The sequence below is a fragment of the Siphonobacter sp. BAB-5385 genome, from assembly GCF_002261125.1.
GTDB lineage: Bacteria > Bacteroidota > Bacteroidia > Cytophagales > Spirosomataceae > Siphonobacter.
In genome coordinates this window covers 1-57,671 of sequence record NZ_NMPS01000076.1, presented here as the reverse complement: position 1 = coordinate 57,671, position 57,671 = coordinate 1, and the positions used below count along the sequence as shown (strand labels likewise).

The following is a 57,671-nucleotide window of genomic DNA, read 5'->3' as shown; positions in this document are numbered from 1 at the left end:
GCGGTGGGCTTCCCGAATAAAAAAGTCATCGTTTTCAATGTGCTCAATAACCTGAAACGTGACGATGAAGTCAAAATGATTGTCAGGCAGGTCTTTGAGTGGCGGCAGAAACATGTCAATGAACTTGAAATCAGGGTATTCCTGACTCAGTTTAGTCATTAATGGTTCGTTTTTGTCAACGCCCGTATAGTGTGTGACTGAAGGAGCCAGTACGCCCACGCCCCGTCCGGTACCGCAACCAATTTCCAGTACATTCCCGTGCACGATTCGGGCTGCTTCCATGTAAGGAAACAACAAACGTTGGTGAACCGGGTTATCAGAAACCAGTTCGGAAGAGGCTATTTCGGTGGTTTTGTACATGATCGTATGAAGAACGGGGTGGAGGAATGCGGACCAAGCCACGGCTCCTGTTTCGATGGTAACGAGCATCGAAGGAGCAAAAATACCACCTTCCCGGCAAAACCAGAAAATTTATGGATGTACACAGGTGAGAATCGCTATCTTTTTCGTTATTCGTAACCGACGCACTTGGCGTTTTGCCGGTTGTTCCGAAGAAAAAAACGCATCTTTGTATCATTCGTCCATGAATCCATGAAATACCTGATTTATTTAGGAGTTTCCCTAGGTCTGTTGGCTGGTTGTACCTCGTCTAAAGTCAATACAGCCAAACGTACAGCCACTCCTGCTGCAAGCCCTACTAATCGTTCGACCGATGCATTCTTGTTTTCGGTACGAAGCCGTTTTCTGGATAATGGTTCGCAAATCCGGACCTATGTTCGGGTACAGCCCGATCGAAACCTGTCCTCGGCTGATTTCGCTCAGGAGTTTCGCATCCGGTACTGGATGTTGCCGGATTACGGCAGTCGTCAGCAATTGGTATCTACCCAACTGTTAAAACTCAGCGAAGGCGAAAACTTCATTCGTAAGACAACGTCCGGCGGTCCGGTCTTTACGGTTTGGTTCGACGTACCCAAGCCCGACAGACAAATTTATACGGGGGTGGTCATGTCAGAAATTACCGATGCTAAAGGTGGTATGACGACTCACGATACGTTCGTTCGTTTTCAATCCGGAAAAGTAGGCGACTACTATGCCATTTTGATGGGGCGGGAAAAGTTCCGTTGTTTGAAAACTTTGCTCGTCAGGGCGATACGGTTCAACTGATGGCTTTGCAACGGCCCGATACTACGTTCCGCTTTTTCCACTACGGTTTTGAATTCGATGCGGCATTACCGCCGATGGCGACGTTACGGCCTCAACCCAAACAACTGTACGTAGATTCGTCAGCTCAAGTGACCACACGCCGACCCTTTACGATTCAGCACGAAGGACTGCACTATTTTGTTCGCGATACGACGGAATCTTTTGGCATTGGCCTGATGGGCGTCCCAGACCGTTTTCCCCGCTATACGTATCCTCAGCAACTGGCCCGGCCGCTGGTGTATATGAGTACGAATCAGGAAATCAATGATTTACGCAATGGCGGCGAAGCTAAACGGTCCCTGGATCGCTACTGGTTGTCGATGTCCAACGGAAATCAGCAAACGGCGAAGCGGACCATTTCTTCGTTCTACCGACGTGTCGAGCGGGCGAATGATCTCTTTACCAGTTACAAGGAAGGCTGGAAAACCGACCGGGGCATGGTATACATTATCATGGGGCCGCCCACCCGCGTCAATCGCAGTAAAGACCGCGAAGTATGGGTCTATACCAAACGCAATTCACAATTTTCAGAAATAAATTTTACGTTCAATAAACGGAATAACCAGTTTGTGGAAGATCACTACGAATTATCACGATTCGTAGAATTTCAACCCATCTGGTATCCCGCTGTCGAAGCATGGAGAAACGGGGAAATCGAGTAGAGGGCAGTGAGCCCGGCGAAAAAAGCCATTTTATAGCAGACCCAGGCAGCCACGCCCGGAGTCGAAATCGGAGTTTGTCTTTGGTATTCAACCCGTACTGGAAGCCATACGGGCCGGAAAAGAAATTGATAAATTACTGATTCAGCGGGAGCTGGGGAATATTGAGGTACTCGAATTTGCCCGGTTGCGTAATATACCCACGCAGAAAGTTCCTAAACAAAAGCTGGATCAAATTACGCGGAAAAATCACCAGGGCGTGATTGCTTTCGTTTCGGCCATTAACTACGCCAAACTGGAGAACGTCGTAGCGAACGTATTCGAACAAGGCCAGACGCCTTTGATTCTAATTTTGGACCGGGTAACCGACGTTCGAAATTTCGGGGCAATTGCCCGAACCGCTGAGTGTGCTGGTGTACAGGCCATTGTCATTCCCGCCAAAGGAGGTGCCCAGATCAATTCAGACGCCATGAAGACCTCATCGGGTGCTCTGAACTTTTTGCCCGTATGTCGGGAAAATGATCTGTTAGAGACGGTCCGTTTTTTGCAGAATTCCGGTATACAGGTGGTAGCCTGTACGGAGAAAGTTTCGAAAACGCTGTATGAAGTCGATCTGACGGTCCCGACGGCTGTCATTATGGGGTCTGAAGAAGATGGTATTTCCGAGAACTTATTACGCACGGCCGACGAGCTGGTGAGCATTCCCATGAGTGGCCGGGTTGCTTCATTAAACGTCTCCGTAGCGAACGGAATTTTGCTATACGAAGCTATTCGGCAACGCCTGGGATAGGGCAAATAATATTTTTTTTATTGGGGCTATTCCTTCGGGAATGGCCTTTTTTTGTGGTTGTTCTGAAGAGAACTGCGAAGAAATTGACAAAAAATTAAGAAAACCTGATGAAAAATCTCAAAAAATTCATAGTTTATAATATTCTGATTATCAATGTATTATAAAAGACACAAATTTTTTTTTGAAAGATGAGGTTACATTTCGGCCTTTCGATTGATATATGCAAAATTTCAAGGTATTGATAGGAACTCAGAGCCAGGAAAAGTTGATTGCTCGGCTCCGTTCGAAAGATCGTCGCGAATTGAATGAAGCTATTCGGGACGTATATGATCATCACATTAGTCCGGTTCGCTACTTCGTTTTGCAGAATGGGGGAGACGCCCACGACGCCGACGATTTGGTTCAGACTACCGTTCTCAACTTTGTTCAAGCTGTGCGTAATGGCAGCTTTCAGTTGCAGGAGGGAACAACGATCGAGGCGTTTTTATTCGTACTGGCCAAAAACCGGTGGCGAAACACGCTCAAGCAGCGAGGATTCATGCGTGATTACGTCCAAGAGATGGAAGCTACGGGAGGAGGTTACGATTCCTGGGAAGCTTCTGCTCAACGAATCATGGAAGAACGGGAAGAACAGGAACGCTACATACAGTTATTCAATCTGCTTGGTGAAAGGTGTCAGACTATCCTGACGGCCTATCGCCGGGACGGGCTTTCTATGAGAGAAATTGCTCAGAAGATGGGATTTGATAACGAGCGAGTCGCTATTAATGAAAAGTACAAGTGTTTACAAAAACTCAAAGCCCTCTTTCGCTATGAGACCTAAATCAGGCCAGGAGCAAATGGAATGGATCGATGCATATCTCCATGATGCTCTATCTTCGACCGAACGAGCAGCGTTCGAAAAGGAGATGATTAGTAATCCTGAATTTGCCCGCGAAGTTGAATTTATGCAACAGGCCGATTCAGTTATCGATGATTTTCTGCTGGCCGAGATGGTCGGAGAAATTCATGCGGAAAAAGTACAAGAGTGGAAGGATGCAGAAGCAGAGCCCGCCAAGGAGACGCCTGTTATTCCCTTACACCGTGAGCCTCAGCAGGTTCCCTGGTGGAAGTGGTCGGCAGGAACCGCGGCTGCGGTGACGATTGCGTTCACTTCGTACATCACGTTGAGTCCCATTCAAGTACAGGATACGCTTAGCCAGACCTTACGGGGTGGTGACGCGAGCATCTCGGAACAGCCCAGCCGGATTTGTTTTGAGAATTTCTATGCAGGGCGTTCGTTTGTCATGACGCAACAGCCCTCACAAGCCATTCCAAGGCTGCAGCAAGTAATTGACTGTGAGGTCCGTCCGTATTTCAAAGATGCCTCTAAGTGGTATCTGACGGTGGCGTACCTGCAGGCGAATCAACCTAAAGAAGCTGAAACCATTTATCAGGAAATTACGGAAAATCCGGATTTTAGCTACGACATCACCTGGCTCGATAAACAGAAAATCAGCTGGCAGATTCGTATCGCCAAGTGGTTCGGCAAAGACGAAGCGTAGTCTTAACCGTAAAAGTCAGCCATACGATTTCTAGCATTTAAAGTACTCTACATCCAACCCAGAGAGCCCTTCCCCTGTCCCGAGGAAGGGCTTTTATTTGTGTAGTATATACAGGAGGGTGAGTTAACGGTGCCGTTGCCAGTAACGGGCTAGGAAAAGTCCCAGAAAAATACTGCTGAGTAAGAAAAAGCCCGCTGAAATACGATTGATCGTCGCCCATTTGGACTCGTAAAGTACCGAGGCATCGCCGATCAGGACCAGGTTTGCCCAGTAGTACGGGTGATCGTAAAGAGCGGCCATATCCGAAGAAAAAAAATCCAGTTTGGCCAATTGTAATGCCTGATCGATGGGTACACCTTTTCGTAAATGGAAATACATGCGTTCGGAAAGGTAAGCCGCCGTCTGATCATGAGCATTCCAAAGCGTAGTCACAACGCTCGGACAACCCCCATACAGAAAGCCACGGGCCAGACTCATTAGTCCTTCGCCTCGGTGCAAACGGCCTCGACCCGTCTCGCAGGCACTTAATACAACCATTTGCGTATGATTGAAGGAAAGATTGTAAAGCTCGTCCGTGTACAATTTGTAATCCGCTGAATCCGGATAAAAGGCGATGAATGAACGCTCGGCCTCTCTGTCATCCGTTCGGGCGTGGGTGGCCAGGTGAATGATTTGTGAAGAAGCGTAATGATCCAGAAATTCCTGTTTAGTAGCCTGGCGATTGGCGTATTGTAAGCCTCCTACCGATCGTATCTCTTCGCGAGAAGCAGGTAGGGGCAATAGGGAAGTATCCCGAAAGGAATTTTTCTGCGACGAAGTTTCTGAAAATGGAGCCATGGCGAGTATGCCATTAGGACCACCCGTCCAGGGAGTTGAAGCGTGTACCTGAGTCAGTGAAGCTCCATAGGCATAGCGAATCGAATACGAACGCAAAAGAAAATCCCGACCTGAAGCGGTCGTTTCCAGAGTTTCGAAAGGCAGGTAATTCAGTTCTTTATCCCGAATGATAATCAGCCGTTTAATATCCTGAAGGTACGGTTTCAAGGGTAGAAATAGCTGCCGGTACCCCGCCTGGGCTGCGGAGTGGCCTTTGTACGGCGAAAGTCCTGGGTTATCGTAAAGCGACTGCTGTAACGCTGCCAGTGTGGCTTTCTGCGACTTACCGAAAGGCATACGGATCCATTTGACGCGGAACTGGGTGATAACGAAAACAAACAAATCCTGTTCTGTTAAAACGTACGAAAGCAGGGCCGTATGATTATCCAGTAATTTTTCACGAACGGTATCCACCGACATACTTTCTACCGACTGGCGATGACGCGAAGGAATACGCTGCAACAGTTGTTGTCGGAATTTATCCAACGCTAGTTCCTGCTCTACCAGAATCAGCTTAAGGCTATCATGTTGTTTACGCGAACGGGGTTGCTGCAGGTGTAACTTGGTACTGGTTAGTTCTTTTTTGAGTCCATCCTCCTTCGTTAATAATTCCTGAGGTACCCAGGCTTTCTTCAGCGTTTGTTCCCGGCGGGCATCCGAAAGGGTGGAAGCCCGCGTACTTTCGGTAAGTGTAAATGCCGTTTTCAGGTAGTGGTACTGTTGTGTTTTTTGGTAGAGTGCATAGGCAATGCGAAGAGCCTGCTCATTAACTACGGAAATTTGCTGTCCGAACAGTAGCTTCGCATCCGATACATCGTAATTAAGACGAATCCGCTCGGCCAGGTGCAACGCTAATTTGTAGGTTTCGAAAGCAGGTTGCAGAAAGGAATCGCGATTCGAGAATTTTCCCATCACAGAGGCCTGGCCTAGCAAGGCATACATCAGCTCGCGTTCGGATAAAACGCCTTCCTGAATCGCAGGTAAATCATGTAATTCCGTTACGGGAGAACCTAAAGACACAGCATTAATGGCGTGGCGATAGTTGGCCAGAGCCCCATTCAGATCGCCCTGGTTTTCCAGCAATTGAGCCTTGTCACGATAGGCTATGGAAAGCGAAGGATGTTTATCGCCCCAGTGAGCATGAGCCAGCATGATCGCCTTGTCATACGACTGAACGGCCCTGGTCACCTGCTGAGTAGCCGCGTAGTATGACCCCCAGTTTTGATATAGCGTAATTTTTGATTCCTTAAAATAATCCGGATTTTCCCGTCCATAAGTATCATCAATTTGCTGGGCCTGCGTCAGGTATTGAAAAGCTTCCTTAGGCTTGTTAAGGCTAAGATAATAGCGACCTAAATTGAGCGTGTAAACGATTTGTTGGTAAGGCGTTCGTTCGAACGACAGAGCCTGCTTAACCAGCGTAATGGCCTTATGCGTGTTCCCCAAGTTTTCGTATTGCGTACTTAAATTATTGGTAACCGCAGAAAGGTGGCCTGATAAATGATATTCTTTAGCTACGGCAAGGGCTTTTTCGAGGTTGGTTGTAGCCTGAACAAAGTCGCCGGTGTCATTGTAATATACGCCTTTTTGATTGTAATAAGCAGCTACATATCCAGGGGTCAGAGTAGTCAGGCGAGGATTGTCTTCAAGCATTTGCTCCGCCCTTTCCAGATACTGTTGCATCTGTTCCATTTGAAACACCTGACTATGGTAAAAACTTAAGTTAGAATAGGCCTTGAAGCGAATGGAGTCGACGGGAGCTTTTTTCAGAATCTGAAGGGCTTTTTCACACTGTCGGATCGCTTGTGGTAAATTTCCCTGACCGTAAGGAATCGTGCTGGATTCAATCAAAAGGTCAGCGTAACGGGGAAGATTATTATAGCGGAGACAAAGGGTAATGGCTTTCTTAAAATACAACATGGCCTGAGCATGTTTGCCGCTCTGATAAGCCACTTCTCCTTGGGTTTGTAAGTCTCGAATGGCGGGTTCAGCAGAGACAGACTTATGTTGAGCCGAAATATCCAGGGATGCGAATATCAGCAGCCAAACTCCTATCCAACTAACTATTTTGCCTTTGCAAAAACAAAACATAAGACAACCCGCGTGTTACACTAACAAAGTAACAATAAAGCCCTAAAAATGCCAAAACCTTCGGAAGCCTGGCGGTGCGTTCCGAAGGTAGTTATCTTTGGCTAATGCAGTACTGCTAGAGCGGATATTTGGATACTTATGCAGTACTATGTCTTAAGGGTTAGGTGAGACCCATATATGTTCAATGATAGAATTTCCTATCAATTAGCGGCGAATCAATGGCAGAGGAGGAATGCTTGAATCTCTCTCTGATTCTTGCACGACTTTCGTTTGCTGAGGTTTAATTTCGTCTTCTTTGTTGCAAGAAGTTAAAGAAAAGATGCTAGCTGAGAACAGTAAAGCGTAAGCTGAAAGGCGTGCGAAATTTTTCATTTTTTTTATATTTATGTCCCGAATTCACACCTATATCAATCGGGAAGGCAAAATGTAACCTCCTCCAACGAAAAAAATTTTTATTTGTCTTAAATAAAAAATGTAAAACACTGACTATTAGTAGTTTATGGTAGTAAATTTTTTTTGATTTTTTTTGAATAATTTTTCTTCTACTTTTTCTGAAGCTGCCGGTTTCATAACTTCAAAATTGCACTTTTTCAAGAAAAGGCCCCGCACGGTTTACTGATTCTTAGCATTAATTTTGGATATGCTTTCTAAAGTTAATTACCCTGACAAAGCTTTGGGTTGAAGGTTTGACAAACCAGGATACGTGGCGTTCTTTCGAACTGCTTGCTTAATAATCTTCGATTCGAAACAAATGCATGGGTAGAATGCCGGGGTCAAGTTCTACGTAATTCCATTCCCCCTGCCATTGCCAGCGATTATCAGTTAGCAGATCATGGACAATGAAGGGCTGGTGATCCTGTTTTCCAAGAAGGTGTGGGGCAATCTGAATACCCGAACTCTGCCGTTGATGTGGATCAAGATTTACAATGCATAAAATTCGATTCCCGTTAGTGTGCGTTTTCAGATACCCGAGCAGGGCCTCGTTCGGCAGGTGAACAAACGTTAGGTTGTTGGTGCGTTGTAATGCTGAGTTTTCCCGGCGGATGCGATTGAGCATCCGTATGAAAAGGGTCAGTTTATTCTCACGCGACCAGTCCCAGTGCTTAATTTCATATTTTTCAGAATTAAGGTACTCCTCTCTGCCCGGATACGCTTCGTGGTTCATATACTCAAAACTGGGGCCAAAAAGTCCATAATTTGATGACAGCGTAGCCGCCAGGAAATACCGTGTCAGGTACAATGGCTCCAGACCCGTTTGCAGGATGAACGGATTCACATCATGCGTATTGGGCCAGAAATTGGGCCGCAGATAGTATTGCTGATCACTTTGCGTGAGCTCGTGCAGGTAATCCGTCAGTTCAGCCTTGCTATTTCGCCAGATGAAGTACGTGTAGCTCTGACTAAAGCCCAATTGAGAAAGGTACTGAAGCGGTTTAGGAGCAGTAAAGGCCTCAGCCAGAAAAAGTAAATCCGGGTAGAGCTGCTTGGTTTCCCGTATGAGCCACTGCCAGAAGGCAAAGGGCTTTCCGTGGGGCTGATCCACGCGTATGATCCGAATACCCCATTCAGCCCAGGTACAGACGATCGTCCGGAATGCTTCCCAAAGGGCAGGCCAGTCGTCGGTTTCAAAATTCAGGGCATAGCTATCCTGGTACTTATGCGGAGGATTTTCGGCGTATTGAAAACGCCCATCGGGAAGCTGGACAAACCATTGGGGATGCTCCTGTACCCAGGGATGATCGGGCGAACACTGTACTACTAAGTCCATCGCCACTTCCAGACCCAGTCGCTGAGCTTCCGCAATCAATGCTTTAAAGTCCTGTAGATTACCTAGTTCCGGAGCCACGCTCAGGTGACCGCCTGAGTCGTTTCCAATGGCGTATGGAACGCCGGGATCGCTGGACTGTGCTACGGGTGCGTTGTTCTTGCCCTTGCGATGGTGATGTCCGATGGGATGCACGGGTGGGAGATGCAGGACGTCGAACCCTAAATCAGCCAGTCGAGGCAAGCGATCCATCGTAGTACGAAAGGTGCCCGCCTTTTGCGGATCCGTGGACGTCGAACGCGGAAACAAAGAATACCAGGCCGAAAAAGCCGCTTTCTCTCGATCTACGTACAAAGGCAGTTCCTTTTCGTAACGACTGATATTTTTTCGTAGGGGATATTGGTGAATCCAGCCGATCATTTGTTCACTTAAAGCGAACGTAATGGCTTCGTGATAGGCTTCGGGTTGCTGGAGCCAGTGAGCCGTTTGTTCAAGCGATGCTCGTTCGGCTTCCGGAGCGGTAGCAGCCATGGCCTGCAAATACCCGGCACCCACCTGCAAGTCTGTAGCGACGGGCTGAAAATCGCGGGCTTTTTGCGTGATTGTTCGTTGCCAGGTTAGCGGATGGTTTACCCAGGCTTCGAAAGTATAGGTATAGGCACCTTGCTTAAATGCCAATAATTCGGCTCCGTACCGGTCATTTCCCAACGAAGAAAGAGGGACGCGGGTCCAGTCCGCTTCACTTTCGTGGCGATACAGTAATTCACCCGTTGGGAGATCAAAGCCGTCAACCAGTAAGTCTACCTCTACCCACAGCGTATCCCCTGCGATGGATTTGACGGCATAACGACCTCCATCTAATTCCGGAGTAACGTGTAAAAAATGAACGCGTTGCTGACCGATTCCTTTTTCAATCATGGCTGTACTGCTTTTAAAATGGCATGAAAAAAGCCACAGATCTGCTTTTCTGGCGAATCTGTGGCACAAAAGAAAAAGGATTGCTGCTAAAAATACGCTGGCAAAAGAACCTTCCCTAAATTTTTAATCCTATGCTAAGCTGCCAGCTCCGGCCATCTGACGGCCAGACGCCAGGACCTGGATACATGGTTGGACGTTTGGTAAAATAGCTACGATTGGTAAGGTTGCTGACGCCCCCACGCAGGGTAAAGCCGCGACCGAGGCGATAGCTGGCGTGCCAGTCCCATAATCCATACGCTGGCACTACACCCCGGGCTCCGTTGGCCGTTGGGGTAACGGTGTTGAGCGGATCGGAAAAGCTTTTATCTACGTAGCTGAATTGCAGGGTCGTTGAGAGTCCATAGTAACTGGCCTGTAGCCCATTCCGACTGATCCATTTAGGGACGGATTCAATCGCATTACCCTGAATGGAGCGATTGATACCATCAGAAACCTGTCCTGCGATGTACTGACCATCCATGTACGAAGTTGATGTAAAGACGGAAACGCGACTGCGGGCACGTTCTACGAAGGCGAATTCGGCGTAAGCTTCCACGCCCCGCGTACGGCTGTCACCAATGTTGGTCTTGTAAACAAAACTCTGTGAACCTTCGGTAATGACCTGACTACCGAGGCGGTTGCGGTACATTAACTGAAACAGCGTAACGTCAAAGGTCAGTCGACCCCGGAGCCGGGTACCCCGAATGCCGAGTTCGGAATTGAAGCCATGGGCGTCTTTGGTATTGGGATTGGCTCGTTCCAGAATTGAATTCGGAATAATGTCCTTAAAAATAGCCGGACGATACGCCTGTGACCAGCCCGCATATACATCCAGATCTTTACCCAGATTATACTGTCCATTTAGACTAAACAGCGGGAAACGGTGATCGAGGCGGGGAGGTAAAGCCGAAGCTTCAGCATAGGCCAGTCGGCCCGACAGTCGCGTTTCTCCCAATTCTACACGTACACCCGGCGTAAGGCTCAACCGGGGCGTCAACTGAAAGAGATTTTCGGCAAAGAAGGCTACGTTTTTAGTTTTGTAATGAATATCCCGGCCATAATCGCCCACCAGCGTAAGGTCGTAGTCCGTACCCGTGGTTCCCTTCCCTAGTTGTCGGCGGTGCAAATCATTGTTAATGAGCTGAATTCCTCCGGTAAGTACAGAACCGACGGATCCGATCTGGTACCGATGCAAGAGGCGGGCTTCCAGCGTGTAGCTCTTAAATTTATCTCGATCTACCTGCCGGTTTTTGTACTGGCCGGTAGCTCGGTTGATGGTATCGAGCTGGTTGGCGAAGCCTTCGAACGTGACACTATTTCGCCAGCCTAATACGGCAGAAGCTGTGGCCTGGAAGGTGGTACGCGGCGAAATCTGCCAGTCGAATCGCAGAGAGGGCAGGTAAATATCTGGACTAAAATAATTCCGTGAACGCGTAGACTGCCGCGGGTCCTGAGCAAATTGGGCATCCGTTAGCGGACCGGGAATCTGGTAGCGGTAGTACGAACGACCCAACTCCGCCTTCAGGGTTACATTCGGGCGAAAAGCGTACCCCAGACTGACAAATTCGCCTTCTGCTACCGAGCGGCCATTTTTACGATAGCCATCGGAGGTACGGCGGTGAAAATACGCATTGTAAGTGAATTTACCCAGTTTCCCACTCACGCGGTGAAAGGTACTTTGCAGGCCGAAAGCTCCCGCCGTATTAATGGTTTCGTAACTGAATCCGCGACTGGAATCCGGTCCTTTCAGTACGTAATTAAGCATACCGCCAAACTGGGCCCCGTATTGTAGGGAAGCATTGCCGCGTACGAGTTCAATGCGTTCGACGGCCTCCATCGGTACAGAAAAATGGCTTGCCGGGTAGCCGTACAGATCCGAATTGGTAAGGACGCCGTTGGTGCGGATGTTGTACTCCCAGCCCCGGTGTGGATCAAGCCCTCGGGTGGCTACGTTGACCTGATTCCCGCTACCATCCATGTCATAGGCAAAAGCTCCGGGGATTTTGGCAAAAATCTGACGAACCGTTTTTTCCGCTACGTTGCCATCCATCTGATTCATCTGAATCGTTTCGGATTTTCGTCCGGAAAGCAGATACGTGCCCTGAACGCTGGGCAGTGGTTTGAGCGAGCGGTCGGCTCCTTCACGAATGGAAATTTCATCCAGGTTTTCAACCGATTCCGCCAAGGTAAATACCAGTGTTTGCGAATTAACCCTCTGAATTACAACCGCTTGTTGCAGGGGCTGAAAACCTACGTGAGAAAGTCGAAAGGTATAACGACCCGCTTCCAGTGTCAATTGAAACTGTCCCTGGAGATCACTTTGCAGGGTTTTGCCCGTTACGCGAAGGGTTGCACCGGTCAGAGGCTGACCATTTGATTGCAGCACAGTACCCCGAATCAGCGTTTGGGCATGCACACGAAGCCCTAGTCCAATCAACAGGGCAGCGAAGATATATCTAGTAGTCAAGAATGATCGTATGTTTAAGCGTAAGCGAACAATCGTCTAATACCGTTCCGTTTTGGGATGGAACGTGGACCAGCTATGCCAGAATTCCTGGGAGGCATTGAGGGGTCGTAGCCGCCCATCCGAAGAGCGGCCCGCCAGGTCGTACTTATGGCCTACGGTAATCAGGGAATCATTTTGTAAGGCATAAATCGTAGAAACATCGGGTCGCTGGTAGGCAAAGAAACTGGCATTGTCTTTCGCCAGTACCACCAGGACGGGTATGTCGCCAACGACGTCATTAATGATGCGTTGCTGTTTCAGGCGGTTCCAGTCATAGGCTTTGGAACTTCGGCCCGCATCAATGCCCACAATCCACGATTTATCGTGCCAGGAATGCTTGTCGGTACCCGTCAGTTCGCTTTCCAGCGTACCGTTTTCATAAGCCATATCTTTGCTGTACTCGTCGGCAAATGCCGGATCACCCTGAAATATCAGGCTGTTAGGATACAGTTTCAACCATTCTTCGAGCGTCGTTTGACGGCTGGGAACATCGGGTAAATACGAACCTTTCAGGGAACCAACCACGGCTTCCCCGTTAACCTGCCGCCACCAGCTATGCGTACGCGAATCTTCAAACAGGGCATTAAAATGATCCATACCGACCAGACGGAACGTTTCGGGTTCTCCATCGACGAGTGATCCGTACACGCGGCCCGTGCGGCAAACCGAACAATACGTAACCAGAATGGGTGTACCCGCTACGGTATCGCGTACCTGATGGTGATAGGTTAAAAACTGAATGGGGTAGGCCCGGGCTTCTTTGCCCATGACAACACCCACGACGAGACGTTTGGGATTTACTTTATTTTGGGAGCCCGGGGCCAACTGCACCTGTTGCGGTTCCTTAAAAAGTGCTTGAGCATTCATCTTAAAGTGAATCCAGGTAACCAAGGCAATCGTTACCAGGGAGGCCAGAATGGGTACCCACTTTTTTCCGTATTCTGAAAAAGCAGGAATGATTCCCAAGGCAATCAGTAATCCACAGCCTACCCAAAAAGAAACCCGCCAGCGATGAATAAAATAGGCGGCTTCCAGGCTTTGAATCCGCTGACTGCCCGGCAGAGGCATGATGAAGTAAATACTGGCTAACTCGAAGATAATCAGACTAATTAGTCCGGCATAAAAGAAGATTTTCATGGAAAGATGAGAGTAAAAACGCTGACTTAGGGGAAGTCAGGCGTTGGGTATCATTTAACGACCAGCTCCATCGAGTTGTGCTCGTTTGACGGCGTATTCGCCTACTGATTTACCGTGAACCAGCCCTACATCCGAATCAGAACGGTAATGAATGCAACCGTAAATGCGGGATACCGAAGCTTCAGCAGCCAGGGCTTGCATGGCGTCGGCGTCGTTAGGAAACAAATACGCCAGTACCGTTGCCGCTGCCCCGGAGAACGTCGAATGTCCGGACGTGAAACTGGGGAAGTTGGGCGTTCCAATAGTCGAGCGTACCGCGTGATCCACCTGGAACGGCCGGGGCGTGTAATAGAAAAATTTAGTATCCCAGCAGGCAATTCCGGCGTCCATCAGCGAAGTACCTACCAGAGCCATGGTCCGGGCGGCCCGGAGTTCATTCTCCTTGTACTTGCGGGTCAGGTTAGCCGCTTCCCGATTCCAGTGTCCGGGCGGCGTGTAACTGCCTACACCATCCGACCAGTAGGAAGCAATGCGGTGCTGATCGCGGGTGAGCTTCTTGCCCATATCGCGTAGTTCCTGCAGATCTTTCTCAAAACCAGCCGAACCCAATGCTGGAGGTGGGCTCGGACGCATAGTCACCTTTTGAGCATCTGTAAAATTCCAGGTTTTTACGTTGCCGAAGGTCGGTAACATCGGCGGACGAGCGGGGGCATCCAGGCTGGTCCATTCCTTCCGTAAACCCCGGGCTTTGGCGTCGGCAATCATGGCGGCTACGGCAGCTTGGTTATTAGCCGCTCCCATGCCATCGGCTTTGGCCCGGGCAATGACTTTTGCCGCTACGGCTTTGCCCAGTGCTTCCCCTGCTTCGAGGTCACTGCGTACGTTAGCCTTCGCCCAGATCCGACTGTTGCGGTGGGCTTCGTAAGTCGCCGTCAGTTTGGCCACTTCGCCGGGGAACATCACTTTCAAAACTTCAAACGAAGCCGCGGCTACCACGGCATCTTCTGAGGGGTACGAAGGCAGGTCGGTTACGGGTAATGTAGAAGTAATACCCGCATCTACCTTCGCCGGAGCCAGTCGATTGTACTGATATTTGTATTTCCAGGCAGCCACCAGAGCATCATACTGAGCAACACCGAGATAGGCAAACATCCGGGAGGCATAGGGGGGATTACAGAAGGGAAACTTTGGTTCAGCCGTGGGATTGGCCGCATCGGGTACGGGATACTTCTTTTGGATCTCGTCGTAAACCGGAGGTAGATTGTAATTGGCCGCCAGGGTACGGGCCAGTTCATTCCAGCGGTAAACGCCACCTGCTGACCAGTAATCGATTGTTTTTTGTTGTTCAGCCGTAACACTGAGGCTTTTCAATTCCTGTAATTCAGCTTTGTAGGTACTGGATTCCGTCGTGAGCGGAGCCGGAACGCTAACTTCATCGGTTGAAGTTAATACAAAAGGTTTCCATTGACCGCCCTGGGCATCCAGCCCAGCTGGTTCGTATACCGTAAGTGACGGCTGATCAATACTCTTATCACAGCTGTTGAGTAAGACGATCAGCGATAATAAGCTTAATCGACGAAGCGTATTCATACGTGTTTGGGGATTAGGGGAGATCAGACGAACGTCCGGTAACGTTGAAAGTATGCTGGATGCCTACCGTATACATGCGGGCCTGACCTACATTGCGGCCGGCGGTTACCTGACTGTACTGTCCAACCAGGGTAAAGAAACTGCCATTTTTCAGATACATGTGCACTTTAGCCATGCCTCCCAACTGAGTCTGATCCATTTTATTGGTGGGGAACGGCATGTCCTGACGGCGGATATCGTCGCCGCTTTGGCTGGTCATGTTGTCAATGAAGCCTTCCACCTGTACGTATTTATTGATGTACCCCAGGCGAGCCGAAGCATCGACTACGTCAGGAACCATCACTTCATGGGTGTCGTACATCACGCCGTCGTACTGATACGAATCCCGGTCGATATGAATGTTACTACGACGAATGTAGCCCGCATGACCGGTCAGGTAAAAGCCTTTGATTTTGTAATGAACGATGCCCTTGATCGAGGCCGTTTTTGAGCGAAGACCAATCGAGTACGGTAACATATCCGGAATGTACTGGTTTGCTGGAGCCGAAATACCTCCCGTTGCAAACAGGGCGAAGGTCCCCAGGGAAGTTTCCGCCCGGAATGCCCGGTATTTCAGCCACACGGAAAGGTCCTGAATTCCTTCCTGACGGGAAAAGTGCCCACCATTTGAACGATTCCAGATGTAGGGCAGACCTGCAATAACGTTCAGATTTTTGGTGAGACCGTAGGCACTCATCAGCATCACATTCTGACTGGTAAAGGTACCTACGTTAGCATTGCTGCGTTTAAGTGTTCCTTCCCAGTACTGACTCCACTGGCTGTTGGAATAGCTGGCCACGTTGCAAATCAGGTGTTTACCCATCATGATGCCGTCCGTAGGGGTTTGAGCCATGCTACGGAAGGCCAGTAAAAAGATACACACAAACGCAAGTCGAGACGACCGTCGCAAAGTAAAAAGACTCATACGTATTAAGTTTGGGGGAATGCAGATACGCTTTTAGATTAGAGTAACTGTAAGATTCTGCTAATATACGGAATCGGTAAATTCCTGAAAATAAAATTCTTGCGGGATCTATATTGTTAAACGCTACCACCTTTTTCAATGGAAAGAAGTAGTAGCGTTTGACAGTACAGATGTTTAGAGGTATGACGTTCTTCTGTACAAAGTTATATTTTTTGCTTTTATAATTAAAAAATGATCTCAAATTTTTTAATTATCTGTACCTGCGTTTTAATAGGCAAGGGCGGGTTTTTTAAGAGCTACCAAACCAGCATACGTAAGAAAACCGTTCAGCAACAGTTTTTCGAAGCCAAAGGTATAACTGAACCATTCCTGCGAATGACTAACCAGTACGTAGGTTAATGCCGGAGAAATGATACAAACCACGGGTACAAAGCGGTCTTTTACTGACCATTTCGTATAGAGTCCAAACGTATAGAGTCCCAGCAAAGGTCCGTAGGTATAACCGGCCAGATCGAATATGGTACGGATCATCGACTGGTTATTCAATTGCTTGAAGAGAATAATCACCACCAGAAACAAGGCCGAGAACATCAGGTGTACCCAGGTTTTGATGCGTTGACGTTCTTTTTCGGGGTATTTTTCAATGTTCAGAAAGTCAATACAGAACGAAGTCGTCAGGGCGGTGAGGGCCGAATCAGAACTGGCGTACGTCGCCGCCGTAATGCCCAACAGGAAGGTGATGGCGGCAATTAAGCCAAAGTGATTCCCTAAAGCCAGCATCGGGTACAAATCGTCGGACTTGGCAGGAATCGTGATGCCCATCTGTTCTGAATAAATCAGCAGCAAAGCTCCCAGGTTGAGGAAGGCAAAGTTGACGATCACCAGTACGACGCAGAACCAGAGCATGTTTTTCTGGGCTTCGCCGATGTTCTTGCACGTCAGGTTTTTCTGCATTAAATCCTGATCCAGTCCCGTCATCACAATGGCAATGAAGGCACCGGAAATGAAATCCTTAAAGAAGTTGTTTTTGGGAGCCCAGTCCCAGACAAAAATCTTTGAATAGGGTGTAGACTGTACAGTATTCCAGAGCTGACCAAAATCCAGGTTAAGCTGCCGGGCAATCAGAAATACGGTTAGAAATACCGCCGTTACCAGAAAAAAGGTCTGAAGCGTATCGGTAATGATAATCGTTTTAACGCCGCCCTTGAAAGTATAAACCCAGATGAGTACAATCGCAAAAAGGACCGTCGCCTCAAAAGGAATGCCGAAACGATCAAAAATTGCCAGTTGCAACACCTGTACGGCGATGAACATCCGGCCCGCGGATCCTACGGTTCGCGAAAGCAGGAAAAAGCCCGCCCCGGTTTTATACGACCAGAAACCAAAACGTTTATCCAGATACGAATAGATCGAAATCAGATTCAGCCGGTAGTACAGCGGCATGAGTACCGTGGCAATCACAAAATAGCCGACCAGATAACCCAGGATAACCTGAAAATAGGTAAACTGAGAGGTACTGACATTTCCCGGAACAGAGATGAAGGTTACTCCCGAAAGCGAAGTCCCGATCATGCCAAAGGCCACCAGATACCAGGGAGACTGCTTATTTGCGGTAAAAAAAGCGTTGGTGTCTGCTCCACGGGAGGTGTAAAACGAAACGGCCACAAGCATCAGAAAGTAGCCAAGCAGGATGAAAAGAGCCAGGTAAGCGTTCATGAATAAAACAAGGGTGCTAATGAGAGAGAGCGGAGCTTTCAATGGGTCGTAAAGCCATCCGGCCAAACATTCTGCAAACCTACAATGGGATGAACAAAATACTGTTTTTTATTCATGGAAGAATATAAACTTCCTTGAACCTTCGGTTGGCTATGCGGGTTATAAAGGGTACATTTGTTTTTGAATAAACCACTGATTTACTGGATATAACCATGTTAATGAACACCTTACCGAAACCCTGGGAAGAAGAAGACGTAGATGTTCTGGAAGCAACTGAGGAACAGGAAGAACATGACCTGGTCGTTTTTAATGATGATGTTAATACATTCGATTGGGTAATCGATACACTCATGGAAGTGTGCGGTCATACGCCTGAACAAGCGGAACAGTGTACCATTCTGATTCATTACAAAGGGAAATGTGCCGTGAAAAAAGGAGCGTTTGAAGAATTGGCTCCCATGCGAAATGCCATTTGTGAACGGGGCATTAGTGCTGAAGTACTTTAGAATCGTTTTTTGTTCTTGGCCTTGTCAATGATCGGAACGAAACAGTCCGGTATCGGCAGGCCGCCAGCCATACCACTCGCTTGAATTATCCTTCGAAACTCATAGAAGACGCTGTTGAAGAGATTAGTAAACTTCCTGGAATTGGGAAAAAACGGCTCTTCGACTTGCTCTGCATTTGCTCAAACGCGAAGAACAGCAGACCTCCCAGTTGGCTGAGGCTCTGGTGAATCTGCGTACCCAAACCCGCTATTGCCGGCAATGCCATACCATTGCCGACGAGGATCTGTGCCAGATTTGTGCCAATCCCCGCCGCGATAGTCAGTTGATTTGCGTGGTCGAAGATACCCGCGATGTGCTCGCTGTTGAAAATACGGCTCAGTTTCGCGGGGTATACCACGTACTGGGTGGATTGATCAACCCACTGGAGGGCGTAGGCCCAGCTGACTTACAGGTCGAATCGCTGATTGACCGGGTGGCCGATCCGAAAAACGAAATTCGGGAGGTGATTCTGGCTCTAAGTCCCACCATGCAGGGCGATACTACCTCGTTTTATCTGACGAAACGACTCCGGCAGTATCCCATCAAGATTACCACGATTGCCCGGGGTATACCCATTGGGGGCGATCTGGAGTACGCCGATGAAATCACCCTCGGCCGCAGTATCATCGGTCGCGTGACCTACGAATAAAACTACTTGTCGTATGTAAAGAAGAGCGGCTTGTTCATGACAGGTCGCTCTTCTTTTCACAGGGCAGGAAACTTGAATTGCCGAAAACGTTTGGTTGAAAGCCCCAGCTTTTCCAGCCCCATCCAGAGCGAAAGTTCATAAGCTCCGCCCGTGTATCCTCGAAACGTAGACAGCGGAAAATCATAGCTAAGTTCGACCTGAAACGGAAAATCGGTAGGTTGGATACCGACTAAAAACACCAGAGCATTTTGCTGGAAGTTTTTACTGGCTTTGTTCAGAGGAATTCCCCGAACCCACGCCCCTAGCATGAGGGGACTGTACCGCCAGTTGTACCCGAAATCCAGTTGAGCCAGCCCCGCCTGTTGTCGAACATTAGCCGCTAGCGTATGGGTTCGTACGCGGTAGGGGCTAGGGGTATGTCCCCGTTCCAGGCTAAGGATCCGGGCAAACGGAATGGTGAGGCCCGCCTGTAGACTTACTCGCTGGCTGACGGGTAACCAGGGATCATTTTGTAGGGACTTGTTCAGGTGATGGATGGCTCCGCCGACCCAATACATCGTTTCGGTGCGATCGTAAAGAGCCATGTTTTCCTGCGGATCTACTTCGAAAAGTAATCCGGCATTGACGTCAAAGAAATTTCGACTGATACCATTAGCCAGAGCAACCGGATCCATGGAGGTCGGCGAAACGCCCGATCCCGAAAACTGGTCGGCGAATAAAAGACTCTGTCCTCGAATAAGCGACTCACCCCGCCTACCTGCATACCACTCCAAAATTTATACTTACCATCCCTCCCAAAACGAGCCAGCCGTTTCGACGCCGATATATAGCCGCTGGTTGTATAGAGCCCTTCGGCACTGCCCATGAAAGTACCCGCCCCCTGTTTATCCCGCATGAGTTGCAACCCCAATCCTAACGAAGGCTGACCCGTACGCGAGTCCGTGTTTTCCAGATAGGTATCGTAAGAGGCGGCCATGGTTTCAAAATCACGGTTAAGGCCATACGCCTGCTTCCGATAATTGACAATGACGCGACCCATGCGGGCATTACCCGTAAAAGCAGGATTTTGAGCTAATGGATTGGCATAAAATTGGGAAAATTGCGGATCTTGACCGTATACTTCTGCCAGAAAGGCAAAGAGTATAATCCAAAAAGTAAAGTAAAAACGGGGCATAGGAGAAGGTGCGTTGGATAAAAGGTTCGGAAAGATAAAAAAGAGTATTTATTATTGAGTATAAATAAATAGATGATAAGCAATGAATAGCTATTTTTACACGATCCGAACTATGCCCACTATTCATGAAATTAGGTTGTCTTTCGTTTTTGTGCCTAGTATTTACTTGCACCGCATGGGCACAAAAAGCCACGATTCGTACCTGTGACCAACCTTTAATTTGCGTTACGGAGAAAGATTCGGTGTATTCGTTATGCGTAAAAGTGATTATTCCGGCGGGGCATTGTCCCATTACAAATTATACGATCAGCTGGGGGGATGGGAGAAAAGATGAGTTTACGCAAACGCTCGATTATTCAAAGGATAATGAAATCACCCGCACCCATACGTATAGCCTGGGGGAATTTACCCGAAGCTGTGGTACCGGTGTTGATTACAACCTGGAGTTGCGGACCGACAATGCCTGTCAGCCTCCGGTAGATACGGATATCTTTCCCATCACATTCAAAAGCAGTCCACGAGCACAATTCAGTGTGCCGGATATTTGCCAGGAAAATGCCGTACGCATCGGTAATACATCCTGCCCATCTCGGAATGAAATGACTTATAAGTGGGATTTTGGGGATGGAGGCACTTCCACGGATATTTACCCAACCCATATTTTCTCCAGCTCGCAGGATGCGTATAAAGTTACGCTAAGTGCCACTAACAGTTGCGGTACTACGACCACTACTCACACCATATCCACCCGAAAAACCCCACTCGCCCAAATTCGACCGAACGGTGTAAAAATCATGGATGGGGATACGCTGGTATGTTTGGAAAATGGAGGCATACTGACACTGGATGGTACGGTCTCGCTGGGGAGTTCACGCTATCAATGGCAAATTAGTGGAGGGGCCTATACGCTCGTTCAGAATACATCGCTTACCTCGTCGGTGTTACGGGTACAGTTAAAAGAGCTAACGTCGTATCAATTCACGCTTGTTGCCCTGAATGACTGTGCAACGTCCAGCCCACGAACCATTCGTGTGCGTACGGTAGCCAAGCCCGAACTCACCATTCAGCACCAGCCCAGCGTATGTACGCCCATTCGGTACCGGATTCCGAACCCTAATCCAAATGCCCGGTACTTTGTGAACGGACAGCCTTTATCCGCTGGACAGGAGCGGGAATTGGGATTTTCCCCGCAGCCTTACATTATAACCGCTGAATTACCTTACGCCTGTGGTACGTACGCACCAAAACCCGACACGTTTTACGTACGGGAAGTGCGGTCGTTAAAAATTCTGTCTCCTTCGCGTGATACGAGTCTTTGCCTCGGGACCAAGCTATTACCCCTAACGACGAGTGAAACCTGGGGAAACTGGCAGGGAGAAGCGAGTCTACTGTCGCAGCAATCGGGGAAAACCTATTTTAATCCAAAAACAGCCGGAACCTATCCGTATCGTTACGTTTTGGGCGAAGGCGAATGCCGAACGGAAGTTTCGGTAACTCTTACCGTCCTTACAGCTCCTGAATCGGCAACGTTTACGCCCAGCGTTCGGGAGGGATGTACGCCCCTGAATGTGACGTTTCAGCCTCAGGCTACTCAACGGCCGGGTTTTACTTCCGAGTGGTCGTTTGGCAGCGTGAGTACTAGTAATGAACACGCCCCTTCGACCAGGCTGGAAAATACAACGACTGACCGGCGAAGGTTTCTAATTACTCACACCCTGAAAAACACCTGTGGCACCAAGCGGGATACGCTCACAATTGTCGTGAAACCACTGCCAAAGGCGGGCATTGGGGTGGATTCTACCAGTATTCGCTGTGCTCCGGCTCGGTTTCTGTTTTCTAATCTTTCCGTTGGAAAAGCCGGGGCATCTGTCTGGAAGTTTGGAGACGGTACGCCCGAGGTTCATTCGAGCGACGATACGGTAGCTCACGTGTATGCTTCCCGTGATCAGCTGCAGACCTATACGATTACGCTGACGGCTAAAAACGAATGCGGAGCAAATGAGGCTACGGCTCAGGTAAAAGTATCACCCAGTACGGCTAAACCGCTATTTTCCATGAGTGAATCAGTGGTTTGCCCGGGAGCACCCGTACAGTTTACGGATGCTACAGTGCCCGTCGCTACCCGCTGGCTCTGGCGGTTTGGCAATGAAGGCACTTCTACGGAACAGAATCCTACGTTTGCGTTTCAGAAACCAGCAACTGCTTATATCATTACATTGGTGGCCGTTACCCCTTGCGGAACGGATTCAACACAGAAGCGTATCCAAACTTCCATTCGGCCACAGGCGAGTTTTAGCGTTGATTCACTGGCTTGCATCGGGCAACCTGTACGGCTAGTAAATACAAGCGATCTGACGCAAACCCAACTCACGGGGTTTCTCTGGGATTTGGGGAATGGTACGCTCGATTCAGCCCAGGTTTCTCCGCAGCTTAGCTACGCGAGTGGCGGTACCAAAACCGTTAAGCTTACGGTGTTTGGGACGCCCCGGAGTTGTGCTTCACTGACCCTGCAGCGAACGATTCAGGTACGCGAGGCTCCCAAAGCCGCTTTTAGTGTGGGGGAAACATTCTGTTCGTCCATGCCCGTGAAGCTGACTAATGCATCGGTGGGAGCCACCGATTATCAGTGGTATCTGGATGGAGCCCTGGTTTCAACGGGCGAACATCCAGAAGTGGCTATTCCTTCGGGCGTTCATCAGTTGTCTTTAAAAGCAGCCTACCTCAGTGTTTGTTCGGATTCAACTACCGAGGCTACCGCCGTACAGATGGATTCGTGCTGGGTAGGGGTACCCGAAGCGTTTACGCCCGATGGCGTCGGTCCGAGTACGGGTGAACGGATGACCGTATTTGGGAATAAGCTAGAAAAGGTAAAGCTGTTCCGTGTACTGAATCGCTGGGGAAATACGGTTTTCGAAAATAAAGATTTTACGCCCAACGATCGAGAGCTGGGCTGGAACGGAAAAGATTCGCAGGGCAACGCTATGCCTGCTGACCTCTATCTGTACGAATTAATCTATACGTACGGTAATCGGGAAAACGAACCGAACCGTAAGGCAGGTACGTTTTATCTGTTGCGAAACAAGTAAGGCCTACACAGGGAAGTAATAAATAGCTCGCCCCGATTCATAACCGTCATGGAATGATCGGGGCGTTACTAGTGGTGCATGTGTAACGCAGGCCTTACAAATCTGCCCGCACAATCAGGGCTACGGCGTGAGCCGCAATCCCTTCTTTTTTTCCAACAAAGCCTAAATGTTCGGAGGTAGTAGCTTTGATAGAAAGATCCTCTTCATCGATCTGCATTACCCCGGCCAGTACGGCCTTCATCACCGGAATGTGCGGATTGAGCTTAGGTTCCTGTAAAACTACGGTTACATCTACATTTCCTACTTCATACCCTTTTTCCCGAATCATTTCCAGAACGCGAACCAGTAGAAGCTTGGAGTCAATGCCTTTCCATTGCGGATCTTTATCCGAGAAATGGTAGCCAATGTTTCGCAGATTGGCTGCACCCAGCAGAGCATCACAAATGACGTGGCAAATAATGTCCGCGTCAGAGTGGCCTTTGGCCCCGTGTGAATGCGGAATCTGAATGCCGCCGAGCCAGAAAGGGCGGTTTTCTTCTAATTGGTGAACGTCGTAGCCATGTCCGACGCGAAAAGGAATCTTCATGCAGTAGATGAGCTTTAGCCGGACAAAACTATGGATTTTTACGGAATCAGACGGATTTACGGCGTCAGACGGTACTTGAGCGAAAACAATAAGTATGGCAGAAAGCTGTAATTCCGCATGTTATGTTCAATCTGAGGAATCTGGTCGGGCAATGTAGTGGCGTCGAGCAGGCCTGTTGTACTAAAATCAATTTTAGGGCTTCCCAAGTAGTAACAACCTAGTTCGAAACCAACGCCGATCCGATTTTTGGGAACGGCTCTGCCCACCCCTAGTCCCAGGTGCGGAGTTACCTGCCACCAGCGAAGTTGGAGCTCTACATTCCCAAAATCTTCCGGTTTAATTTCAATGTCATCAAGAATCAGGCCCGTATCGGAGGTGCCCAAAACCGCATAGTTTGGGTTAACCTGATAACCCAGGCCGCCCGTCAGGTGGAAAGAACTTCTCGAAAACGGAAACCAGTCGGCGTGCACTTGCAGGAGATTCATGCGAACGAGTGGCGACAGGTGCAGTTTAGAGTCATCGTTCACATCCACATCGAAGGGCTTTTTGTAGCCTACGTGCGTAAATCCCAGCCGGAACTGCCAGTTCGATCGTTCGCGGGGACTGTAACCCACCTCCGCTCCATAACCGAGCGTACCGCCCAGTAAACCCAGGGAAAATTTTCGGGAAGGCGGATCAATAGTGGGTGTGGCAAAAGCTGACATACCAACGGTACACAGCAGGAGTACTAACAAACGGGTGCTCATAAACGTGGCGGCGTTTAAGGGTTCAACGAGTCTACGAAAGTAATAACGTTGGTCAATACTAGCCGAAAGAGTTACGGCCAATACTGATTTTAACCCTACAAAAACACGTTCCAGCGTTTAGATGATGCGTTTTAGTACCAGACTGGTCACCATTAGTTGTCCGTTTCGGCGAATAGCCATGAGCAGTTCCTTGCCTTCGCCGCGTTGCATAATTTTGTATAAATCAGACATGGAAAGATCGCGGCAAATTTCTCCGTTCACGCTGATCAGCTGATCGCCTTCTTCGAGTCCAGCCAGTTCAGCGGGCGAATTCCGCTCGATACGTTCAATGATATATTCGTCGTAGTCAACGCCCTTGGCCACAATGTCCATGCCACTCATGTTGTGTTCAAATGCTTCCCGCAGGCGGCGGCGGATGGGCTTCAGTACCACATATCGCTGCTGGTAATTGAACGTTACCCGGAATCGCCGCAACAGTTCGCAACCAATGTTTCCCTGGCGTTCGAGATGTCGGCCCAGTTTCATGCCATAGGCCAGACTATCGGGAAAGGAAGCAATCAAATTGGTGAGTTCCAGTTTATTACCAATCCGGATTTTTTCCACGCGGCCCAGGCTACCATTGATTACCCCGCTTAATCCACGGCCAAGCTGGGTACGGATGACCTTATTGGGCAGGGGAATTTGGTTACGGGAATTGACATCAAGCGAAAGAGCGTGCCCCGCCCCGGTATCAATCACCACTTTGAGAGGCACTGTGCGAGCTTTATCAACCAGAGCTACCGCGTTCAGGTAAGGTTTGGCATCCTCAATGGTGATCGGAAACTGATCGCCTTTCCGACTTTTATAGCGGTAGTGACTCGGCTCTTCCAGGAGGAGTTCCTTGCGGGCAAAATCAATAGTCACCACAAAATGACTGAACAGTTCGTAGCCAAAAATCCCATGAATGGGCATTCCCACGTACTCCGAAATTTGCAGAATATCCTGATCAAGGACCACAATATTCTGATTGCCACCCCGCACATGCCCCATCTGAATGGAGTTGCCAACCATAACCGTTGCCGATAGGTGCCCGCCTTCGCCCGCTCCGGCAATCTGTACTTTCCGAACCGGCTTCATGCGTTGAACAATGGGAACTTTAGGATCGGTAATTAGTATGGTGGATACCCCCGAATCGAGAATAAAACGAAGCGTATCCGAACCATTTACCTTAACGGGTACGATGATCAGATTCGATTGTAATTCGAACGGAATGCGGGTGGTTTTATGACGAGCTTTCAGATACAGGCCAAAACGTTCCTGAGCCAGCGTAGCGGGAGTCAGGCCTAAAACCAGCCCGAACAGGAGTACGAGTGGTAAAGCGTGTTTCATGACTGTCGTGTTTTGGAAAAACTGACTTTAATGTACACGCTTTATCGCTCATAATCAATAGGCTACGCGATGATTATTAGCTTCACTTCGGCACTTTCGGGGATTTTCGCTACTTTCGTCGCCGGAATGAAAAACTAAAATGCCGCTTCTTACGCAGGAAAGGCATTATTTTTTTAATTAAAAGTAATCTTCTGATTTTTATATTTTTTTCGCACATGAGAAAAAAAATTGTTGCAGGTAACTGGAAAATGAATAAAACCGCCGAAGAAGCAGTAGCGTTGACTTCGGAAATCGTACACATGATTGCTGACGAAGTAACCAGCGACGTAGAAGTTGTCCTCTGCGTTCCTTCGCTGTATCTGTCTACACTGCAGCAGTACGCAACCGGCCGGGTTTCGATCGGAGCTCAGAATATCCACCAGAAAGCTTCCGGAGCGTATACGGGCGAAATCTCGGCTCCGATGCTGAAATCACTGAACATTCCCTACGTAATTCTGGGACATAGTGAGCGGCGTCAGTTCTTCGGTGAAACCGACGAAATTCTGGCTGAGAAAGTAAACATTGCCCTGGAAAATGGACTGAAGCCTATTTTCTGCTGCGGTGAATCACTCGAACAACGTCAGAACGAAGATTACGTAGCCCTTGTACAGGCTCAGTTGACGAATGCCCTGTTCCATCTTTCTGCTGAACAATTCGGCCAGGTTGTGATCGCTTACGAACCCATCTGGGCTATCGGTACCGGTCTGACGGCTTCTGCTCAACAGGCTCAGGATATGCACGCCGCTCTGCGGAGCCACATTGCCAGCCAATACGGAGCTGAAGTTGCCGATAACACCACCATTCAGTACGGTGGAAGTGTTAACGCCGCCAATGCAGCCGAACTTTTTTCCAGCCCGGACGTAGATGGTGGTTTGGTAGGCGGAGCTTCACTGAAGTCACGGGACTTCGTGAACATCGTGAAAGCAATCTAATCGGTCTTTCGAAAGCAGAAACAAGCTTTTGTAAGACGATTTGAAATATCTCAAGGAATGAGTGATTCTCCTAAAGTGAGATGATCACTCATTCTTTTTTGTCGTAGGTAAACCATTTGAACGGGAGGTTCGTACTTTTTAAAAATCCAATTTTCTCAATCAGGCTTCCTAAAGTTTTATTTTCTATTTTTGCCGCGATCGTACTTTCTTTCTACCGCTAAATGGGCTCTGGATGCAATATTTTACCCTATTTTTTCGTGAAAAGAAGCACACAGCCTTAGCCATGATACAGCTACTATGATGAGATATTTCATAAAGCGACTCTTTTTCGTACAATTTCTTGCTCTAATCGGATTCAATTTGACGGCGATAGCTCAATCGGCGTTGCCCGCTCAGTCCAATCTGCGAATCATCTTTCCCGATCAGTCCAACTGGAATGTACTGGAGGAAGGAAAACTTTTTTCCTTTAAACTTCAGACGCGTCCAAGCCATGCGGATAGTACGGCCGTTCGATTTAGTATTGTCGAAGGTCGGCAGGAAGGTATGCAGCTGGATTCGCTGGGAAATTTTCAGTGGACGCCGAGTTACGATCTCGTAGACCGGATCCAGGGTAGCAAGACGTTTACCGTACTTTTTGCCGCCAGCATTGATAAGGGTGAACAGGTACGTCGGAGTGCCGAGTTTCGGGTGCTACACGTCAATCGGCCACCCATTATTGGCGATTTGAAGCCTTTCTACGTACAGTTTAACGTACAGAATACGTACCAGATCGATCCAAACGAAGTACGCGACCCGGATCAGGATCCAATCGTATTCATTCCCATTACGGATCAGTTACCCGAAGGAGCGAAGCTATCGGCTCAGGGAGAATTTACCTGGAAGCCTTCGCAGACGCAATTCAATAAGCTTAAAACATCACCGTTATACGTTGAATTTTTCGTAGAAGATCAGCCTACAAAAGCCCGTACGAAAGGACGTTTAAAGATCGACGTTACGCAATTGGATTTGCCTCCGGTTGTTTCCGTAGTTCCCAACGTAAGTACCATCAAATTACGGGAAAATACGACGTTGAACCTGGCCTTGTACCTGACTGACCCCAACGGCGATCAGGACATTCAGGAATTCTCGTTCCTATCCGATAACCGGTCGATACCCAAGGAAGCACTCAAGAAAAATACCAACACGCAGTACGAATTTATCTGGAGACCAGATTACGATTTCGTGAAAGATCCACTGGATACGCTGGGCTTTAACCTGACCTTCTTTGTGATGGACAAGAGCCAGAAGCGGGATGAAAAACGGATTCACGTGACGGTAGAAAATGCCGTTAACGAGCGTGAAAAGGATCTTCAACTCTATATTCAGTACCGCACTTCCCTGATTCGGGCCTGGGAACTGATTGCTCAATTGACCGAAAAGCAGGACGAACTCAGCAAGCTGTACAAGCGGGCGAAGACCGGTAAGAAAAATCGTTCGGTAATGAATGCCGGAATCGGGGCCGGTACAGCGGTGGTGCCCTTGACGATTACGGGGGACGAAAAAGGATCCATTAATGCCCGGCGAATCATCCCAACGATAGGTGGAACCGCTACCGCAACGGTAGGTACCCTGGAAGCTACTGAAGTCATTGGTCGCTCTATCAGCCCGCTGGTGGATCAGTTGAATAAGATCATCGTCAAAAGAAATGAGTTACAGACCAAGGGAGACATTTTTGCCCGGAAGTACAACCTGAAATCCGCTCGTCGGAATCAGAATGGACAGACTTTTGCTAAAGACCTTGATGATTTTGAAGCTTCCATGAAAGTAAACGACCTGTTAGCTCTGGAACTGGATGCGGGCTGGCAGGATCGTAAAAAGCCGAAAAGTCAGGAACAGCAGGACAAGAGTCTGCAACGGACGTTCCGGGATTTTGTACCTTTTGAGGAATAATCCTACGAATCAACAGCCCCTGAAAAGCGGAAAAGATACCTTTTCCGCTTTTTTAGTCTATATTCAATCCTTAATCAGAATTATCTCCGATTCATGATCGAAACGTCTCGTCTTCGTTTACTAGCTTGTGATCTAACGCTTTGGGAAGCCGTACTGGCCGGTAATAATGTGCTCAGCCAAGTGATTGGAGCAAACGTGCCTCGTCGCTGGAGTGAGAATACGGACGCTTTTCCAGCGTTCTATCAGCAGGTCAAGAAAGATCCTTCGCTTGAAAAATGGGGTGCACATTTGATCATTTATCGTCCGGAGAACCTGCTGATTGGCAGTTGCGGCTACAAAGGACAGCCCAACGATCAGGGAGTCGTGGAAATTGGTTACGAAATTAAAATCAGCCACCGGGATCGTGGACTGGCCACTGAAGCAGCGAATGCCCTGGTGGATTACGCCTTTACTTTTCCGGAAGTTCATACCATTGTCGCTCATACGCATGCTGAAGAAAATTCTTCGGCCAAAGTGTTAGGCAAAGTAGGCTTCCAGAAGAAAACAGAAGTACTCGACCCGGAAGAAGGCTCACTCTGGCGATGGGAACTGACTCGCTGAGCGTACCACTTTCTGAAAGTACCAGGCTTTTGGAAAGTGATTTATAAATTCCGGATCATGGCTTCCAAATCATCCTCCGGCTTCAGATTCAGGCGTTTACGCAAGCGATAGCGGGCCGTATTCGCACTTTGGGGTGAGATACCCAGAATATCGGCAATCTCCTTCGTGCTCAGATTCATCTTCAGCAAAGCCATCAGCCGCAGATCATTGGAACTGAGCGTAGAAAATTCCGCGATGATTCGCTCAAAAAATGAGGATGGACATTTTCAAACACATCCTTGAAATAGGTCCATTTATCCTCGCCGTGCAGGTAGGTGGTAATCTGACCAGGAATTCGGCGTATATCGCTTAAATTTTCCTTTTGAATCTGCTGCCTGATTTCTTCCAGAAAACGGCTGTACTTGACTTCCTGAAGCGTATAGCTGGTTAGCTCGCGACTGCGTTGTTCCAGTTCTTCTTCCCGTTGATGCTTTTCCTGTTCCAATAGCTGAGCATACGTACCCAGTTGCTTGTTCTGTTGCTGAATCACATTCAGGTTCAGAAACATCTGTACTTCAGTGTTATAGAAGTACGTAGAAGCAATGAAGAGCATGACGGTCACGCCCGTACACTCAAAGAGCCGAATGGTTTTTTCGTCGGTATTCGCCAGCGGGGTAATGTAAATCAAAAGCAGCATCGAAAGCAGACCCACCAGCGAAATGGTTAACCGGGGCCGCCAGTCGGTCAGGAAGATAATCTGTGCTGCAATCAGAGATACGAAATAAAATACGATGGACTGCCGGGCCTTGTATACCAATAAGGAACGAATGAAGAGGTATGTACAGGTTAACGTAATGTTAGCGTAGTAGGCAAACCGGGCTTTCGCAGAGAGCTGCAGCGTTCCCCGAGGCCAGTGGGTCAAAGTATATACGGCGGTCAGTAAACAGAGCAGTAAGAGAAGTTGCGTGTAGATTAAGTATCCACCAATCCCATCATCAAAGGACTGCTCTCTTCGATAGGCGACCCAATCCAGAATAATTAACTCCAGAAAATAGGCGGCCGTGGCCCAGGCAAGTAAATAAATACGGCTACGGATTAATTGAATACGATGCTGACTAAATGCTTTGGCGTATTCATTCGGAACTCGTTTAAAAAGGCGGATAATAGATAAGGACATTCAGGCGGAATTAATTCATAACAAAAATGTATGTAAAAACACTATTTTACAATCTGTCTATTGAAAGTCTATCTATAAAAATTGCATTATGTACTGATAGCAACCACTTTTGTATCGTTGAGTCAGCAGGGACAAAGCGGATGTCTATACAGGTAAAAGAGCCGTGGGCGGGCTTGAATGGGAAATTTAACAATTATTTATTGTTGAAAAGTCGGATTAAACTCAAGCAGTTGAAATTGTATTATTACCAAAAGGTAAGTTATATAAAAGACTTTCATCTGATTATTCATTTCCCCCATACACTTTGTACTTTTTCATCCATTTACCGCCGTTATGGAGTCTAGCAGCATCTCTTGTCCTCGTTGTAAATCAACCTCAACAAACAGACGTCGAAGACCAGCTACTGTAAAATATTTGTTCTTTTTTGTCCCCGTACGGTGGTATTTATGCGAATGCTGTCGTCGGTCATTTTTCAAGATTCGATGAGTTAACCTACCCCTGAAAACGAAAGCCTGGCTTGCAAAAGCCGGGTTTTTTATGGTTGAAGCGAAACAATCCGGCAAGGAAGAAGCCTTCGCCCAGGAATTTTCTTCGTCTATTGCCCAGGCGAGGTCTGTATAGTTGTTTCTCTGAACACTTGTTGTTTGTTTTGAGAAACGAATCAGTATAATAGCAAGCAGACGTGGTTAGAATTTACTACAAGGAAGGAAAGCAAATCCGGCGGGAAAACGATGTGAAGGAACTGGGCCATCTAAAAAATGTGATCTGGATTGATTTACAGTCGGCTAGTCAGGAAGAAGAGGAATGGGTAGAAAATAAATACACGGTTAGTTTTCAGACCCCCCAGGAAATCGTAGAAATTGAAAGTTCCGCCCGATTTTTCGAGCAGAATGATGCGTTGAATGCCAACTCTAACTTCCTGAGTATTGATACCGAAGGCTTCCGTACCTATCCGGTTTCAATGATCCTGCGGAATGGTATCTTGTTTACCTACCGACGGGGCGACTCGAAGACCTTTGCTGATACGGTAAAGCGAATGAAAGTCACCGGTGACGAAACCTTTCAGATTGGAGCCGACATTTTCATTTTATTGCTGGAAACCCGCATTGAAACCGATGCCGATTTGCTTGAATCTATTTCAAGGGACGTTTCCTTACTCTCAAAATCGCTGACGGCCGACCAGAAACCACGTCAGGAAGTACTGATTCGTATCAATACGCTCCAGGAAAATACCATGTTACTGCGGGAAACCATCATTGATAAACAGCGGGTACTTTCCAACGTACTCCGAAGTTCCCTGTTTCCTGATTCGCACCGGGAACGCCTTCGGCTGGTATTGAAAGATATTAGTTCACTGCTCGAATATTCCACGTTTAACTTTGAACGCCTAGAGTATCTTCAGAACACGTTTATGGGTCTGGTCAATCTGGAGCAAAACCAGATCATCAAAATCTTTACGGTGGTAACGATTGTTTTTATGCCGCCTACGCTCATTGCGGGCATCTACGGAATGAACTTCGATCACCTGCCTTCCACGGGTTCGCCAATTGGCTTCTGGCTGTCACTGGCCTTGATGATGCTCTCCTCGCTGTCGGTACTGGGATGGTTCCGACGTAAACACTGGATTTAATCAATTTTTGGTTCTATCTTTTCTGCCTTGTAGTACGAACAAAACTTTAAACAATACCTCTAAACGAATGAATACGCATCCTTTCTGGAGTAGACCGGCTCGCTGGGGGCTGGCTTTTTCGCTGGCCGGAGGGCTCTTTTCGCTGCTTGCCGTGCAGCAAAATCCCGTATCCCGAACCATCAATGCTCTAATGGATTCAGTGCTGACGGATGCTCAGAAACGACTGCCCGAGAATGCCCTGCGAACGCTAAAAACCGTAGATGGGCTGGAGGTGCGAACCTACGCAACCGAACCCATGCTACAGAATCCCACCAATATGGACGTGGATGAGCGAGGTCGCGTCTGGATTACCGAAGCGTATAACTATCGTCCGGCGATTAATGGTAACCCCACGACGGATAAAGGAGATCGTATCGTCATTCTGGAGGATACGAATGGGGACGGTAAAGCCGACGTCCAGAAAGTCTGGTATCAGGGGCCGGAACTGAATGCTCCCTTGGGCATTTTGGTACTGGGCAACAAAGCGATTGTGTCGCAAAGCCCCTATGTCTGGTTGTTTGAGGATACGGATGGCGATGACAAGGCCGATAAAAAAACGGTTATTTTCCAGGGAATTGAGGGCGAGCAGCACGACCACGGTATGCACACCTTCGTCTTCGGACCGGATGGAAAACTGTATTTTAACTTCGGAAACGAAGGAAAGCAGTTGCGGGATGCGAAGGGAAATCTCATTAAAGATCAGGATGGCGACCCCATTCAGACGGGAAATAAAAACAAGTACAAACAAGGCATGGCGTTCCGCTGTGACCCCGATTTTACGAACATAGAAGTACTGGCTCATAACTTCCGAAATCCGTTTGAACTGGCCGTAGATAGTTACGGAACCGTCTGGCAGTCCGACAACGACGACGATGGTAACAAAGGCGTACGCATCAATTACGTCCTGGAAGGGGGCAACTATGGCTACACCGATGAAATGACCGGAGCCAACTGGCCCGCCAGCCGTACCAACGAAGAAAAGGAAACGCCCCTCAAACACTGGCACCTGAATGACCCCGGCGTAGTACCTAACCTGTTGCAAACCGGCAGTGGTTCGCCTACGGGGATGGTCATTTATGAAGGCGATTTGTTGCCCGCCGTGTACCGAAATCAAATGATTCACTGCGAACCGGGGCACAATGTAGTCCGGAGTTATCCCGTAACACCGAGCGGAGCGGGGTATACTGCAACTATTGAAAATTTACTCAAAAATGACGGCGACCGCTGGTTCCGGCCTTCGGATGTTTCGGTAGCTCCCGACGGTTCTTTACTCATTGCCGACTGGTACGATCCGGGTGTGGGTGGTCACCAGGCGGGCGACCAGACGCGGGGCCGGGTGTACCGCGTGGCTCCGACCAACCAATCGTATACGGCTCCCAGCTATCAGTACAATGATCCCAACGGTGCTTTGATGGCCCTGCAAAGTCCGAATATGTCAGTGCGGTACAAGGCCTGGAATGCATTGATGAAGCTAGGAGATCAGGCCGTCCCAGTACTTGAAAATCTCTGGCACTCGGACGCGAATCCCCGCATGCGGGCTCGGGCGTTCTGGGTACTGGCCAAAATGAAGGGACAGCCGTACGTCGAAGAAGCCTTGAAAGATGCCAACGCCGACTTGCGAATGGCGGGTTTGCGGGCGGCTCGTCAACTGAACCTGAACGTGCTGGGGTACGTCCGTCAACTAGCGAAAGACTCGAACCCAGCCGTACGCCGCGAGTGTGCTATTGCCCTGCGGCATCAGAAGGCCCCCGAAGCCGCTGAACTCTGGGCTTCGTTGGCGGATCAGTACGATGGAAAAGACCGCTGGTATCTGGAGGCCTTAGGCGTTGGAGCTGACCGGCAGTGGGATAGTTACTTTGCGGCATATACGAAATTGCATCCGAAGCCGACGGCAACGGCCGCTGAAAAAGACATCGTTTGGCGGGCTCGTACGGATCAGGCCATTCCTTATCTGTACCAACTCATTACGGATGATCAGTTGTCGTTATCGAACGAACGGCTGCGGTACTTCCGGGCCTTTGATTTTCACCAGGGAAAAGTGAAATCAGAAACACTGGTGAAATTGTTGCAGGGCAATTCGACGCGTCAGGCGGAGTTGACCAAGCTGGCCTTGATGCACCTGGATGCGGATTTCGTTCGAAATAATCCAACTGCCAAAGCCACGTTACGTAAGCTAATGGCTACCCTCAACAACGGTGAATACCTGGTATACGCCACCCGCTACAGTTTGCCCGAAGAAAATCCTAAATTGTTGCGAACGGCTCTCGATCCGCTGGACGAAAACCTGGGCCGCATCGCGATGAATCAACTACTCGTGCAGGGTGGTGGCTCGCAGGTAAAGGCGATCTTGTACGGTAAAGACGAAGCTAAAATCCGAAAAGCTTTGACGGCTCTACGGAAGGTGGGTACGAAAGAATCCATCAGTTACCTGTCTGCTCTGGCTCTGGATAAGCGTCAGCCGAAGTGGGTACGGCAGTTGGCTACCCGTAATCTGGGCGGCTCAATGATGGGCGAAGACGAAATTCTGGTTTTACTCAAGGGTGGTAAAATCGAAAAAGAATACATTACCTATGCCGTACAGGGGGTGGCTAACGCCTGGCGAAAAGCCGTAAGTAAGGAAGCCGCCAGCTACTTAAGCGGCGAAACGACCACCGGAAAACCACTGCCCAAAATCGATGAATTACTGGCTCTGCAGGGAGACGTTCAGCGGGGGGTTAAGGTATTTGCTCAGAACTGTGCCATTTGTCACCAGGTCAACGGTCAGGGAGCAGATTTTGGACCGAAACTCTCGGAAATTGGCTCTAAACTACCGAAAGAAGGGCAGTACATGGCCATTCTGTATCCTTCAGCGGGAATTAGTTTCGGCTTTGAAGGCTGGGAAGTTCAACTGAAAGATGGTTCTTCGCTGGCGGGTATCGTAGCCAGTAAAACCGAATCAGACCTGGATTTAAAATATCCCGGTGGGACGAGCCAACGCCTGAAAATGACGCAGGTGAAGAGCATGAAGCAACAGGCCGACTCCATGATGCCTTCCGGACTGCACGAAAACCTTAGCAATCAGGACTTGGCGGATTTGGTAGAATACTTGATGTCACTGAAGAAAAAATAAACGTTTGTAAGTAGAAAAACCGGGAATGCAAATTTCCGGTTTTTTTGTGAGCTGGGTATGTCAAGTATAAAAGGGTGGAAGAAGTAGCCCGCATTTTCTCGCCATTCCCGATTCCTTTTGTTTCTTTGCGGTTCGAACACGTAGTACTTCCTTCACATGAAAAAAGTCTGTCTACTGAGTATTTCTTTGTTTTTGTCTTCCCTTTCTGTCTTTGCCCAGCGTGAAGCTGACCCGCGATGGGTGTTTATGATGGGATTAAGCGGTACGGACATGAGCCGTAGCTTAGTGCCCAACACTGGCGATCCCATGATTAAACCCGCCTTTACGTTCGGTTTTGCCCGTAATATTGAACTGGTTCCTAAAATGATAGGCATCAACGTAGGGCTGCGATACAGTCCGCGGGGCTACTGGTCTGAACAACGGTCTCCGGAAAGAGAATACACGTATGGTGATAATAATACTTTCCGGTTTGCTGACCGTACCCGCAGCTGGAATGCCCTGCATTACCTGGACATTCCGCTGGATGTAGTCCTTCAGGTGGGAGGCGAACGCACGAAGTTTTATGCGTCAGCCGGAGGGTACGTAGGCTACGGCTTTTACGGAAAAAATAAGGTGCGTTTTAACAAAGTTGGTTTTGCTGCTGACTCCAGTCAGGCCGGCTTTGAGCCCGTACAGACCTATCACCGGGTAAACGTAGATCCTTTTAAAGAAAGCCTGAAACGTCTGGATTATGGCATTAACGTCTCGGTAGGGATTCGCCGGAATTATACGGTATTGGGTCTCACCTATAGCCAGGGATTAGCGAACGTATCGAATCTGGCCCGCAACGGGTCTGTTTCCAACCGTTCGTTTGGACTATTCATCAAATACTATTTTGACGACGCATTCTAAACAAAAAGACGTTTGTCAGACTTGTATGTTCGAATCCTTATGGAGGTTATCTGCTGAAGAAGGACCTCTCTTTTGTCATCTAATCCACGATTTTGTATGAGATATTTGGTTTGGGTTTTTGTTCTGCTGTTTCCAGCGGCTGTCTGGGGACAGAGTAAATTAATATTCAAAGCGGGTGGTAATGTGTCCAGTATGAGTCAGGCATTGAGTTCGGAGCTGGATGCCCCGATTTCAAAGGCGGGTTTTCACGCGGGCCTTGGTTCCGATATTCCACTGGATGCGAAAAATACACTCAGTATTCAACCCACTTTACTGTTTGTTCAACGCGGATACATTGCTGATTTTAAGGTAGGAACGCGGAGAGCGACAACGACCCTGAATTATCTGGACTTGCCCGTCAATTTGATGTGGAAAATCGGTAATGAGGAAAAGAATACGAAATTCCTACTCTTTGGCGGGGGATACGTAGCCTGCGGCATTGGCGGCAAAACCCGTGAACGCGAAAACGGAAGCGTACAGAGCGAGTACAGCATTCGGTATAACTATGATCTGCAACGGTTCGATTACGGCGTGCAGGGCGGCGTAGGCGTACAGTTTGATTACTTTCAGCTAACGGCCTTTTATCAGCAGGGACTGACGAATGTCTCGGACATGGCGACCAATGCCAAAAACCAGACGTTCGGTATCAGCTTCAGTTATTTATTTGACAACATTTTTTAGTAACCCCATTCGGCTTGCTTACCGAACGTAGGGTCCCGATCCCGGATGATGGATCACAGATCATTGAGAATATGTTATTACCAGCAGTCTTTGAGGCGTTTAATGAATTAAGTGTATTAGTGATCGGCGACGTGATGATCGACAGCTACGTATTCGGTCGCGTCGATCGTATTTCGCCCGAAGCTCCCGTTCCCGTCGTGGTCGCCCAAAACCGGGAGTTTCGTCTGGGAGGAGCCGGAAACGTACTTCTGAATGTACAGGCACTCGGAGCAAAGGCCATTGCCTGCTCGGTGATTGGGAAGGACTCCTACGGCGATGAGCTGTGTCATTTGCTGGAAAGTAAAGGACTCGCCACATTGGGAATTGTACGGAGTAAGGAACGCATTACGACGGTGAAAGAACGGATCATTGCGGGCAGTCAGCAGGTCGTACGGGTCGATACAGAAACCGACGCCCTGATTTCCAGTGAAGAACGCGAAGCGTTGCTGGTTAAAATCAGAGAGCTTGCCAGCAGTTGCCAGGTAATCATCTTTGAAGATTACGACAAAGGAGTCATCTCAAAAGAACTCATTGAAGCAGTCGTGGCAATGGCCCGCGAGCTGAATATTCCAACGGTAGTAGATCCGAAAAAGCGAAACTTCCTGCATTACAAAGGAACTACGCTTTTCAAACCCAATCTGAAAGAATTACGCGAAGGACTTAACATCAGCTTCGATGTACGCAAACCCGTTGAACTTGAATCTGCCGCCCAACAACTCAAAGAGGCCTTATCGCTGGATGGTACACTGATTACGCTTTCCGAACGCGGCGTCTATATTGATTTTCAGGAACAAAAATGCCATTTGCCCGCCCACATTCGTCAGATTGCGGACGTATCAGGGGCAGGCGATACGGTGATTAGTATCGCGGCCTGTTGCGTTGCCCTGGGGCTTTCACCTAAACAGATCGCGGGCCTTTCTAATTTAGGCGGTGGTCTCGTTTGCGAAGAAGTCGGCGTAGTACCCATCAACAAATCTCTTCTGTTATCCGAAGCCTTATTGGCTGAAGTATAGGTCGCTACGAACGCAGAAGGGACGTATGCATTGAAGACTTTTACGTATGAAAAATTACCTGTTGCTCTTGCTCGTATTGCTGGGTTTCGCCTGTGCCAAGACCAAGCCAGTTGAAGCCATTGGTGGGATAAAGCCCGTAGATATCTACACCCGGCTGGAAAAAGAAGGGTATACAACGCTTAAGAACATTGGCGGAAAATCAGGCAATAGCTGGACGAACCGGAAAAGTACGGATTCCACGGAGTACATGATCGTGACGATGAGTTCGGACGTGAATACCGTTGAATCGGTGAAGGCGACCGCAACGATTACGCCCGGCAAAAACATTCGCAATACACTTCCCTTTTTTGTATTGATCGGAACTTTACCCTACGACGGTGCGGATCCCTCGGGTGTGATTCGCTGGCTGGAGACGAATTTCGATACGAAAAAACAGATTGAAACGACCATCGGCGACGCTACCTTCACCTTGCTTAGTCCTTCGGCTTCTTCTCGCGTGCTACGCATTGAAAAGAATAAAGCTCTCAAGTAAATGGGGCATACAAAAAGCCCGTTCGTTCAATGCTGAACGAACGGGCTTTTTGTTGGTATCAAAATTGGTTAAAAACGAAATTCCTTCACGGTTTGGATGAAGCAGCGAACCTTATCCGGATCTGTATCCGGGTAAACGCCGTGGCCGAGGTTGGCGATGTGTTTTTGTCCACCAAACTGACGTAGCATGTCCTGCGTTTGCTGTTTGATCTCGTCAAAATCGCTGTAGAGTACACAAGGGTCCAGATTTCCCTGTAGCACCTTATCAGGAATCATTTCCCGACTTTCGGCAATGTCCATATTCCAGTCGAGTCCCACGACCGAACAATTGAGGGCATTCATTTCCCGCCGGGCAAAAAACGCACCTTTGGCAAATACGGTCACGGGGACCAACGCCTGAAGGGCCTCGCTGATCTGAGCAATGTAGGGTAGCGAAAATTCCCGGTACTGCTGCGGCGACAAAATGCCCGCCCAGGAATCGAAAATCTGCACCAGGTTCGCTCCGGCGGCTACCTGAGCTTTTAAGTAGGCAATGGTGGTATCGGTAATTTTCTGGAGGAGGCGGTGGGAGAGTTCTGGTTCCGCGTAGAGGTATTTCTTCGCTACCGAGAATGTCTTGGAGCCTTTGCCTTCCAGCATATAACAAAGAATCGTAAACGGTGCTCCAGCAAAACCGATGAGCGGTACGCGTCCATTGAGTTCTTTTTTGGTGAGTCGAATGGCATCCAGCACGTATTTCAATTCCACTTCTGGATCGGCTACTTTCAGTTTATCTACGTCTGCCAGGGTCTTGACCGTGGTAGGGAATACCGGTCCGCGAGCCTCGATCATTTCGTAAGGCAGGCCCATGGCTTCCGGCACCACCAGAATATCGGAGAAAATAATGGCCGCATCCACGCCAAGCAAATCAACGGGCTGAATGGTGACCTCGGCCGCCAGTTCGGGCGTCGTACATAAATGGATGAAGCTACCCGCCTGAGCCCGTACGGCCCGGTATTCGGGCAAAATCCGGCCGGCCTGTCGCATCATCCATACGGTACTCGTTCGACCTGTTCGCCCCGAGCGGCCCGTAAAAACAAATCATTCTGAAGGATTTCCATGCCACAAAGGTACGAGGGAGATGAGAGTTTGCAGTTTAGAGTTTAGAGTTTTCAATTGAGAACCGCTATGGTTTGAATCGATTGGCCAATGCTCTTTCGGATTTGCAATCCGAAAGCGATCTGCAAGGGATTGTTAAGCCCGTGCCTTACCAATGCACAGCAGGCGGGTTCCGGGTTACAAATCTGGAACAGCGAGACCATTTAACGCTCTTTCGGATTTACGATAGCTGAGTTGACTGGCGGTCATTCAACAACGCTAAACGGCTGCGGTAAGTACTTCAAACGCTAAGCGACAGGTCCTCCAAACTGAAAACTCTAAACGGAAAACTCCAAACTCACTCGTACCTTTGTAGGAAATTTGGAATCGATGAAGATTAAAGAAGCCGTTTTTCTGGTTAGTAATACCGATTGGCAAAAATGCCCCGCCCCCGACCGCCCCGAATATGCCTTTATCGGACGGTCGAACGTTGGTAAATCCTCGCTGATCAATTCGCTGGTACGGCGGAAGGATCTGGCAAAGACTTCCCAAACACCCGGTAAAACCCAATTGATCAATCATTTTTCGGTTGACAATTCCTGGTACCTGGTCGATTTACCCGGCTATGGCTACGCCAAGCTCAGCAAAAGTGAGCGGGAAAAGTTCGAACCCATGATTTTCGGGTACCTCGAAAATCGGCCTAATCTGATCTGTACGTTTGTGCTGGTGGATATTCGGCACGATCCGATGTCCATTGATCTGGAGTTTATGACGCAATTGACAGAAGCGGGGGTACCCTTTTATCTGGTGTTTACCAAAGCCGATAAACTGAGCAAATCCCAGGTAGAACCGAAGGTGAAAAAGTATCGCGATGGCTTTTTACAATTTTTTCGGAGATGCCGAAATACTTCGTCACCTCTTCCGTTGACGGAGTAGGCCGCGACGAAATTGCGGAAGCGATTGGAGAATTGAACGCGGATTTTCGGGGTGTTCGGCGGTAATCGGGCAAGGATTGGCTACTTTTGCGATTCCATTTACCAAAAAAGGTCAATGCCTTATACGTTGAGCCTTGGTAAGGAGCCATGATATTGCTTATAATCAAACGGTTATGAGGATATTATGTGAATACGGAAAAACAGTTTTGTCAAATAAATTCGATTCCATGGAATTGTTGAAAGAAATCGCCCATATCTCCGGAAAGCCCGGTTTATACCGCATTTTGAAGCCTACTCGTACGGGAGTTATTGTTGAAACCATCGACGAGAAAAAAGGCCGTACCGTTGTAGGAGCAAACGCCCGGGTTTCGGTACTGAAAGAAATTTCCGTATACTCCGATAGCGAAGAAGGCTCAAAACCCCTGCCGGATATTTTTGCGGCCATTCGCGAGAAACACGGCGAAAAAGTAGAAATCGACGCTAAAAATGCCAGCGAAACCGAACTGCGTGAGTTCCTAGGTGAAGTATTTCCGGAATTCGACCGAGAGAAAGTGTATCCTTCGGACATTCGTAAAATGATCTCCTGGTATAACCTGCTTTCTGCGTATCTGCCCGAAGTATTCGAGGTGAAGGAAGAAAATACGGAAGAAGAAAAAGCTGCGTAAGGTATTCCCTGGCACAAGAAAAAAGGCCGCGAAGAAATCGTTCTTCGCGGCCTTTTTCGTTAATACTGATTAGCCAAATAATTCACTCGAAAGGTACCGATCGCCCCGGTCGCAGATGATGCAGACGATGACGCCGCTTTCCAGTTCGGAAGCCAGCTTCAGAGCCGCTGATACGCAGCCACCGGAACTCATACCTCCAAAAATTCCCTCGACCCGGGCCAGCTGACGCGTCATCGCTACAGCGTCGGCCTCGGCTACATCCATGGTACGATCGACTCGACTGGGATCAAAAATTTTCGGCAGGTACTCCGTAGGCCAGCGGCGAATACCGGGAATGGACGATCCTTCAGTAGGCTGACAGCCGACGATTTGAATGTTCGGATTTTGCTCTTTCAGGTACAGGGAATTGCCCATGATCGTACCCGTTGTACCCATCGAACTGACGAAGTGCGTAATCGTGCCGTTGGTATCCCGCCAGATTTCCGGACCGGTACTTTTGTAATGAGCCAGGTAATTATCGGGATTCGCAAACTGATTGAGCTGGTAGTGGGTGCCCGCATCGGCTTTACTCTGGGCGTAATCGCGGCAGGCTTCGATGCTCTCCAGCAGCGTTACTTTCGCTCCAAAGGCCTCCATCGTTAATACGCGTTCGCGGGTCGAATTCTGCGGCATCACCAGCTCGATAGTCAAATCATACAGGCGGGCAATCATGGCGAGGGCAATGCCCGTATTGCCACTGGTCGCTTCAATCAATGAGGTATTAGATTGAATATCACCCCGTTCCAACGCACTGCGAATCATATTCAGGGCCGGACGATCCTTCACGCTGCCACCGGGATTGTGCCCCTCCAGCTTGCCAAAAATCTTAACCTTGGGATTGCTATGCAACCGCGTAATTTCCACCAGCGGGGTATTACCTATAAAATCGAGAAGAGAAGCCATAGAAGCGAATGTTATCGTCCGAATACTAACTGCGGGGCAAAGTAAAAGATTGCTCCTGAAAATACACGGATTAACTAGACTTTCCCTGATTCAATAGGAAGAAGCAATGGATTAACAGCCCCTAGTTACAGGTGGGTAACAACCTCAAAACGATTTGACGCCCGCTTTTTTCACTTTCGCGATGACAAACAGTCCAATGGCTTTTCCCTGTTCCTGGCCTTGTTCAATGGCATCCCGGTAATGAATTCCACCGTAGAGCCGGGAAATGGCTGCCTCTTCGGCCGCCTGCCGAAACGATTGAAACGATCGCGTAGGAAGATCAAAGATGACCTCCGTCGTATCCGTAAACGCAAAACGATCGCCCAGCAGGTATGTCAACACTTCGGAAACCGCCGTGGAAATGACGCTGTGACCGCTGGTATATTCGGGAAAGGGCGGGGTTTGTAACAGCGGTTGCCAGGTCTTATCGATTTGTTGCTGAATGTACGTTTCCGGACGAATCCGATTACTCCGGTATTTTTCATCCCAGCAGCTAATGAACGCGTCGTGCAGGGTCATGGCGGTTAAGGCCAGTACGAATACAGATCGGTTAAAGCTTAGCTTGGCCTGCGTAGTAGCGATACTGGTAATGTTCATCCAGTGCCCTCCGGGACTGATTTTCTTAAAACCAATCATCATGTGACCCGACGTATTGATCGCAAAGGGATTACAATCCCAGTAGGAGGCAATGAAACGATGTTCCGGACTCAGCGTTTTGCCTTCCTGGTAAACTTCGTACGCCAGCTTATAGAAATTACTGCTGGAATCCCTGCTGAACGGTACGGGACGTTTGGGTGCAAACTGACTACAGGAATCCATCATAAATGGACGAATGGTTTTCCAGTGCGGCTCAATCGCTTCAATGTATCCCGGAGGCGTGGGATACCAGTAACCTTCTCCTTTCACCGGACGGTAACGAAGTCGGGTACTGAGTTGGTTATAACGGTCAGTAAATGCATACGCAAGGACGTGTTTAGCCATGACCTGAGCAGCGGCAATGGCGGCATCAATGGCCGGTTGCGGCTGTCCTTCGGCGAGCCATTTTTCAATCAGTTTTTTCTGATCTTCCTCGAGCATGTAGCCCGAAGGAAGAATCAGTCGGCCCGTTTCCAAAATGCAGTAGGTAGCCGCCATAGCGTAATCGTACGACTGAACCGAAGACAAATCGGGCCTTTTGAAGTCACGGGCTAATCGGGTAGGCGAGGGGATTTTCGAATCATTTCGGGAGACAAATTCCTGAGCTCCCAGCAGGCAGTAGGAATAAAAACGAGCGGCTGCCGGAGGATTGACGACATCGTGAATCATTACCATGGTTACAGCAAAAACCGAAGGCTGTAAATGCTGGGCAGGGTTCGGTTTTTCCGCCCATACCATGGATACGGTACTAAAAAAATCAGCAAAAAACGTTTCATTTCACTTGGTAGAATTGCAGGGGCTGATCAAAAGCTCCAATAACTAGGTAATCCTGATTATTTACTCGCAGGGATAAAACTGATTTCACGTCTCCGTTCACTGATAGGCCCGATTCCGTCTGATTGACATAGTCAAACTCCAGACCCCTGGCCCGGAGCAGGCAGCCATAATTGGCATCCATCGTGCCGATTTTGAGGCGGTTATAGGATTTGTTGCCCAGCAAGAGTACATCCGTCTGGTGGTGATGGGTGAAGTCGCCCGCGAGAATCTGCGTAACGGGTGCAAACTGAGCCTGAATCGGCAACGGCATTTTTTTAAACGTTCCCTGATCCCGGCGGAAGCAGACGGTATGGGCTTCGGTTACAGTCCACTTTAAAGCGGAACTCAACTGTTCGGGGGAGAGAATCTTGTCAATCGTTGCTTCGGAGTAGTCCTTGTACGAAATGAATTTCCGACGCATCGGAAAAATCTGATCGTTCAATTCATCCCGACTTACGAAGGGATACGACTTGTTCTGCATGTAGAAACAGAACAGCGGATCAATCGAACCGTTGTTGTCAAAATCGGCGTAGTACAGCTCGCCCGGTTGTTGCGGAGAAACCTTGATTTGCGTATTCGTACCCAGGTTTCCGGCAATGATGTCTTTTTGACCATCGTTGTCCAGATCATACACCAGAAGACTGGACCAGAACCCATTTTCCTGTTGAGGAAAGTATTGGTTAGACTGATCCGAAAAACCTTCAGGCGTATTTTTGAAAACTTTGATGGGCATAAACTCGCCACAGAGAATGAGGTCTTTGCGTCCATCCTGATCCAGATCCTCCCATTGAGCATCGGTAACCATGCCGTTGACCGGGAATCGATGGGCCGTGAAGGTTCCTTTCCCATCGTTTTCCAGTAGATACGAAGTGGGGCTTAGCGGGTACTTGCCCGGAATGACTCGTCCGCCGACAAATACATCCAAGTCCCCATCCAGATCATAATCCGCGACCCGCACGCAGGATTTACTGCTGGCGTTTACGGTAGGTAATGGAGCAAGCGTTAGATGCCCCTTTCCGTCGTTGAGGTACAGAAGATCCTGCAAAGAAGCCGAATTGGGTTCGAAAAGTGAATAGCCGCCCATGGCTACGTACAGATCATCGTAGCCATCGCCATTGGCATCGAAAAAGACCGCTGCTGCCGCCGCCGACATCGATTCATCTCCGATGACTAGCTTTTCAAGGGCCTGGAACGAACCATTTTTCTGCTGAATCAGGATTTTGCCCGTATTGGTCTGGTCACCACCAATGAAGACATCTTCCAGCCCGTCCTTATTCACATCTCCCTTCGCCAGTACCGGACCCGTTTGGGAGTACATGGATAACATCAGCGGCTGTCGCTTGAAATCATTTTCAGCGTAACCCTGGTGGGTATGGGCAAAAAGGGGCTTCACCGGCTTGAATACGGTTGACTTTTGAACCGTCGTGGCAGACCAGGGTAGAGTATTTTTCTGTTCGATTACGAGGCGTTGGTTGGCCTTCACCACCTGGTGTAATTCCTGCGTCAAATCCGGCCAGATGATACGTACGGAATCAACCAGGGTATGTGCTCCCAGACCAAAGTGCAAGGTGAGGGGTTGCGAGGACAAATACCCCCGAACCGGCATCAATTCCTGGTACTGAAGGGCTCCCTGCGTGTACACGGTAACCTTGGCACCCAGAGCATTTCGATTGCCTTTCGGTGAGCGTAAGGCAAATTGGATGTAATTACCAGTACCCGATTCACGACTCAGGTTTTGATACACGGAAACCGGATCGTTGATATTATTGACTACTAACTCCAGATCGCCGTCGTTGTCCAGATCCGCGTACACGGCTCCGTTGGAAACGCAGGGATTCGTCAAACCCCATTCCGTCTGTTTATTGGTGAACGTCAGGTCATGGTTGTTGCGGAACACGTAGTTGGGAAGCCGGCTCGCCGGAATGGCTTTGATGAGGTCCATCATTTGCATGGGCTCCCGGTCCATGGCTTTTCGGATTTTGTAGTCGCCCCAATATTTCAGGAAATCTTTGTTGGTAAAATCCCGCAAATACCCGTTAGATACGAAGAGGTCCTTGTATCCATCATTATCGTAATCGGCCAGGAGGGGACTCCAGCTCCAGTCCGTACTGGCAACACCCGCCAGCTGAGCAATCTCACTGAAGGTACCATCGCCATTATTGAGTTGCAGCATGTTTCGCATGAACTGCTTGTGCAAATCCTGCTTGAGCATGAGGTCATACGACTCGTAGTTTTCCTGAAGTTGGAGGGTTTTCTGGCGACGGTTATCCTCTGGAAGCATATCCAGCGAGACAATATCCGCCCAGCCGTCATTGTTGTAATCGGCGATGTCGAGTCCCATCGAAAACTGGGATAGATGGCGGAAGGCCTGCTTACTGACCTCCCGAAAAGTACCGTCTTTATTGTTCAGATACAGATAATCCGGTTCGTTGTAGTCGTTGGTTACGTAGATGTCCTGCCAGCCATCTTTGTTGAGGTCTGTGACAACGACGCCCAGACCGTAGGTCAGAGTATGCTGATGAATGCCCGCTTTTTTCGTGACTTCGACAAAGTGATTACCCCGGTTTTCGAAAAGCTTGTTACCAGACCGTTCGTCCACATCATTGCGGTACTTGTACAATTCCAGGTTGTCGTACTTACCTACGCTGTGATTGAGCAGCAACAGGTCCAGGTCTCCATCGTTATCATAATCAAAAAAAGCCGATTGAAAACTGTAGGAGGGATCATCCAGGCCGTATTCTTTGGCCTGTTCCTTAAATGTCAGATTTCCTTGGTTGATGAATAACTGTTTACGCCGCTTGTCGAGGTCGCCTTTGCCCATGTAACAAACGAAAATGTCAAGCAGGCCATCGTTGTTGACATCGGCCATACTCACGCCACTTTTCCAGGCATCGGTCCGGCCCTGTACGCCGGCCTCCAGCGTAATATCTTTAAATTTCAAGCCACCCAGATTCAGGTACAGCTTGTTTTCTTTCAGATTCGAGGTAAAGAATAAATCATCCAGGCCATCATTATTGAGGTCGCCTACCGCCACGCCACCGCCACTATAGAAGTATTCATACTCCATAATGTTGTGGGTTTCCGTTTCGATGATTTCATTTTGGAACGTAATACCCGTTTTTTCGGGGGGAAGTAACTGAAATACAGGTTTCTGTGCCCACGTAACCGAAGCAGTCAGCGTGGCGACCAAAAGATACAAGATACCTTTTTGGATCATGGATAGCAGTACGTTTGAGAAAGTCGGGGTGTATAGAAACGAAAAAACTTCAACGCTGGGTTGAAGTTACTAGTATTCAAAAGAAACGATAAGGGGTTTGTCCCCTTATCGTTCTCGTACGCTTACTGTTTGTCCCACCACACGCGGGAAGTCCAGGTATCGCCGCCAGAGAGGCGATTAACGGCTGCTCGATAGTTATCTGGATTCAGAGATCCTTCGCCGGTTGGGTAAAGCTCCCGCCGGGGAATGGTACCGTTAGCGAAGTTACCCGTATATTTTACCGGTGTAAGTTGGGGATAACCCGAACGTCTCCAGTTACTCCAGGCTTCAATGAAGTTTTGCAGAATGCTGGTTGTTGCCCAGTACTGCTCGTTGATCTGCTTGAGGGCATTGGCTGCTACTAAGGGGTGAGCCGTAGCGTAGGCATCAGCCGTAGCGGCATCAATGGCTCCTGCCGTACCAAATTTCGCTAACGATTGCAGAGCCGCCGATACGGCGTTTTTGTAGTGCGTAGCCGCCGTCCCGCTTACGGTGTAACCCCGCGTGGCTGCTTCGGCCAGCAACAGTTCCGTTTCGGCGTATGTCAACACGAATAAGGGGCCATTCATGTTACGGAAAATATTGGTAGGACGGGAATAGTTACCAATAGGGGTAACATTTTTGTCCGAACCCGTAGCTCCGGGATAGTTAGGTGATTTACTGATATCGGTAGCACCACCACTCAAATCGTAGCCATTAGGCAAACCCAACTGTTTGGCAGGCGTATTATCGCCACCAACGGCGGTTTGATTGCCATCAAGCCCCGCTGCCGGAATTTCGGCAACTTTGCTCAGACGAGGATCTTCGTTGGCTTTCAGGAAATCAATCATCGTTTTGCTCCAACGCACCTGGTAAAGGTCAGCTGGGGTTCCCAGGGCAGAAGCATTCGCATTATTGTAACCATTTGCCATGTCAGCGTTTACGTAAGCATCATCTGCTACGCTCGTAAAAACACCGCCAGCAGCAGCCTTTTCAGCATAAGTTTTAGCCGTAGCTGCATCAGCTTTCGTTAAACGCATGGCTAATTTCAGCATCAGGGAATACCCGTAGCGTTTCCATTGACCAATGTTGCCCTTGTAAGGGAAAGCATCATTGGTGGGGCCAGCCTGCGTGGTATTCAGGGCTGTAACGGCGGTTTCCAAACGGCTCAGAAGCGATTTGTAAATGCTTTCCTGCGAATCGTAAACCGGCTGGGAAATATTAGCCGTTTTTGCCTGAAGAGCCTGCGTATAGGGAATATCACCGAATACGTCCGAGGCTGTAGCCAGGCTTTGCACTTGCATAATGGTGGCAATGTTCTCCAGATTGGACATGCCTCCTTTTTTCTTGGCCAGTTGCTCCATTTCGTAGGCGAAGCTGGCTGCATTGTACGCATTGTTCCAAACCCGGTCCAGATAGGAAAGGGTATTGTTGGAAAGCACGTACTTATCACCGTTCGAGTAGTAGTTGCTCCGCCCGTGGAAGTAGAAGCGTACGCCTGGATCCACATACTCTGAAACAGAATCGAGTTATAACCAGAAGTAGATTCTACGTATTTCCACTGAGCACTGGGCAGCAGCAGGTTTGCGTTGAAAATATTTTCAGAAGCCTGGTTAGGATCGGTATTAATATCGTCAAAATTCTTTGTACAGGAGAATTGCAAAGACCCTGCTAGTATAGAAAGGAGAATGAGTCTCTTTTTCATTCGAAATCTTATTTAAACTTAATGTTTAAGTTAACGCCATAGGTACGGGCTGAGGGAAGACTGGTGCCTTCAATACCATAGTAGTTCAGGTTCGCACCGAATGATGCCTCTGGATCGATGTTCTTGGCCTTCTTCATGATGTAGAACAGGTTCCGGCCCACCAGTGAAATGTTAACGGCTTTAATCAAGGGCAGTCCTTCCAGAAGTCTAGCCGGGAGATTATACCCCAGTGTAATCTGGCGGAATTTGATAAAGTCGCCGTCGATTACGCTGGTTTTAGTAATGTTGTTGGCAACACCCTGATAGTACGCCTTCAGTGAAGTTTTAGCCGTGCTGGCTACTCCTTCTTCTGTAACTCCCGTCGTGATGAAATTCGCCTCGCGGCCGACAAGCGTCGCTTTGTTTAAACCCCGGTAGTACGAATAGTATTCAGTTGCCGAGAGGATCTTGTTGCCGTAGTTGTAGTCAATCAGGAAGGCCAGGTTGAAATTACCCAGCGTAAAGTCGTTGTTCCAGCCACCGAACAGCGTAGGCAGTACCGTACCCCAGTTTTTCAGGTCGCCTTTTACCGGAACCCCGGCTGCGTCTACGACAATTTGACCATCGGCTGCGTACTTGTAGTCATAAGCCCGGATTTGCGGACCTGCCAGACCCACCACGTATGCCGTGGTAGCGTTGTCCAGCGTAGCCCGGTTCTTACCAAGTACCACGGGGCTATTGCTAGGATCCGTCTTCAGGATCTTGTTCTTAACGGACGTCAGGTTAAATGAAGTATTCCAGGTGAACTTGGACGTTTTGATGGGGGTCCCCGTCAATTGCAACTCCAGACCACGGTTTTGCGTAGAACCCGTAGCCACCAGACCCGAGGTATAACCCGTAGCGAAGCTGTAGTTCGCATTCATGATTTCGTTGTGCGTCTCCTGCGTGAAATAAGCCGCATCGATACCCAGACGACCCGAGAAGAATTTCAACTCCAGACCAACCTCTACTTCACTCTTGGTAAAGGGTTTCAGGAACAAGTTAGGTAAACCGGTAGAGAAGTTACCCGTTGCTACGCCATTGAGGGAGTTGCCTACGCCGTAATAAACACTGGTTTGGTAAGGTCTCGCTGGTTCGCCGCTCGTTAATGCGTACGAAGCCCGCAGTTTACCAAAACTTAGCTTATTCATCTTCAGTAAATCAGTGAAGACAAAGGCTCCTGAAACTGAAGGGGTAAAGATGGAGCGATTATCCGCCGGTAATGAAGAATACGTATCGTAACGACCCGTAGTAGTTAAATTAAGGAAGTTTTTGTATCCTAAATCCAGGCTGTAGTACGCCGACTGAACTTCCGTAGGTTCGTACGTTACTTCACGGTTGTAGCTAACTACGTTTCTCCAGCTATACAAGTTCGGCAAAACGAAGGGGTTACCGTTAATCAAAAGTTTATCGTAACGGTTCTTACGAATATTACCCCCTACTAACGCGTTGAGCGAAATATCCGGCGTAAGATTTTTGTTTACGCCAATCAATCCGTCAATGTTCAATTCCATCCGGCGGGCATTCGATTGCTCATCCAGCTGTCCTGAACCTAAAAGATTTCCACTGGCGTCTCGTTTGAACGAAAAAGCCGTTCCCCAAGGCGTTACTCTGAAGACCTGGTCATTGGCATTGTCATAACCTACCCGTGCCTGAGCGTAAATCCAATCGGCAAACTGATACTTCGTCGACACCATGGAAATTAAACGCTGACGATCTACATTGTTAATGTATTTACTTGTCACAAAGTAGGGGTTCGTCACATACTCATCTTCGCTGAATACAACTTCATTGCCGGTAGCCGGATCAAATCCTGGTGCCAGAATACGTTGGTCAATGTTAGAAGCCAGGAACATACCGTTATTGGCATTCAGGGGGCCATCGCTCAACTGAGGTTTACCATGTACCCGCTCGTTGATGTAATTAGCCAGTACACTTACGCTCAGTTTGCTGGTAATATTCTGATCTACCGTTAAGTTGATCGTTTTACGATTCATGCCGCTATTAGGCAGGATCGCGAGGTTATCCAGGTTAGAAAGCGAAAGCCGGAACGAACCATTATCACCTCCCTTGGAGATCGATACTGTATTCGTAAAGTTTGAACCCGTCCGATAGAAATTCTTGATGTTATTTCTTTGGGCTGAATACGCATACTGGTTACCATCAAACTGCGTAATCATGGAGCCGTCCAGTTTGGCTCCCCAGCTCAAACGGGCCGTTTCTTTTGCACCCGTAACCGTAGTGGGTTTCAGACCATTTTCACCCTGCCCATACTGATATTGGAAATCAGTAAAGTTCATGGGCTGATCCATGGCGTAGTTCAGGTTGTAGTCAATGGAGAAATCTCCTTTTCTACCTTTTTTCGTAGTAATCAGGATTACCCCGTTAGAGGCCCGTGCTCCGTACAGAGCTGAAGCCGACTGACCTTTCAGAACGGTCATGTTTTCGATGTCGTCGGGGTTGAGGTTACCCAGACCGTCACCACCATCGGCACCGCCCCATTCCCCGGCACTTCCCCGTTGCGTGTTATCCATGGGGACACCATTAATAACAATCAAAGGAGCACCCCCGGAGTTCATACTGGGCATACCGCGTAAAAGAATTTTTGAGGTACTTCCCGGTCCACCGCTCGTACCACGAACGGTCAGACCAGCGACCCGTCCCGCCAACGAGTTACCGATGTTGTTTTCGCGGGCTTTGGTCATTACCTCGGCATTAATCGTTGAAACCGCGTAACCCAGGGTACGGGATTCGCGGGATACACCGAGAGCTGTAACGACGACCTCCTGTAAATTGCCGTCGTTGGGAGCCAGGCTAACGTTAACTACCGTTTGAGACCCAACTGTGATTTCTTTCTTGTTGTAACCAACGTAAGAAACAATCAGAACCGCCTGATCATTAGGAACGGAAAGGGTGAATTTGCCCTCAGCATCCGTAATCGAACCTTGGGTAGTGCCTTTGATGGCGATGGTAGCCCCGGTGAGAGGAGCACCTTTTTCGTCGGTAACCGTACCCGTAATCTGACGGTCAATGGGTAACGTAAAAGCAGTGGCCCTTCCGTACGTGGGGATCTCGGCACTGGAAATCCATAGCCCCAAGCAGGTAAGTACCAGCAAAGTGGTCTTAGATAAGCTTCTTTTCATAAGCTCGCTGGAAATGAAGTTTAAGTTTAGTACTAGGGTTATAGAGCTAACGGGTATACTGCAAAAGTATCCCGCTGTATAGGGTAGAGGTAACAGAGGTACGTATGGTACTTTATCTGGATAATACTACAGGAATCATATAGGCAATACCAATAGTATAGATATTCTCATGTTTTATCTATAAATAGTTTAAATGAACTGTTATTTTGAATACTTGCAAATTAAAATTCTGCTTTTGTTTGATAGGTGTGTATATTATTTTGTATATATAGATTTGATACTACTTTTATTTTAGACAAATCTATTTCAGATTATTTAAAATTTTAAGTAATGAGTCATAATTTTTTAAAATTTTATTTTATCTATATGAAACTCAGCACTATATAATTATTAAAACGTATGCATAGGATTATTACTAGATGAACCGCTGTTTTGACAACTTATAAGGAAGAAAAAGGCCGAAGTATGGCTGACCTGAAAATGCAATAGGCTCCTGCTTAAGAAGGATCTTACCTTAAGCAGGGGCCTATTGCATTGCTTCTAATCTCTTAGAGGTAAATCAATCTATTTAGTAAAAGACTTTGGATAAATTTCCTTCTGATACTTCTCCCAGGGCGTTTGTTTTTTATGATAGTTATCGCCGAAAAACGTAATGATCTGATGAAATTCACCGGCTTTATGAAAACCGGGTACGGCCTGAATGACCTGAAACTGCTGTTTATCAAGAAACTTCTCGTCCATGAACACCACGGTCGGGAAACTCATCTGACCGTTCATGAGGATCGCGGCCAGTTCCTGATAGCCCCGATTACCCTGGGCAACGAATTTGAAGGTATACGTGCCTAGCTTGATTGGATTTTTTCCTTCGGCATCCAGTTTCACCGCGTAATATTTCTGATTGATATAGTCAGCTACTTTCGGATCATTGAAGGTTTCACGGTCCATCACCTTACACCAGCCACACCAGTCGGTATACACATCGATCAAAAATTTACGGGGTTCTTTCTGGTTTCGGGCGTAGGCTTCTTCGATCGTCAGCCACTCTACCTTCGCGGCTTGGGGTGCCGGTACGGGACGGGGAATGAAAGCCAGCGATGCCAGAACCAGTGCCATCGTGCAGCAAAGGGTAACGATTCGTTTCATAGAACTAAGGATTTCCTACGAAGTTGAGAAAAGAAATTGATTTTCATCGAAAGTTAACTTCAAAACGTTTTCCTGTACTGGAAAGTTATTCAGGCAGATTAATTTTGAATTTTCCGGGAACGGGCCCCGAAAGCAGATCTGGAACGTGACAAACTTATATGCTACTCAACGACTATACCACCGCGATTGAACAAACCATCGCAACGACTCAGTACGGCCAATCTCCCATTGAACTGTACGAACCTATTTCGTACATTATGGGTCTGGGGGGTAAGCGAATCCGGCCTTTACTGACGGTCATGGCTACCGCTCTCTTCACTGAAAACTGGCAACAAGCGGTTCGACCCGCGGTAGGCGTGGAGATTTTCCACAACTTCACGCTCATGCACGACGATATTATGGACAAAGCTCCCATTCGTCGGGGTCAGCCCACGGTGCACGAAAAATGGAACGACAACGTGGCCATTCTTTCAGGGGATGTGATGCTGGTTTCAGCTTACGAGTTTCTGACGGAGGTAGAGCCGGCGTACCTGAAAGCTGTCATTAAGAAATTCAACCGGGCCGCTGCCGAAGTGTGCGAAGGGCAGCAGTGGGATATGAATTTTGAAAAGCGAATGGATGTCACCAAAGCTCAATACCTGGAAATGATTCGTTTGAAGACCGCTGTGTTGCTGGGCTTTGCTCTCGAATTGGGTGGAATCATTGGAGGTACGGATGAGGAAAACGCCCGAATCCTGAAAAAACTGGGCGATGCCGTGGGTACGGGTTTTCAGCTCAAGGACGATTTGCTGGATGTGTACGGCGATCCCGGTAAGTTTGGCAAACTCGTAGGTGGTGATATTCTGGCTAACAAGAAAACATTCCTACTCATCGACGCCCTGGAAAAAGCTACGGGTAGCGATCAGGAAGAACTGCAATTCTGGCTATCCCCGCAGGATCACCACAATATCGAAAAAGTACAGGCGGTGACGGCTTTGTATGATCGCTTGGGCGTTCGGCAGACGACGGAAGCAGAAATGAATCGCTACTTTGAAGAGGGCTTCGAGTACCTGAAAGCCCTGCGAATTGCGGATGAGAAAAAAGAAGTGCTTCAGGACTTTTTCCAGAATCTGATTGAGCGGGAAAAGTAATCTTCATAACACATGCATACCATGAAACGGAAACAGGTGCTAAAAACATTGCTGGCGGGTTTGGTCGTCAGTCCGGTACGGGCAGCCACTCCGACTACTGATTTTCAGCAGGAATTTCAAAAGGCCTGGAAACGCTCACGAGACTATACGCTGACGATTTTTAATCAGATGCCGGAAGAACACCTGAACTTCAAGCCAACGCCCGAGATGTTTTCGTTTCGAATGCAATTTGTGCATTGTATGATTTATACAACTGCTCAACTGGCCAGCCGACTCAACGTGAAAGATCCCTACGAAACGGCTCAGGGCTGGAATCAGCGATCCAAAGCGGATGTGGCCGCCGAACTGGGACGATTTTACGATTGGGTACAGCAGACCGTCGCCACGCAAACGCCCGCTCAACTCAGTAAGATGCAGGAGTTTGTCGGTGAAGAACTTACGGGACCACAATTATTCTACGCCCTTGAAAATCACATCATCCATCACCGGGGGCAGGGAATTGTGTACTTGCGACTGAAAGGAATCACGCCGGAAGGCTATTTCGGCTGGTAAGGTATTTGAAGTTTGATGGCGTTTCAGGTTTGATTGGGTTTGAAGTTTGAAAATAGTTTGAAGTTTAAGGTTTGAATAGCGTTTAAAGGTGACAATAGTTCAGGGGTGAGTCAAGGGACGGTAGATAGCTTGCCCCTATTAAACTTTTAAACCTAAGCAACCACCGAACTAAGCTCAACCTTTTGCTAGGGCTTACTTCAACCTCAAACCATTTTCAAACGACTTTCAAACCTCAAACTGCATCAAACTTCAAACATTAAACGGCATCAAACCACATCCAACCCAATCAATACTTCGCCATCCGAAGATCGACTTCATCTGCCCAGGCATGAATGCCCCCGTCTAAATTGGTAAGGTTATCGTAGCCATGTTCCTGTTCGAGGTACTGAATGACACTCGCCGAACGCATCCCGTGGTGACAATAGACAATCACGGGACGATCGCGTGGGATATGTTTAACGCTGGTCGGAATCGTGGGCATGGGAATCAGCACGGCTCCGGGCAGGTGACACACTTCGTACTCATCGCTATTACGAACGTCGAGTAAAAAGGTATCCGGCTCCCGTTTGAGTTGCCGCATGAGTTCGATGGCCGAGATTTCGTTGGGTAACAAAACATTGGCCGCCAGCTTTCGGTGCGTTTCCATGCCTTGTTGGGCCAGCATTTCGGCATCAGACCGGCGTTTGAACTTCATTTTTCGCTGGGTATTTTCGAGCAAATCCATCAGCATCAGTTCGCCCGACAGTACTTTACCCACGCCGGTAATAATCTTGATTACTTCATTAGCCTGGTACATCCCGATCATGCCGGGTAAAATGCCCAGTACACCTACTTCCGAACAGTTAGGTATTTCAAGTCCACTCGGCGGATTGGGGAACAAACAACGATACGTAGGTCCTAAAACGCAGTTAGACGGATAGTTGAATACGGATACCTGACCTTCAAAACGATGAATAGCTCCGTATACAAAGGGCTTTTCTGAAAGTACACAAACGTCATTAATCAGATAGCGAACGGAAAAATTATCGGTACAGTCCACGACCAAATCGAATCGTTCGATGATACTGGCGGCATTTTCAGCCACCAGATGCGTCGTAAAAACTTCGTAATCAATCAGATCATTTAATCGACGTAACTGAGCTGCGGCCGTGGTAGCCTTGGGCCGATCTACATCGGCTGCATCGTAGAGTACCTGTCGCTGCAGGTTGGTTTCATCCACCGTATCGCCGTCCACAATACCCAAGGTACCTACGCCCGCCGCCGCCAGATACAACAGAACCGGGCATCCCAATCCTCCTGCACCCACCACCAGCACGCGGGCATTTTTCAGTCGTTCCTGTCCTTCTGCACCGACCTCGGGCAAGAGAAGATGTTTTTGATATCTCTGTTTTTCTGCGGAAGAAAGCATACACACACCGGGGTCTAAACCACAATTGACGTAAAAAAGCAGAAGGTACAAAAAAATACATTCCTACTAAAAGACCTGAAACGGTTTTAACGAAACCGATTAGGCTTCACTAAACCGTTCCAGGTCTTGTAACTCTGGATGCCGCCGATTAATTCGCGACCAGCACCCGATAAATGTATCCCGGATCTTCCACCGCTACGTAGGCGTATCCATCCGGACCCATTTTTACGTTCCGGACGCGACCAATATTGGGGAAGAGAATTTCTTCTTTCACCACTTTATTATTCTTAAGCACGCAGCGATTGAGGTATTTGAAGCGTAAAGATCCTACCAGCAGATTGCCTTTCCAGGCAGGATACCGCGAACTTTCCACCAGAGCCAGTCCACTCGGAGCAATCGATGGAACCCAATACGTTTGAGCCTGTTCCATACCTTCTTTAGCTTTCAGATCGGTAATGACTTTGCCGTCGTAATTGATTCCGTACGAAATGACGGGCCAGCCGTAATTGGCTCCCTTGCGAATAATGTTCAGCTCGTCGCCGCCCCGTGGCCCGTGCTCGGTTTCCCAGAGAGTACCCGTGGCCGGATCGATGAGCAGTCCCTGCGGATTCCGGTGCCCCCAGGAATAAATGGTACCTTTCGTTTTATCCCTGAACGGATTGTCGGCGACGGGCGTACCATCGTCATTCATTCGGTGAATTTTACCCAGGTCGCTATCCAGGTTCTGCGGATTCGTTTTTTCACTACCGCGTTCGCCGACCGTTACGAACAGATGTCCGTTTTTATCGAATACCATCCGCGAGCCGTAGTGATGACGGGTTTTGGAGTAGGGCAGGGCTTCAAAAATGATTTTCTGATCGCTCAATTGCGTACCATCCAGTTTGGCCCGCATGACGGCAGTGGTCGATAGTTTTCCTTCCGGAGCGTCCTTAAAAGCCGAATAGGAAAAGTATACCCAATGGTTTTTAGCAAAATCCGGGTGTAGTACAACGTCGAGTAGGCCGCCCTGACCTTCGGCCAGTACGCTCGGGCCACCCGTTACTTCGGTTTTTTGCTGATTTTTTTCGACCAGGTAAATCTTGCCGTTCCGATCCGCAACCAGCAGCTTTCCTTCGGGCAGAAAAGCCAGTCCCCAGGGATTTGACAGCCCGGCAGCTACGGTATCGAGTTTAGCGGTAAAGGCTTCGGTTTTGAACACATTGGATTTGGGCTTACTGGCGAAACTATACCGATTGCCTTTTTCGATACTGGTTTGAATGAGCTGGGCAATGCCTTCAATTTGCTCGGCTTTCAGCGAATTTTCCCAGGCAGGCATGCCAAAATCAGGATACCCGTGCGTGATGCTGGCAATGAGTTCGGGTTTGGTCGTACCGTGTTTCCACTTGCGGTCAACGAACGCCTGTACATCACCGTGACAACTCGAACACAGGGTCTTAAACGTAGTTTCCGGTGATTCGGGAGGTGTATTGCCGGGTACATTCGAAAAGTTAAGTCCCGTCAGAAAGAGGACCGATCCCAGGGCCAGGTATTTGAAAATCATAGATAAAGAGGTGGTTAGCTTTGCTCTGATCAAAAATAGGAAATTAGGAAGAGTTTTGAGCGGCGGCCGCAGCCGTTTTGAGTTTTGAGTTTTGAGTTTTGAGTTTT

General features: G+C 48.5%; 42 protein-coding genes and 3 pseudogenes (1 of these 45 running past the window's edge). 21 read left to right on the top strand and 24 right to left on the bottom strand.

Annotated elements, in window-relative coordinates:
* Positions 1-360, bottom strand: partial view of a bifunctional 2-polyprenyl-6-hydroxyphenol methylase/3-demethylubiquinol 3-O-methyltransferase UbiG gene (locus BWI93_RS07580; RefSeq protein ID WP_094809834.1) — the 5' portion only. 411 nt of this gene lie to the left of the window's left edge; only the first 360 of its 771 coding nucleotides appear in the window; it begins with the start codon at positions 358-360; its stop codon lies beyond the left edge, outside the window.
* Between the two features lie 231 nt (positions 361-591).
* Between BWI93_RS07580 and BWI93_RS07575 the strand changes: the two genes are divergently transcribed.
* The 5 genes and pseudogenes from BWI93_RS07575 (at position 592) to BWI93_RS07555 (ending at position 4,196) form a co-directional block, all read left to right on the top strand.
* Entirely contained in the window at positions 592-1,164 is a 573-nt protein-coding gene (locus BWI93_RS07575) for a hypothetical protein (RefSeq protein ID WP_094809826.1), read from the top strand.
* Entirely contained in the window at positions 1,122-1,865 is a 744-nt protein-coding gene (locus tag BWI93_RS07570) for a GWxTD domain-containing protein (RefSeq protein WP_141217386.1), read from the top strand. The genes BWI93_RS07575 and BWI93_RS07570 overlap by 43 nt, the downstream gene beginning before the upstream one ends.
* Positions 1,866-1,944: 79 nt before the next feature.
* Positions 1,945-2,652: pseudogene (gene rlmB / locus BWI93_RS07565) on the top strand (23S rRNA (guanosine(2251)-2'-O)-methyltransferase RlmB); the annotation flags it as partial.
* A 220-nt stretch (positions 2,653-2,872) separates the two neighbouring features.
* Complete coding sequence (locus BWI93_RS07560) at positions 2,873-3,475, top strand: RNA polymerase sigma factor (protein WP_094809820.1); 603 nt, start codon at positions 2,873-2,875, stop codon at positions 3,473-3,475.
* Positions 3,465-4,196, top strand: a complete 732-nt coding sequence (locus tag BWI93_RS07555) for a hypothetical protein (protein WP_133163370.1) — start codon at positions 3,465-3,467, stop codon at positions 4,194-4,196. The genes BWI93_RS07560 and BWI93_RS07555 overlap by 11 nt, the downstream gene beginning before the upstream one ends.
* Positions 4,197-4,319: 123 nt before the next feature.
* On the opposite strand, the gene BWI93_RS07550 is transcribed toward BWI93_RS07555, so the two are convergent.
* The 7 genes from BWI93_RS07550 to BWI93_RS07520 form a co-directional block, all read right to left on the bottom strand.
* Complete coding sequence (locus tag BWI93_RS07550; RefSeq protein WP_176454160.1) at positions 4,320-7,025, bottom strand: CHAT domain-containing protein; 2,706 nt, start codon at positions 7,023-7,025, stop codon at positions 4,320-4,322.
* 865 nt (positions 7,026-7,890) lie between these two features.
* The gene (locus tag BWI93_RS07545) at positions 7,891-9,846 is read right to left on the bottom strand and encodes a maltotransferase domain-containing protein (RefSeq protein ID WP_094809814.1); all 1,956 of its coding nucleotides are present in this window, start codon (positions 9,844-9,846) and stop codon (positions 7,891-7,893) included.
* A 115-nt stretch (positions 9,847-9,961) separates the two neighbouring features.
* The gene (locus tag BWI93_RS07540; protein ID WP_217902245.1) at positions 9,962-12,352 is read right to left on the bottom strand and encodes a TonB-dependent receptor; all 2,391 of its coding nucleotides are present in this window, start codon (positions 12,350-12,352) and stop codon (positions 9,962-9,964) included.
* Positions 12,353-12,388: 36 nt separating this feature from the next.
* Positions 12,389-13,528: a DUF3179 domain-containing (seleno)protein gene (locus BWI93_RS07535; protein ID WP_094809812.1), complete on the bottom strand. Its 1,140-nt coding sequence runs from the start codon at positions 13,526-13,528 to the stop codon at positions 12,389-12,391.
* 54 nt (positions 13,529-13,582) lie between these two features.
* Positions 13,583-15,118 (bottom strand): phosphatase PAP2 family protein, encoded by a 1,536-nt coding sequence (locus tag BWI93_RS07530; protein WP_094809810.1) that lies wholly within the window; start codon positions 15,116-15,118, stop codon positions 13,583-13,585.
* 13 nt (positions 15,119-15,131) lie between these two features.
* Entirely contained in the window at positions 15,132-16,082 is a 951-nt protein-coding gene (locus BWI93_RS07525; protein ID WP_141217385.1) for a hypothetical protein, read from the bottom strand.
* 267 nt (positions 16,083-16,349) lie between these two features.
* Complete coding sequence (locus tag BWI93_RS07520) at positions 16,350-17,798, bottom strand: sodium:solute symporter (protein WP_094809806.1); 1,449 nt, start codon at positions 17,796-17,798, stop codon at positions 16,350-16,352.
* A 218-nt stretch (positions 17,799-18,016) separates the two neighbouring features.
* On the opposite strand from BWI93_RS07520, the gene BWI93_RS07515 reads away from it, so the two are divergent.
* On the top strand, positions 18,017-18,304 hold the full coding sequence (locus tag BWI93_RS07515) for an ATP-dependent Clp protease adaptor ClpS (RefSeq protein ID WP_094809804.1): 288 nt from the start codon (positions 18,017-18,019) through the stop codon (positions 18,302-18,304).
* 80 nt (positions 18,305-18,384) lie between these two features.
* Positions 18,385-18,992 (top strand): annotated as a pseudogene (gene recR / locus BWI93_RS07510) (recombination mediator RecR).
* Between the two features lie 56 nt (positions 18,993-19,048).
* On the opposite strand, the gene BWI93_RS07505 reads toward recR, so the two are convergent.
* Complete coding sequence (locus BWI93_RS07505; RefSeq protein WP_094809802.1) at positions 19,049-19,666, bottom strand: type IX secretion system membrane protein PorP/SprF; 618 nt, start codon at positions 19,664-19,666, stop codon at positions 19,049-19,051.
* Positions 19,591-20,166 (bottom strand): type IX secretion system membrane protein PorP/SprF, encoded by a 576-nt coding sequence (locus tag BWI93_RS07500; RefSeq protein WP_094809800.1) that lies wholly within the window; start codon positions 20,164-20,166, stop codon positions 19,591-19,593. The genes BWI93_RS07505 and BWI93_RS07500 overlap by 76 nt, the downstream gene beginning before the upstream one ends.
* Positions 20,167-20,408: 242 nt before the next feature.
* On the opposite strand from BWI93_RS07500, the gene BWI93_RS07495 reads away from it, so the two are divergent.
* Positions 20,409-23,252: a PKD domain-containing protein gene (locus BWI93_RS07495; protein ID WP_176454159.1), complete on the top strand. Its 2,844-nt coding sequence runs from the start codon at positions 20,409-20,411 to the stop codon at positions 23,250-23,252.
* 94 nt (positions 23,253-23,346) lie between these two features.
* On the opposite strand, the gene ispF is transcribed toward BWI93_RS07495, so the two are convergent.
* The 3 genes from ispF to BWI93_RS07480 all read right to left on the bottom strand — a co-directional run bounded on the left by ispF (position 23,347) and on the right by BWI93_RS07480 (position 25,952).
* On the bottom strand, positions 23,347-23,838 hold the full coding sequence (gene ispF / locus BWI93_RS07490) for a 2-C-methyl-D-erythritol 2,4-cyclodiphosphate synthase (protein ID WP_094809796.1): 492 nt from the start codon (positions 23,836-23,838) through the stop codon (positions 23,347-23,349).
* Positions 23,839-23,894: 56 nt separating this feature from the next.
* Positions 23,895-24,584, bottom strand: a complete 690-nt coding sequence (locus tag BWI93_RS07485) for a hypothetical protein (RefSeq protein WP_094809794.1) — start codon at positions 24,582-24,584, stop codon at positions 23,895-23,897.
* 117 nt (positions 24,585-24,701) lie between these two features.
* The gene (locus BWI93_RS07480; protein ID WP_094809792.1) at positions 24,702-25,952 is read right to left on the bottom strand and encodes an aspartyl protease family protein; all 1,251 of its coding nucleotides are present in this window, start codon (positions 25,950-25,952) and stop codon (positions 24,702-24,704) included.
* 215 nt (positions 25,953-26,167) lie between these two features.
* Between BWI93_RS07480 and tpiA the strand changes: the two genes are divergently transcribed.
* The 3 genes from tpiA (at position 26,168) to BWI93_RS07465 (ending at position 29,452) form a co-directional block, all read left to right on the top strand.
* Positions 26,168-26,923, top strand: a complete 756-nt coding sequence (tpiA, locus tag BWI93_RS07475; protein WP_094809790.1) for a triose-phosphate isomerase — start codon at positions 26,168-26,170, stop codon at positions 26,921-26,923.
* A gap of 360 nt (positions 26,924-27,283) precedes the next feature.
* Complete coding sequence (locus tag BWI93_RS07470; protein ID WP_233207705.1) at positions 27,284-28,852, top strand: hypothetical protein; 1,569 nt, start codon at positions 27,284-27,286, stop codon at positions 28,850-28,852.
* Between the two features lie 93 nt (positions 28,853-28,945).
* Positions 28,946-29,452, top strand: coding sequence for a GNAT family N-acetyltransferase (locus tag BWI93_RS07465; protein ID WP_094809788.1), 507 nt, complete (start codon positions 28,946-28,948; stop codon positions 29,450-29,452).
* A 41-nt stretch (positions 29,453-29,493) separates the two neighbouring features.
* Here BWI93_RS07465 and BWI93_RS07460 read toward each other — a convergent pair whose 3' ends face one another.
* A complete protein-coding gene (locus BWI93_RS07460; protein WP_094809786.1) occupies positions 29,494-29,646 on the bottom strand; it encodes a sigma factor-like helix-turn-helix DNA-binding protein in 153 nt (50 codons plus the stop codon).
* Positions 29,646-30,608 (bottom strand): hypothetical protein, encoded by a 963-nt coding sequence (locus BWI93_RS07455; protein ID WP_094809784.1) that lies wholly within the window; start codon positions 30,606-30,608, stop codon positions 29,646-29,648. Before BWI93_RS07455 ends, BWI93_RS07460 begins: the two co-directional genes overlap by 1 nt.
* 682 nt (positions 30,609-31,290) lie before the next feature.
* Here BWI93_RS07455 and corA point away from each other — a divergent pair.
* The 6 genes from corA (at position 31,291) to BWI93_RS07425 (ending at position 38,581) form a co-directional block, all read left to right on the top strand.
* Entirely contained in the window at positions 31,291-32,238 is a 948-nt protein-coding gene (gene corA / locus BWI93_RS07450) for a magnesium/cobalt transporter CorA (protein WP_094809782.1), read from the top strand.
* A 67-nt stretch (positions 32,239-32,305) separates the two neighbouring features.
* Positions 32,306-35,386 (top strand): PVC-type heme-binding CxxCH protein, encoded by a 3,081-nt coding sequence (locus tag BWI93_RS07445; RefSeq protein WP_094809780.1) that lies wholly within the window; start codon positions 32,306-32,308, stop codon positions 35,384-35,386.
* 156 nt (positions 35,387-35,542) lie between these two features.
* Positions 35,543-36,277, top strand: coding sequence for an outer membrane beta-barrel protein (locus BWI93_RS07440; protein ID WP_094809778.1), 735 nt, complete (start codon positions 35,543-35,545; stop codon positions 36,275-36,277).
* A 96-nt stretch (positions 36,278-36,373) separates the two neighbouring features.
* Entirely contained in the window at positions 36,374-36,997 is a 624-nt protein-coding gene (locus BWI93_RS07435) for a porin family protein (RefSeq protein ID WP_094809776.1), read from the top strand.
* Between the two features lie 71 nt (positions 36,998-37,068).
* The gene (locus BWI93_RS07430) at positions 37,069-38,049 is read left to right on the top strand and encodes a bifunctional heptose 7-phosphate kinase/heptose 1-phosphate adenyltransferase (RefSeq protein ID WP_176454157.1); all 981 of its coding nucleotides are present in this window, start codon (positions 37,069-37,071) and stop codon (positions 38,047-38,049) included.
* 46 nt (positions 38,050-38,095) lie between these two features.
* A complete protein-coding gene (locus BWI93_RS07425) occupies positions 38,096-38,581 on the top strand; it encodes a hypothetical protein (protein WP_094809774.1) in 486 nt (161 codons plus the stop codon).
* A gap of 68 nt (positions 38,582-38,649) precedes the next feature.
* Here the strand turns inward: BWI93_RS07425 and hemE are convergent.
* Positions 38,650-39,680: pseudogene (gene hemE, locus BWI93_RS07420) on the bottom strand (uroporphyrinogen decarboxylase).
* Positions 39,681-40,047: 367 nt separating this feature from the next.
* Between hemE and yihA the strand changes: the two are divergent.
* Together yihA and BWI93_RS07410 are read left to right on the top strand one after the other, a co-directional pair.
* Positions 40,048-40,593, top strand: a complete 546-nt coding sequence (yihA, locus tag BWI93_RS07415) for a ribosome biogenesis GTP-binding protein YihA/YsxC (RefSeq protein WP_369679121.1) — start codon at positions 40,048-40,050, stop codon at positions 40,591-40,593.
* 226 nt (positions 40,594-40,819) lie between these two features.
* Entirely contained in the window at positions 40,820-41,257 is a 438-nt protein-coding gene (locus BWI93_RS07410; RefSeq protein ID WP_094809772.1) for a DUF5606 domain-containing protein, read from the top strand.
* Positions 41,258-41,326: 69 nt separating this feature from the next.
* On the opposite strand, the gene cysM is transcribed toward BWI93_RS07410, so the two are convergent.
* The 6 genes from cysM to BWI93_RS07380 all read right to left on the bottom strand — a co-directional run bounded on the left by cysM (position 41,327) and on the right by BWI93_RS07380 (position 52,934).
* Positions 41,327-42,199, bottom strand: coding sequence for a cysteine synthase CysM (gene cysM / locus BWI93_RS07405; protein ID WP_094809770.1), 873 nt, complete (start codon positions 42,197-42,199; stop codon positions 41,327-41,329).
* Between the two features lie 144 nt (positions 42,200-42,343).
* Positions 42,344-43,612: a vanadium-dependent haloperoxidase gene (locus BWI93_RS07400; protein WP_094809768.1), complete on the bottom strand. Its 1,269-nt coding sequence runs from the start codon at positions 43,610-43,612 to the stop codon at positions 42,344-42,346.
* A gap of 34 nt (positions 43,613-43,646) precedes the next feature.
* Entirely contained in the window at positions 43,647-46,907 is a 3,261-nt protein-coding gene (locus tag BWI93_RS07395) for a VCBS repeat-containing protein (protein WP_094809766.1), read from the bottom strand.
* Between the two features lie 122 nt (positions 46,908-47,029).
* Complete coding sequence (locus BWI93_RS07390; RefSeq protein WP_369679119.1) at positions 47,030-48,433, bottom strand: SusD/RagB family nutrient-binding outer membrane lipoprotein; 1,404 nt, start codon at positions 48,431-48,433, stop codon at positions 47,030-47,032.
* A gap of 205 nt (positions 48,434-48,638) precedes the next feature.
* Positions 48,639-51,791, bottom strand: coding sequence for a SusC/RagA family TonB-linked outer membrane protein (locus tag BWI93_RS07385; protein ID WP_094809764.1), 3,153 nt, complete (start codon positions 51,789-51,791; stop codon positions 48,639-48,641).
* Positions 51,792-52,355: 564 nt separating this feature from the next.
* Positions 52,356-52,934: a DUF255 domain-containing protein gene (locus BWI93_RS07380; protein WP_255157767.1), complete on the bottom strand. Its 579-nt coding sequence runs from the start codon at positions 52,932-52,934 to the stop codon at positions 52,356-52,358.
* Positions 52,935-53,092: 158 nt separating this feature from the next.
* On the opposite strand from BWI93_RS07380, the gene BWI93_RS07375 reads away from it, so the two are divergent.
* Both BWI93_RS07375 and BWI93_RS07370 read left to right on the top strand, forming a co-directional pair.
* The gene (locus tag BWI93_RS07375; RefSeq protein ID WP_094809760.1) at positions 53,093-54,064 is read left to right on the top strand and encodes a polyprenyl synthetase family protein; all 972 of its coding nucleotides are present in this window, start codon (positions 53,093-53,095) and stop codon (positions 54,062-54,064) included.
* Positions 54,065-54,076: 12 nt separating this feature from the next.
* On the top strand, positions 54,077-54,616 hold the full coding sequence (locus tag BWI93_RS07370; protein WP_094809758.1) for a DinB family protein: 540 nt from the start codon (positions 54,077-54,079) through the stop codon (positions 54,614-54,616).
* A gap of 286 nt (positions 54,617-54,902) precedes the next feature.
* On the opposite strand, the gene moeB is transcribed toward BWI93_RS07370, so the two are convergent.
* Both moeB and BWI93_RS07360 read right to left on the bottom strand, forming a co-directional pair.
* Complete coding sequence (moeB, locus tag BWI93_RS07365; RefSeq protein WP_094809755.1) at positions 54,903-56,024, bottom strand: molybdopterin-synthase adenylyltransferase MoeB; 1,122 nt, start codon at positions 56,022-56,024, stop codon at positions 54,903-54,905.
* Positions 56,025-56,172: 148 nt separating this feature from the next.
* Positions 56,173-57,564 (bottom strand): PQQ-dependent sugar dehydrogenase, encoded by a 1,392-nt coding sequence (locus BWI93_RS07360; RefSeq protein WP_094809753.1) that lies wholly within the window; start codon positions 57,562-57,564, stop codon positions 56,173-56,175.
* Positions 57,565-57,671 lie beyond the last annotated feature (107 nt).

What these genes read in the sequence shown, in the direction of transcription:
- BWI93_RS07575 (WP_094809826.1), top strand. Translation starts at nt 592, where the DNA reads ATGAAATACCTGATTTATTTAGGAGTTTCCCTAGGTCTGTTGGCTGGT.
- BWI93_RS07560 (WP_094809820.1), top strand. Translation starts at nt 2,873, where the DNA reads ATGCAAAATTTCAAGGTATTGATAGGAACTCAGAGCCAGGAAAAGTTG.
- BWI93_RS07555 (WP_133163370.1), top strand. Translation starts at nt 3,465, where the DNA reads ATGAGACCTAAATCAGGCCAGGAGCAAATGGAATGGATCGATGCATAT.
- BWI93_RS07545 (WP_094809814.1), bottom strand. Translation starts at nt 9,846, where the DNA reads ATGATTGAAAAAGGAATCGGTCAGCAACGCGTTCATTTTTTACACGTT.
- BWI93_RS07535 (WP_094809812.1), bottom strand. Translation starts at nt 13,528, where the DNA reads ATGAAAATCTTCTTTTATGCCGGACTAATTAGTCTGATTATCTTCGAG.
- BWI93_RS07530 (WP_094809810.1), bottom strand. Translation starts at nt 15,118, where the DNA reads ATGAATACGCTTCGTCGATTAAGCTTATTATCGCTGATCGTCTTACTC.
- BWI93_RS07525 (WP_141217385.1), bottom strand. Translation starts at nt 16,082, where the DNA reads ATGAGTCTTTTTACTTTGCGACGGTCGTCTCGACTTGCGTTTGTGTGT.
- BWI93_RS07520 (WP_094809806.1), bottom strand. Translation starts at nt 17,798, where the DNA reads ATGAACGCTTACCTGGCTCTTTTCATCCTGCTTGGCTACTTTCTGATG.
- BWI93_RS07515 (WP_094809804.1), top strand. Translation starts at nt 18,017, where the DNA reads ATGAACACCTTACCGAAACCCTGGGAAGAAGAAGACGTAGATGTTCTG.
- BWI93_RS07505 (WP_094809802.1), bottom strand. Translation starts at nt 19,666, where the DNA reads ATGGATCCGGTTGCTCTGGCTAATGGTATCAGTCGAAATTTCTTTGAC.
- BWI93_RS07500 (WP_094809800.1), bottom strand. Translation starts at nt 20,166, where the DNA reads ATGCCCCGTTTTTACTTTACTTTTTGGATTATACTCTTTGCCTTTCTG.
- ispF (WP_094809796.1), bottom strand. Translation starts at nt 23,838, where the DNA reads ATGAAGATTCCTTTTCGCGTCGGACATGGCTACGACGTTCACCAATTA.
- BWI93_RS07485 (WP_094809794.1), bottom strand. Translation starts at nt 24,584, where the DNA reads ATGAGCACCCGTTTGTTAGTACTCCTGCTGTGTACCGTTGGTATGTCA.
- BWI93_RS07480 (WP_094809792.1), bottom strand. Translation starts at nt 25,952, where the DNA reads ATGAAACACGCTTTACCACTCGTACTCCTGTTCGGGCTGGTTTTAGGC.
- tpiA (WP_094809790.1), top strand. Translation starts at nt 26,168, where the DNA reads ATGAGAAAAAAAATTGTTGCAGGTAACTGGAAAATGAATAAAACCGCC.
- BWI93_RS07465 (WP_094809788.1), top strand. Translation starts at nt 28,946, where the DNA reads ATGATCGAAACGTCTCGTCTTCGTTTACTAGCTTGTGATCTAACGCTT.
- BWI93_RS07460 (WP_094809786.1), bottom strand. Translation starts at nt 29,646, where the DNA reads ATGGCTTTGCTGAAGATGAATCTGAGCACGAAGGAGATTGCCGATATT.
- BWI93_RS07455 (WP_094809784.1), bottom strand. Translation starts at nt 30,608, where the DNA reads ATGTCCTTATCTATTATCCGCCTTTTTAAACGAGTTCCGAATGAATAC.
- BWI93_RS07445 (WP_094809780.1), top strand. Translation starts at nt 32,306, where the DNA reads ATGAATACGCATCCTTTCTGGAGTAGACCGGCTCGCTGGGGGCTGGCT.
- BWI93_RS07440 (WP_094809778.1), top strand. Translation starts at nt 35,543, where the DNA reads ATGAAAAAAGTCTGTCTACTGAGTATTTCTTTGTTTTTGTCTTCCCTT.
- BWI93_RS07435 (WP_094809776.1), top strand. Translation starts at nt 36,374, where the DNA reads ATGAGATATTTGGTTTGGGTTTTTGTTCTGCTGTTTCCAGCGGCTGTC.
- BWI93_RS07430 (WP_176454157.1), top strand. Translation starts at nt 37,069, where the DNA reads ATGTTATTACCAGCAGTCTTTGAGGCGTTTAATGAATTAAGTGTATTA.
- BWI93_RS07425 (WP_094809774.1), top strand. Translation starts at nt 38,096, where the DNA reads ATGAAAAATTACCTGTTGCTCTTGCTCGTATTGCTGGGTTTCGCCTGT.
- yihA (WP_369679121.1), top strand. Translation starts at nt 40,048, where the DNA reads ATGAAGATTAAAGAAGCCGTTTTTCTGGTTAGTAATACCGATTGGCAA.
- BWI93_RS07410 (WP_094809772.1), top strand. Translation starts at nt 40,820, where the DNA reads ATGGAATTGTTGAAAGAAATCGCCCATATCTCCGGAAAGCCCGGTTTA.
- cysM (WP_094809770.1), bottom strand. Translation starts at nt 42,199, where the DNA reads ATGGCTTCTCTTCTCGATTTTATAGGTAATACCCCGCTGGTGGAAATT.
- BWI93_RS07400 (WP_094809768.1), bottom strand. Translation starts at nt 43,612, where the DNA reads ATGGTATGGGCGGAAAAACCGAACCCTGCCCAGCATTTACAGCCTTCG.
- BWI93_RS07395 (WP_094809766.1), bottom strand. Translation starts at nt 46,907, where the DNA reads ATGATCCAAAAAGGTATCTTGTATCTTTTGGTCGCCACGCTGACTGCT.
- BWI93_RS07385 (WP_094809764.1), bottom strand. Translation starts at nt 51,791, where the DNA reads ATGAAAAGAAGCTTATCTAAGACCACTTTGCTGGTACTTACCTGCTTG.
- BWI93_RS07380 (WP_255157767.1), bottom strand. Translation starts at nt 52,934, where the DNA reads ATGAAACGAATCGTTACCCTTTGCTGCACGATGGCACTGGTTCTGGCA.
- BWI93_RS07375 (WP_094809760.1), top strand. Translation starts at nt 53,093, where the DNA reads ATGCTACTCAACGACTATACCACCGCGATTGAACAAACCATCGCAACG.
- BWI93_RS07370 (WP_094809758.1), top strand. Translation starts at nt 54,077, where the DNA reads ATGCATACCATGAAACGGAAACAGGTGCTAAAAACATTGCTGGCGGGT.
- moeB (WP_094809755.1), bottom strand. Translation starts at nt 56,024, where the DNA reads ATGCTTTCTTCCGCAGAAAAACAGAGATATCAAAAACATCTTCTCTTG.
- BWI93_RS07360 (WP_094809753.1), bottom strand. Translation starts at nt 57,564, where the DNA reads ATGATTTTCAAATACCTGGCCCTGGGATCGGTCCTCTTTCTGACGGGA.